We start from the raw sequence: 57585 nt of genomic DNA on the forward strand, positions 1-57585 counted from the left end.
GCTTCTGCCAGGCATTGCCGATCGGCTGCATGCGCGTCTTCATGACGCCTTCCTGCAGCTCGGCGGTGACGTTGGACAGGCGCTGCAACGGCACCTTGAACTCGGTGTCCTCGTTGCGGCGGGAGATCTCCAGGAGCTGGTTGCGGGTCAAGACCAGCTCGGAGACCATGGTCATCAGGTGCTCCAGCGTATCCACGTTGACGCGGATCGACTGGTTGGCGATGCGGTCGCCTTCGCCGGCACTCTCGTCGGCCATCGACTTCTTCGGCGCGGCCTTCTCCTTGGCGGCAGGCTTCGCTTCCTTGGCAGCGTCCTTGGCGACTTCCTTGGCCGCAGGCGCTTCAGCCGCCGGCGCGGGTGCGACCTCGGCCTTGGCAACGGGCACCGGCGCTTCGATCGCGGTCTCGCGGAAGGCGCGCTCGAGCTCGTCGAGCGAGACTTCGCCCGGACGCAACGGACGCTCCAGGGTCTGGTCGACCAGCGAGCCGGTGGCCATCTCCTTGGCGGGCGCGGCGACCGGGGCTTCCGGCACCAGCGGCGGAGCCTCAGTGACGGGAGCAGAACCTGCAGCCATCGCCGCCATGCCCTGCTCGACCATCGCTTCCAGCTTGTCGATGAGGTCGCGGTCGTTGCCCTCGGGCTCGGCCTCGGTGGCTTCGAGGCCGGCGAGGATTTCCTTGATGCGGTCGATCGAGGACAGGATCACCGTCACGGCTTCGGCCGTCACCGGCATGCCGTCACGGAATTTGCCCATCAAGGTCTCGCCGGCATGGGCCAGCGCTTCCAGCCGGGGCAGGCCGAGGAAGCCGCAGGTGCCCTTGATGGTGTGGACCAGGCGGAAGATGTTATCCAGGATCTTGGCGTTGTTCGGCTCCTGCTCGAACTTCACCAATTGATTGTCCACGGTGTCCAGGCTCTCGCTGGTCTCCGTCAGAAACTCCCGCAACAGATCATCCATGAAAACAGGCCTTCATACAGGAAGGGCGCGCACGAGGTGTGATGCGCCATCTCGGAATGGTGCCAGCTTCACCGCAAAGCGTTTAATATTGGTTGAGTATGTGCAAAAGAACGGAATCAACAAAGAGATAAGGCGCTCCGGACAAGCCGAAGCGCCTCGTAAAGATTTGCTTAAGAGGCCGGGCGCGACGCGCTGTTTACGAAGCGGTAACGGTGATGGCTTCGCCTTCCAGCGCAAGCTTCACGGTGAGCCCGCAGGCCTGCGCCAGCAGCCGCGTATAATAAGGCTGGATCGCGTGCGCATCCGCGGCCGGCCCGCGCTCGCCGCTCAGCAGTTCGGAGATGTTCTGCGGCAGACGCGCGTTATGACCGGTCGCGGTGATGCGAAAGCTCATCGTCTCGCCCTCGCCGATCGGGTCGACCGTCAGCATGCCGCCGCGCGGGATCGTATGCTGGGCGACGACCAGCATGTTGAGCAGCAGCTTGACGCGGTTCTTCGGCAGGAGGAGCCGCGGCAGATTCCAGGTGATCGAGCACTTGCCGTCCTCGATGTGGCCTTTCGCCATGGTCTGGGCATCGCCGAGATCGATCTGCGCGCCGGAGGAGCCGGCCGCGCCGAAGGCAAGACGGCAGAACTGGAGCCGGGCGGAGGCGGTCTTGGCGCTCTTGCGGATCAGGTCGAGCGCGAACTCGCGGTCTTCGGGCTTGGGATCGTCGTCGAGCACTTCGAGCCCGTTGACGATGGCGCCGACCGGGCTGATGAGGTCGTGGCAGACCCGCGAGCACAAAAGCGCGGCGAGTTCGAGCATATCGGGAGCAGTAGCGGTCGCGGGCGACGAGGCGTCAGACATATAAAGGGGTCCTGGAGGGTTCCTGGAATTGCACGGCGCTGGACGCCGCGAATCACGCATGCTTGACGGATGCTGCGGGTTCTAACATTCGCCAGCCCGCGGCAGCTAGCTTGCGATCACGTCGAGGCGGTCATAAGCCCAATCGAATCGATCGGGGCGAATCAGTCGAGAAGGAACGAATTGCCGATGATTGAGGCATCCAGGTGAGGCGGATCATCGACGGCGCGGCCGCCTCCGGGCTGATGGAGCCCTTGACGGCGCTGGTCGTGAAGGCGGGCGAGGCGATCCTGTCCGTCAACCGCGCGGCAATGCAGGTCGACGGCAAGCAGGATGGCTCGCCCGTGACCGAGGCCGACCTCGCCGCCGACCGCATCATCGCGGAGGGCCTGGCACGGCTCGCAGCCGACATCCCGACGCTCTCGGAAGAGCGGGCCCAGTCCGCCTCCCCGCCGTTTGAGGGCAGCTTCTTCCTGATCGATCCGCTCGACGGCACCAAGGAGTTCATCGCCGGTCGCGACGAATTCACCGTCAACCTCGCCCTGGTGACATCAGGCGTGCCGCTGCTGGGCATCGTCAGCGCGCCCGCGCTCGGCGTGCTCTGGCGCGGCATCGTCGGCCGCGGCGCCGAGCGCCTGAGGCTTGACGGCGCTACCATCGGCACGGCCGAGCCGATCCACACCCGCAAGCTGCCGGCGCGGGGCGAGCCCTGGATCGCAGCGGTAAGCCGCTCGCATGGCGATCCCAGGAGCGAGGCGTTCATCGATGACAGGCCCAACGCCGTAAGAAAGACCTGCGGCTCGGCCGTGAAATTCGGCCGGATCGCGGAAGGCAGCGCGGACATCTACCCCCGCTTCGGGCCGACCTGTGAATGGGACGTCGGGGCCGGCGCTGCGGTCGTGACCGCGGCCGGCGGCAGGGTGACCGACGGCAAGGGCGGCGAGCTCCGCTTCGGTGCGTGGCAGGCGAGCGGCTTCATCATCCCGGAATTCATCGCCTGGGGCGATCCGCAGGCGGTAGGCCGCTACTGACCGAGCTGTTCCAGAAGCGCTGGCCAGCGCTTGCCGACCTCATAGAGGAACCGTTCTGGATTGGCGGCGAAGGCGTCACGATTGGCTTCCCGGCTGAACAAATAGAGCCGCTGCGCCGCGATCGCGAAGAAACGGGGATTGCCGGCGACGGTGACGCCGCGGGCGATATCGGCGGGATCGTAGCCGCCGAATTGCGGCCCATAGATTTCGGGATGGGCCAGGAAGGAGGCGCGGTTGCCCTCGTTGCGGAAGCGCCAGACCGCGCCCCACAGGTTCGCCTCGAACTCCGCCGTGCCCCGCACCGCCCGGCCCTCGACGAAATAGGCGACGGGGTCGTACCCTTCGATGGCGATGCCAGTGAAGCGGTTGACGACGACGCGCTCGGTGGTGGCGGCCTCGGCCGGCAACCCCGCGCCCCCTATGCCCGACAGCAGGCAGACGAGGAGCCCGATCAAGGCGATTCCGGGGCGCAAAGGGCTATCTTCCTGCCGTTGTGCCGTCATAGTTGCTGCGGATAACATCCGAGTCGAGGGGACATCCGGTGCAATCTAGAGCCGTGCCTGTTGGCGTCAGGTTAAGGAAGCGACCGGATTCGGTACCAGGGGTTCTTTCATGACTTTCGCATCACGCCTTGCTGCGCTCGCGCTTGCCGCGATGGTCGGCTGGATCGTGCCGGCCTCGGCCCAGACGGCGCCGCCGCCGGACCTGCCGCCGCCGCAGCGGACCCCGACGCCCACTACCTACGGGCCGGACGAGCTCGTCACCGCCGGCCACCGCTTCTTTGGCAACGTCTCGCGCGGGCTCGCCTCGATCATCGAGAAGGCGGTCAGCCAATGGGGCCTGCCCAACGGCTACATCCTGGGTGAGGAAGGTTCCGGCGCCTTCGTCGCCGGTCTGCGCTACGGCGAAGGCACGCTCTATACCAAGAACGCCGGGGATCTGCGCGTGTACTGGCAGGGCCCCTCGCTCGGCTTCGACTGGGGCGGCGACGGCGCACGCACCATGACGCTGGTCTACAACCTGCCCGCCACCAACGCGATCTACCAGCGCTTCGCCGGCCTCGACGGCTCGGCCTATATCATCGGCGGCTTCGGCATGACGGCGCTCACCGCCAACAACATCGTGCTGGTGCCGATCCGCTCCGGGCTCGGCCTGCGGCTGGGCGCCAATATCGGCTATCTCAAATACACCCCGCGGGCGACCTGGAACCCGTTCTAGACTCCTCTGCTCCCATCCGGATACGGATCAAGGTTAACGATAGGCCGGGGCTGGCTTTCTGCCGGCGCCCCATGGCATGGTCGTTGGTAAATTTTTCCTTAGCTCCGGGAGTTCTGCCCCATGGTCGAGCCGATCATGTACCTGGCGATCGGTTTCCTGCTTTCGATGCTGTGCGGGCTCGCCATCGTGCCGCTGGTGCATAACCGCGCCGTGCGCCTGACCACGCGCCGGCTCGAGGCCGCCACGCCGCTGTCGATGGCGGAGATCCAGGCCGACAAGGACCAGCTCCGCGCCGAATTCGCCATGTCGGCGCGGCGGCTCGAGATGAGCGTCGACCAGCTCAAGAACAAGACCACGAGCCAGCTCGCCGAGCTCGGCAAGAAGAGCGACGCCATCAACCGCATGAAGATCGAGCTCGGCGAGAAGAACGCCACGATCTTCGCCCTCGAGGCGCGCGAGAAGGCGGTGAAGGAGCAGCTCCGCGCCACCGAAGAGGAATTCAACACCAAGACCCAGGCCTTGCGCGAAGCCGAGATCGCGCTGGCCGACAAGCAGGCCGAGCTCGCCAAGATCAATGCCGAGCTGTCCGATCGCTCGATGATGGCGGAGAGCCGCCAGGTCGAGCTGCTCGCCGTGCGCGCGCAGATCGAGGAATTGAAGAACCGGGTCGGCGACGCCGAGAAGGAATTTGCCGCCACCCAGGCGCGCCTCGCGCAGGAGCGCACCGAATCCGAGACCGCCTCGCGCGAGCTCAGCGAGGCGCGTGGCCGGGTCGAGAATCTCAGCCAGCGCGTCACCGAGCTCGATCGCCAGCTGCTGTTGCAGGTCAAGGAAGCCGAGATGCTGTCCGGGCGCGTCGCCGACCTCGAAGGCCGCCTCGCCACGCAGGGCAAGCTGCTCGCCGAGCGCGACTACGAGAACAATCAGCTCCGCCAGGCCAATGAGAGCAACGAGCGCACCATCAAGGAGCTGCGCGTCGAGATCGCCGCCTTGAGCGGCGGCAAGTCGTCGGCTGCAATGGAGTCGCTGCGCGCCGAAAAGGCCGCGCTGGAGGAGCAGCTGCGCACCGCACGCGACGAGCGCGCAAAGCTTCAGCGCGACGTCAACGCGATCCAGCAGCAGGCGGAGAGCTCCTGGGCGACCGAGCGCATGGAGAACGCGCTGTTGCGCGAGCGCATCAACGACATCGCCGCCGAGGTGGCCAAGCTCGCGATGCAGCTCGAAGGTCCGAACTCGCCGATCGAGGCGCTGCTGGCGGCCGAGGCCGGCCAGCCGCCGAAGCCGGCGCCGCGCCCGGCCAACGACGCCGCGACCAACGGCGCGCCGAGCCTGCCCGAGGGCGGCGGAACGCTGGCCGAGCGGATCCGGGCGCTGCAGGCCCACGCCTCCCGGGCCCGCCAGCAGGGCGCCTAAGCCTCCCAAAACCGTCCCTCCGTCGCGAATTGCGTGGCCGAGGCAAGGTTTCCGTCCTCCGCGGCACCTGGAAACTTGACACCTCAAGCCCGCACTTCTAAATCGCGGGCTCCGATGCGCCGGCCGGCCGACAAGGTCCGGCCGTCTGCATGATGGTCCCGGGCGCATAGCTCAGCGGGAGAGCGTTCCCTTCACACGGGAGAGGTCCAAGGTTCGATCCCTTGTGCGCCCACCATTTAGCCCTTTCCCGCAGTAGCTTAGCGACCCTGTTCCCTTGAGGTGTGCCCCCAAAAACCTGGGGCACAACAGGGGCACACGCGCGGGACAAATCGCTCCGCCGGGGCTAACCCTCACCGGCACCAATCAAGAGAGCCCGCTCTGGTCCGCTCCGACAATATGGTTGGCCGCATCGACCATCACGACGTCAAGACTTGGCAGGCAAGACTGCCGGTTCCCGCTGAGATTCGAGACCGGCTCAGAACCGCGCACTGCAGGAAGCATGTCGGCTGCAGCAACTGTGATCGCTGGTGCTATATGCCCGAGAAGCGCGCGGGCATGGGGCGCTGGCAGGGCTCGTGCTCGCGCTCCTAAAAAGAAAGGCAACAGCACATTGATGAAGGCAGCGCGAGCTTGGGTGCAGCGGTTGCTCGGCGCTACTGGGAAGATACCGAAAGCGAGCTCGAAAGCTTACTCAGAGACGCGGCGGATCCGATCAGTGCACTACGGGAGTATCCGAAAAATCTTCCGGAGATCGCTTGAGAGCAACAATCGGCTTTGCCTTTGCAGCTTCATGTCGGCCGAATATGATGATCTTCCGGATGAGGTGACGGCAGAGGTTCAGACCTTCTCCGACGTCAACGTGGCCTGGATCAGCAAGGCGGTTGTCGCCGCCGACGTGGCGCGCCCAGATAACAGCCAGGCGCGGGCACGTGCGATCTTTGCGGCAGTCGCCGGAGCTCAGCTCATGGCGAGAAGCCGCTCTGACATATCATTGTTTGACGCGTTGATCGAAAGCTACCGGGCCACAGGGCTCCTGCCGGCATAGAAGCATGACCGTCGCTCGGTCCCTGTTAGCGTTCAATCCGATGCGTTGCTGGCGTTGGCTGGGCCCGTCGCGGGAGGCGGCTGAGCGGCACGGCCGCTATCACTCGGCCATCCGCGCTTCTGCGCTTGATCGAGCGACGATCGTACGACCAAGCGATGGAAGGGCGCGATAAGCGCGATGTAAGCCCGGCCCAGCAGACGATTGTAGAAGACGAGCGTCGTTACGATCAGTCGACGGGGCCGGCCCTCGGATGTCGGTTGCAAGAGGACCGACACACGGAAATCGAGATGCCAGTCGTCTTCTCCCAGGATGATCTCGTCCTGGTCTCGATCGAAGACACGAAAGATGCTGATGCGGTCGCCTCCGCTGGACTGCAGATCGGCTGCTCTTTTGAGGCCGAAAGGCCGCACTAGAATGTCTCGGATGCTCATCAGCATCGCGATCCACTCAGGTTGCTGTTCGAAGACATGTCGTGCGAGCGCCTCTACGTCCCCAGAGGCCGTTTCTGGCAAGTCCGCCGAAAACGCATCGGCAAAATCGCCTCGGCCATAGGACGAGCTCAGCCGCGAGACCGACGGCAAGTCGGCCGGCTCGATCTTGGGACACCTACGCATGCTCGGGCACCGACGCTGGGCTCCGAGCCCCCTCATAATGCGGGATCAGAATGGTCATGGGTGGCCTCCCCGGTTCACACGGATTATGTCGGCAGGAGCGTATGGCGCAAAGGACTTGGATCCCTTAGAATGCGCCAGCGATGCACATCGTCGGATTTTTCGTTTACCCAGGCCATCAGATCCTCGACCTTGCTGGCCCGTTCGCTGCCTTCGAGACCGTGGCCAAGGTCGCCGGGCGGCCGCTTTACAGGCTTGAGGTCCTATCGCGCGCCGGTGGACTCGTCCCGAGCAGCGGTGGCGTTCCGGTGACCACCATGGCGGCCGGTGACGCCAATGTGAACACGCTTGTCATTTCCGGCGGCGACATCGCCCCGATGCTTAAACCGGGCGAAGTGCAGGCGGTGGCGCGGCTTGCCGTGCGGACATCCAGGATCGCGAGCGTCTGCACTGGTGCATTTCTGCTGGCCGAGGCAGGACTGCTCGATGGAAAACGCGCCACCACGCATTGGCGGATGGCGCACCAGTTGCAACGGAGGTATCCAGCGGTGGAGGTCGATGCCGACAAGATCTTTATCGCCGATCGCGCTATCTGGACATCGGCAGGCGTCACGGCAGGCATCGACCTTGCTTTGGCGCTGATCGAGGCTGACCACGGCGTCGAACTAGCGCGCAAAGTAGCGCGCGAACTTGTCGTCTATCATCGACGCGCCGGCGGACAATCGCAATATTCCCCGATCTCTCAGATGGAACCGGAGTCCGATCGCATAAGGATCGCATTGGCTTTCGCACGCGATCGTCTGCAGGAGCCGTTACCTATCGAACGCCTTGCGGAAGCTGCGCGTCTCAGCCTTCGTCAATTCGGCCGCGCATTTCGGCGCGAAACGGGTGAGACGCCAACGAGGGCTGTCGAACGACTTCGGCTCGAAGCGGCCCGCGCACGATTACAGGCCGGATCTGAGCCGATCGAGGCGATCGCGCAAGCGGTCGGTTTCACCGACCCCGAGCGCATGCGGCGAGCCTTTGTAAAACATTACGGCATGCCTCCCAGGCGGTCCGCCGCCTCGATCGGCAGACCGGCAAGTGACTACTCTCGGCCCTAAATGGCTGAGCTTCGGCAACGCTGGAGATCGTCACATCTTGACCTTGCCCAGGATCGGCCCGGTGGACCACCATCCGGGTCCAACCCGCCTTTGGCAGGAAGATGCGTCCTTCGAATTTGATCTGTTACGGATCCGGATAGCGATAGGCATTGCTATGTGGGTCGACCACCTTATGCTTCCGCATATAGAGGCAGAACAACTAATCCCCTATTCGAGGATTGGCCGCCGCGATATCCTGGATACTTCGCGTACTATCGGAAGCAGCAGTTCGTACGCCTGCATTGATGGCATTCGTAAACCAGATTCGGGCACCCTAGCAGTTCATGAGTCCCGCCACCTGAATTAGCACCGGAGCGCGCCGTCAATTAAGCGAGTATCTAGCGTGATGTTTTTTGACAGAAACACGTCGGTCGATACGCCGATTCGTCCTTAGCTTCGCAAAGCGGCGATGCTCCGGATCTCGATCTTGAAATCGGGCGAGGTTAGCGCATCAATGCCAATGATCGACCACGCGGGGTACGGCTTTACGGCATAGCGTTCTTTCGCCGCCATGAAGGCTTCGAGATTATGCTGGATATCGACATGGTAGCTAACGACCTCGACCAAGTCGGTCATATCCAGACCCTCAAGGCGCAAAATCTCGGCTGTTCGTTGCAACGCCAGTTCCGTTTGCTCAGCGACGGTGTCACCGATCTTTCCATCGGGCCTGCGCCCGATTTGACCGGCGATAAAGAGCAGCCCGCCGGCCCGAACGGCGGGCGAGTAGCCAAATTTGTCGTATGATCCGATACTGGCTGCGAAGGTTGGGTTGTCTACTGGAATCTCAAGAACTGTTTTTCTCATTGCGGCAATCTTCTTGGTATCCTGCGCCTTTGCGCGTGGCGGAGCGATTGCGACGATGCCGGCGGCAGCACCGGTGAGCGTCATCACGGAGCGTCTGTTAAGCGGTTCGATCATCGGTCCTCTCTATATCGTGAGTATCAAGCATCGCGCATCAGCGCATCCAATCGGACGAAGGTGGCGTGAAGCCGCGAAGACCGGCAAATACGTCGAAGCCCGGTGGCCGCGCGCCATGGATCAGAGGTTCGAATCGGGTTCGCGTCAGGCGCATGAATGCGATCCGCCACTGGCCGTTGTCCCAGCGATAGCGCTCTTCATAGAACCCGGTCCCGTAAAATCCCGTCGCACCGGAGAAGTTCTTGAGGTCCACTGGATGGGGCCACTCAACCAAATCCATCATCGCCCACACGCCTTCGGCAGTGTGGGGTCCGGTCAATCTGATCTCAGGGGTGTGGCAATGGTGGGCGGTCATTGAGGCTTCGAGTCGCCGAGCCAGATCATCGACAAAAGTTGCACCGTTACCGCCAACAATCGTGAAGCCTTCAAGTTGCAGTTCGGGGGTGAACAGCTCTTTCAAGCGGCCCCACTGCTTGCCGTCTATGAAGCGGCAGTAGCGAGACTTGAGGCGCTTGATATCCTCAATGTGCGCCAAGTCTCCCGGCGTTTCTCCGGTCATGATTTGCCTTAATAGTCACCGAAAGCGCTAGTACTTGCAGCCAACCTATCAAGGTCGCTACCGCCGAAAAACGACGTAGATCCCTCATTCCTGGCCGCTAGAGCGGCTTCCACCCGATGTGAGAGGTTGTCCTGGTTGCCACATGGACGAGCATGGATAAGCAAATTTGTTGAGGGATCTGCGCTGCGAGGCTCTTTGGAGAACTGACGACCTCCTCGAGTAGCCGAATGCAGCACCAGTTCAGCTCCTGAAAACATCGCCCAAATTGAACGAAAGACTTCCGGACACGCTGCGGTACCCGCACAATTGGCCCTGAGCCATGGCGTGAATTGAGGGAACGATGTCGTTTGGGCCCGGCGTTGATCACGATAAAAATGCTTGAGCGCAATTCGGCGCTGCTGACGTGACAACTGGAGCATTGCACATGGCCGAAGACATCGAGTCAAAGCTAAACGTCTCGGCGTCGGCCGATCTTTCGCGCCGCGCGCTCATGCTCGGCGGTCTCGCCGGGGCTGCCGCGGTCCTCGGCGGTTTACCGCTGCCTGCAGCCATCGCCGCCGAAGCCATCGATGCCGGCAGCCCATTCCACATCCTGTTTGTCCTGTACGAGAAATTCACGCTCCAGGACTTTGCTGGCGCAAATGAGGTACTTGCCCGCCTTCCACATGTGAGGGTTAGTATCGCAAGTCCGCAGGGTGGCACGATCATCTCGGATACGCACGTCTCGATCGGCGGAAGCCAGAAGCTCGCAGACGTGCAGGGCTGCGATTTGATCTGTGTCCCCGGCGGCACGGATCGCTCGACGATGATGACGCCTGATGTGCAGCAGGATTTGCGACGCCTCTCTGACGGGGCAAAATACGTCACCTCGATCTGCAACGGTTCGCTCATCCTTGGAGCAGCCGGCCTTCTGAAGGGGCGACGAAGTGCCTGTCACTGGGCGCAGCGCAATTTACTTCCGCAGTATGGGGCCATCCCAGACCCCGCTCGCGTCGTCATTGACGGCCGCTACATGAGCGGCGGAGGAGTAACGGCCGGCATCGACTTCGCCTTAACCGTAGCTGCCATGCTGCGCGGCCCCGTCCAAGCTCAAGTCGTCCAGTTGCTGATGGAGTACGAGCCTGACCCGCCCTTCCACTCAGGCCGCCCCGAGAGCGCACCGCCTGAGGTTCTAGAGGCTTTCAAGACTCAGTATGCGGCACTCGCAAAAATTGCCGGCCTCGTGAAGGGCTGATAGGAGCACCCTCGTGAAGACGCTGCCCTCATTCGTGCGGACTGCTGGTTTGGTCGCATTGTCTGTCTGCTTTGGCACTGCGAACGCGCAGGACCGCGTCGCGCCCGCCCGCCCCCTGCCTGCGCCTTCCGACATCAGCAGCGCGCTTCAAACGCTGGTCGCAAAGCCACCACCGGCCGACTTCAATCAGTGGCCCAACACTCCACAGGGTTGGGCTGAACGGCAGCGATCGAGTGAGGCGAACGGCACCAAGACGGCGCTGGCCTTGGCGGAGCGCCTGCATGTGACCGTGACACCGATGGTGATGGGCGGCGTGCGCGTGTTCGATGTCATGCCTTCCAGCCTAGCGCCGAAAAATCGCAATCGGCTGCTGCTTCAAGTTCATGCGGGATGCTACGTTCTTGGTGGCGGAGAGGCGGCGGCTGTCGAGACGATTTTGATGGCAGGCTTCGGTAACTATCACGTCATCGCTATCGATTATCGCATGCCACCGACCGCTTATTTCCCGGCTGCGCTTGATGATGTGGTTGCCGTCTGGAAAGAGGCGCTCAAGACTCGCAATTCCTCACAAATGGCCATTTTCGGCACCTCAGCCGGAGCTGCACTCACACTTGCAACAATGTTGCGCGTTAGAGATCAAGGCATCCCGCTTCCTGGCGCCATCGGGCTTGGCGCTCCGATGGCGGACCTGACCGGTGTCGGCGACAGCTTCGCCACCAACTCGATGATTGACAACGTTCTGGTGTCACGCGAGGGCTTCTGCGAGCCGGCAGCTCGCCTCTACGCAAACGGGCACGATGTCGCTGATCCCCTCTTATCACCTATCTACGGGAAGCTTGCGGAGCTTCCGCCAGCGATCCTGACGAGCGGCACGCGAGATTTACTGCTGAGCAGCACGGTACGCCTACACCGCAAGCTTCGCCAGTCCGGTGTGGACGCACAGCTCCAGATCTTCGAGGCCATGTCTCACGCGCAATATCTTCGCGATGACACCATGCCAGAGACGCGCGAGGTGTTCGAGGAGATTGCGTCATTCTTTGACGGCCATCTCTCGAAATAGCAGACCTGAACATCCTAACGCCAAAAGCAAGGCGGGAGCCGAGATCCTATTTCTTCATGATACCGAAATTCCCCAACATGGAGCTGCTGTGATGATGATGGACCATGTTTCTCCTTTTCTCGAAGGAATGCGCGCTCGCAACCCTGATTCTCTTGGCGAGCATCTCGCCGATCACGTGGTGCTGGAGAGTCCAATTTTTTACGGAGCCCTTTGTTGGTAAGGAGGCGGCTCTGGGCGTGCTTAGGGTCCTTCTTTCGGGCATCGACTAGTTCGAGGCGACCGACATCATCGCGGGTGAGAACCGCGCTGCCATCATGTTGCGAATCCGCGCGGGAGACGCCGAGGTCACTGGCGTTGATGATCTGAGCGTCGACACTGATGGCCGGATCGCAAGGATGTCGATCCAGTGGCGCCCTCTTGAAAAGTTCGTCGCGATCCAGCAACGGCTCGCTCCCTTGATTGGCGCGCCGAAACTTCGCCTCGTTCAGATATAAGTGTCGCTGACCTACCGGCCTCTGGCCAGCTCGCCTGGTGAACTGCCCCCCGTTTCGACCGGACACCGGCGTTAGCCGGAGGAGCTAGGCCTAGTCCTAGGCATACGCCTATGTCCGACACGTTTTCGAAGGTGGAAGTCATCACCGGCGTTGCCCGGCGGCGGCGGTTTACGACGGAGCAGAAGCTCTTGGTCGTCAACGAGACGCTGCAACCGAGCATGTCGATCAGCTATGTTGCTCGTCGCCATGGGCTCTCCCCGAGCCTGGTCTTCCGATGGAGACGGCTGAGGAAGCGGTGCGGGCCGACGAGAATGTGGTCGCCGCGTCCGAGGTCCGGCGGCTGGAGGAACGGGTTCGAGACCTCGAACGCCTGCTGGGCCGCAAGACCATGGAGATCGAGATCCTCAAGGAGGCTCTTGATCTTGCACGCGTAAAAAAACCGACCTTGCTGTCGCGATCGCAGGCACCGGAGGATGCCCCGTGAAACGGATCGCAGAGACCCTCGGGGTGGCCCGCTCCAACCTAATTGAGCGAGCGGGTGGCAAGCGTCCGAAGCGCGGTCCCCAGACCCGCGCCGGGGATGCGGAGCTCACGTCTGATATCCGTCGCCTGGTGGATAGCCGCCCAAGCTATGGATACCGGCGGATCGCCGCGCTCCTCAAGCGCGAGCGGCGATCCGCCGGCCACGACCCTGTCAACGCCAAGCGCGTCTACCGACTGATGAAGAAGAGCGGCTTGTTGCTGGCCCGGCATACAGGGCGCCGCACCCCGCGGGCCCATGACGGAACGATCATGACAAGCCGCTCCAACGAGCGTTGGTGTTCGGACGCGCTGGAATTCACCTGCTGGAAATGGCGAGATCGTGCGGTTGCCTTTGCCCTGGACAGCCACGACCGCGAGGTCATTAGCTGGGTGGCCACAACAGCTGGGATCTCCGGTGAGATGATCCGGGACATGATGGTCCACTGTGTCGAACAGCGGTTCGCCGACATCCGGGCTCCGCGCAAGGTGCAATGGCTGACCGACAATGGATCCATCTTCGCCGCCTATCGCAACCTTGAGATTGCCGCCGCCCTGAACCTCGAGCCCTGCTTCACGCCGGTCGAAAGCCCCGAGAGCAACGGCATGGCCGAGGCGTTCGTCAAGACCTTCAAGCGTGAGTATGTTCGTGTGAACCCGATCCCTGACGCGAGCACCGCCCTACAGCGGATCGACCAATGGATGGAGGATTACAACTCAGAACACCCGCACTCCCGGCTGGGCTACCGCTCACCGCGGGAGTACATTGCATCACTCAAACCAGCCGAGTGTCCGGTCTGACGGGGGCAACTCCACCTTGATACAATCGCATTTATTTGATCGATTGTGCGGCTCTGTCGCTTAATGCGAGCTCAAATGTCCGGCTCCCACGAACGCCCCTTGCATTTGAGCAATACACGACGATCGCCTCCGGATCGCCTTCAGCGCGCGGTCACTGACCGCTCCGGTCCGCCTCTAAGTGTGAGCTAGCTGCCATTGGAATTTGCTCTAGCTCTTCAAGCGAATTCGCTATTTCTCCGCCCCACCACATATGGCAAATGACACCTGGATTTTGGCACAGGGCTATTAGTCCTCGTTCTCAAGCCAAACGACGCTGTATGGCAGACCTCCGCACTGCTCGAAGGAAAGTCGCAGATGCCGGACATCCTAGGACGAGGGTTACCCAGCTCCATAGAAGGCTACGGCAACGTGAACCCCTTCGCTGGGGCATTGCGGGTGCCCGGTCCCATATCGCGCGCCGCGACCGTCCTCCGCAGCGCCACGCGTGGGGTTCCAAAAACACTGCCAAGCGTCAGGGCAGCGCTCGACGCATGCGAGCTTCGGAATGGTGCGACCATCTCATTCCACCACCATCTCCGCAACGGTGATCGCGTCCTGAATCTGGTACTTTCCGAAATTGCGGCGAAGGGGTTGAGAGACATTACGGTGGCGGCAAGCGCGCTGTTTCCCGTCCATGCTCCACTGGTCCAGCACATCCATCGTGGGGTTGTCAGTGGACTGGCGGCGAGTACCATCTATGGACCGCTTGCCGATGCGGTTTCAAGGGGGGAACTGGCTAAACCCGTACTGATGTTTACGCACGGGGGCCGTGCGCGCTGCATCGAATCCGGCGAACTTCACATCGACGTAGCCTTCGTTGCTGCGCCGACCGCCGATGCGTACGGTAATCTCAACGGCGTCAACGGCCGGGCCGCCTGCGGTCCGCTTGGCTATGCAGTTTCCGACGTTCAGTACGCCGATCGCGTCGTCGCCATTACGGACAATCTGGTTCCATATCCGGCTACACCGATAGAGATTTCACAAGACTGCGTCGACTTCGTCGTCGCCATCGATTCCGTCGGCGATCCGGAGCAGATCGTCTCGGGGACCACGCGTCTGACGACAAATCCCACCGGTTTGCAGATTGCCGAAACGGCAGCCAAAATAATCCAGGCATCCGGATTGCTTAACGAAGGCTTCTCGTTTCAGACGGGTGCCGGCGGCGTATCGCTTGCCGCGGCGGCCTTTCTCCGAGACATCATGATTCACCGCAAGGTGCAAGGCAGCTTCGCTTCCGGAGGCATCACCGGTGGGATCGTCCAAATGTTCGACGCGGGCCTGTTTCGTGCATTGCTCGATGTACAGGCCTTCGACCTCGAAGCCGTCGCATCCTTTCGGCGGAGCCCGGCTCATCAAGGCATGTCGGCTTCAATGTACGCCAATCCGCACAATCGCGGATGTGTCGTGAACCAGCTGGATGCAGTCATCCTCGGCGCCGCCGAAGTCGATCTCGCCTTCAATGTCAACGTAACAACGGGAAATCAAGGCCTGATCCTCGGAGGATCGGGAGGACATGCGGACACCGCTGCCGGAGCCAAGCTCACATTGATAACCACGCAACTGACCGCCGGTAACGTGCCGAAGATAGTCGATCGCGTCAAAACGTTGACCACGCCAGGGGAGACCATCGATGTCGTCGTCACCGAATCCGGCGTCGCGGTCAATCCTCAACGCACCGACCTGCTGGATCGCCTAAAGTTCGCGAATATACCTGTGGTCTCGATCGAACGATTGAAGGAAGAAGCGATACGCAAGGCAGGCCCAGTGACGGCGCGCGCCATCGAGAACGACAAGATCGTCGCAGTGGTCGAATACAGGGATGGCACCGTCATCGACGTCGTGAGAGCGGTGCCGACGATCTCGACGACGAGGACCTGGAGATCCGGTGAAAGCCCCGACCGCGGTTAGGTCACATCCTTGATCGAGCTATTTTCGTCGACTGTGCATTTGGGCCTCCCGGAGGAGAAGATCTATTATGACCGCGCTCATTAGCGAGGATGATGTCATTCGTAGCGTCGCGGACGCTCTCCAATACATTTCCTACTACCATCCACCAGACTACATTCGTCACCTGAACTATGCCTATGAAACCGAGAAGAGCCCCGCGGCGAAGGATGCGATCGCCCAAATTCTTGTAAATTCGCGAATGTCCGCTCTCGGAAAGCGGCCCCTGTGCCAAGATACGGGCTTGGTAAGTGCATTTGTGAAAGTGGGCATAAACGCGCGCTTCGCGGCGACACGAAGCCTTTCCGACCTGATCAACGAGGGCGTGAGGCTTGCCTACACGGACCAAAACAATCCGCTACGAGCATCGATCGTGTTCGATCCGCTGTTCGCTCGTAGGACACGCGCGATAATTCGCCGGCGGTGGTTCATGCCGAACTTGTGCCCGGCGAACACCTCGACATCACGCTTTGCGCCAAGGGCGGCGGATCGGAGAACAAGGCGCGGTTCGTCACGCTCAATCCAAGCGATTCCGTCGTTGACTGGATATTGGACACTATACCGACGCTGGGAGCCGGCTGGTGTCCGCCCGGGATCATCGGAGTTGGAATCGGAGGAAGCTGCGAGAAGTCACTCTTGCTAGTCGACAGCCGTCGATCCGTCTGGATTGCCCTCGATCGAACATGTGATGACATCCGGTCTCCGCTGTGTGAGAACATCGTGTGACAACCACGGCGTCGCATATTCGTCAGTAGCACACCGCCACCACCCCCCGTGGCGACCACAAGTGATTGGACAAGTTCTCGTCCCTCTGGACGGCGAAAGTCGACAACGAACGAGCGTTTTCCCTTGTTGAGGCCGGTCCAGTACAGGCTCCGACCTCGCGGCATCATCGGTTGACGCACGTAATCGATACCTCCGCCCGGCATATCGACCCGGATCACATCTGCGCCGAACTGCGATAGGGTCATACCGGCGAGAGGTGCGGCGATAAACGCCGAGTTCTCCACGACGCGAAGTCCCTGCAAAAGTTGATAGTTCATCACCGTCCTCAAGGCTCGTCAAAACCGGCCACCCAAATCTGCTCGGCCTGGGAGTGACGCAATCTAGTCTCGCTCATGACCGCAACAATCAGACTTATCTTGCCAATTATGCAGATTTACCGATCAAGCGGCCGAGCTTGCGAGAACGGCCGGAGTTTTGGCCGTCTTCACGCGACAGCCACGGTAGCAGGCATCACCGACACAGAAACCGAAGGCCCTGCGGTCCTCATACCCGTGCTGCGACGATGTACGACGCCAGGATCTGTCATCCGATGCTGCCACTCACCGACCGACGGGAGCACCTGATCATTCGGTCGTCAGCCTCTCGATCGCGCGTTTGGTTCTCCTGACGTGTTTGGAGGGACAGTGACGCTGGAGCGTCGGAGAATTCTGCGCTCGTAGTTGCCCGCGAGATGCAGGAGTCGTCGCTTAAATGAAGGGATCGGCGTCCCGCAATCTCCCTAAGCTGACGCACGCGCTCGACGAGAAAATCGTCATCCATCGGCTCGATTCTCCGAGATAGCCCGACATCATGTTGATCAACGCGAACGCACACCTCATGCGAGGACGTATTGCAAACCACTATGGCAACGAGAACGATTTAATAATTGGTCGGGAGCCGTTTGGCTGGCATCTTCTCGCCGTTTCTCCCGTGCATCCTCCTGGGTGCCACTGACTTGAGCCCGGCACATCTACGCCGGGCTTTTTTATTGCATTTGCGCGCGGCCACTTCAAACACGTCGACGTCACGTTGACGGGCGCGCGGTAATCGCTCTTAGCACGATAAGCAGGCTAGCGCCGCAATCAGGCCGCTTTCGACAAACGCGTCTTCTAAGCTTGTCTGCCTAGACCTTGTACCACCTGCAACGCTGGGACCAGCCGAAAGCAATGATGCCGTCGACGGCAAGAGGACGATCCGCTTATCCAACCGTCTGGTATCACTGGAACCTTGGAGTGTCCCTGGAGCCCACTGTCCAAAGAGCTCGTGGCCCGAATTGCTGGCATCACGCATTGCTTGCGACCCGGACGCGCTCCGGCGAAAACTCGGCTCTTATCCTGTTTCCATCGCGATCGAGGCTGGGGACCCCGCCATAGCACTTCGACTCGCCGCGCACCGAACTACCAGGCGCCAGGAGTTCGATGTCGCCACCATCGGTCGCCACGGTAACGTACTTGTTTTGCGGGTGGTCGATCAGATCCTTGAGTTCGGAAAAATGTCCGAACGCGATGCGCGCGCGTGACAGGCGCGCGACACACTCATCAGAATCAAGCTTTACGATTTGGTCGGCACACCACGCCTCGACCTGGGCTCGGTTCTCGATGCGAACCTTATTGCTCTCGAACCCCGGAGCGAGCACCTGCGTCGGCGCTCCGAAGACATCGGCACACAAGGACTTCCACTCACGCTCATTTTGCACCGATATCAGGACGTCCTTGCCATCGCGGCACGCAAACTTCCCGTACGGAACAATGGACGGATGCCTTAGCCCAAGTCGCATTGGCGTAAACTGCCCGTACTTGTGCTGCAGAAAGGGGACGTTCATCCAATCAGCCATCGCGTGATAGAGAGAGACGTCGATCACACGGCCCTTGCCGGACCTCGAGCGCCCCAGCAAGCCTTCAAGGATTGCCTGGTAGGCGGTCATGCCGGCCGCGATGTCGCAGACGGAAACGCCAACACGCGCGGGTTCATCGCCGATCCCATTGACCGCACAAAGGCCTGTTTCTGCCTGAATCAGGAGGTCATAGGCCTTCTGCTCGCTTCTTGGTCCCTCGCGGCCATAGCCGCTGATATTGCACACGATCAGCCGCGGATTGAGCACCAGGAGTTCATCGGAGCTGAAACCGAGCGATTCGATCACACCGGGACCGAGGTTTTGAATGAAGACATCGGCCCGCCTCAGCATGTTCTTGAGCAGCGCCTTATCCTCCGTCGCTTTCAGGTCCAGAGCGATTGATTCCTTTCCCCGATTGAGCCAGACGAAATAAGCGCTCTGGCCGTTCACGAGTGCATCGTACGCCCGGGCAAAGTCTCCCTCCGGCCGCTCGACCTTGATCACTCTCGCGCCGGCGTCAGCGAGCTTGCCCGATGCATAGGGCGCGGCGACGGCGTGCTCGACGGCAACAACAATGATGTTAGAGAGATCCGTCATTGTGCGTTGCCTCCATTCCTGTACCTGAAGACTGTGGCCCAATTGCCTTCTCCGCAACTGCATTGTGCCGATGGGTGCTATTGACTTACCCTATCGAGAGTCCCGCGGCTTTCAGTCATTGGTTTTCGCAATATCAGAGGTCAACGATTCGGTGTTGCGGTCGCAGAAGCGGATGCTTAACGCTGCCCGAACCTCCGCGACGACGCCTTTGGGTGGTCATGACGATGAGCGATCCATTTCTTGCCTTGTTCATTCCCGCCACGAGGCCTGAACGCTTCTACAAGGCGGCTTCTTCCGGCGCCGACGCGATCGTCATTGATCTCGAAGATGCAGTTGCGGCACATGATCGCGCCGCTGCCCGGAGAACGTTGCGCGCCGTTCTTCCAACGCAGGAATTTCCCGGCCAGGTCATCATCCGCATGAACGGACCTCGAACGGCGGATCACGATGAAGATGTTCGTCTCCTCGAGGATTTGCCGAGCTCGATCGGCGTCATGCTCGCCAAAACGGAGCAATGCGAGGACCTCTCACGCCTCGCCGACTTGCTTCCGGGTCGCTTGACAATAGGTCTGGTTGAGACGGCTACAGGCATCGCCAACGCCCGCCATCTCGCACCTCTATGCACCCGAGTGGCGTTCGGATCGATCGACTATGCGAATTCGATCGGAGCCGCTCATTCGGCGCGCGCACTGCTGGCGGCCCGGTCGGAACTCGTGTTCGCCTCGGCCCTCTCGCGTGCGGCCGCGCCGCTCGACGGCGTGACAATTTCGATAGGAGACGAGGCAGGAATTGAGTCCGATGCCTCCCTGGCCCGAGAGCTCGGCTTTCGGGGCAAATTGCTGATCCACCCTGCGCAGGTCGTGCCGGCGCTGCGCGGCATGGCCCCTCCGGCAGCGGATCTCGAGCATGCCCGCGCGGTTCTCGCGGCAGGCAACCGTGGCGCCCACGGGGTCGACGGGAAGATGGTGGATGCACCGGTTGTCGAGACCGCAAGACGCATTGCTGAGGACTACGACCGAATACATCGCCGGATCGACGCCATTGTGCGCAGATCCCCCTTGGCATCGTAGTTCATCCGCGAGCCCGCCCATTCAGGACCGACCGGCGAATTAAAGAACGCGAGGAAAGGTTGCGGCGAGGTTGCCGCCAGAGAGGAGCAGATATGGAGAAACAGATAGGTATTATCGGGATCGGCCTGATGGGGCACGGCATTGCCAAAAATCTTATCCTCCGAGGGTGGAAGACCCGTTATCTAAGACACGCGGGCAACCAACCGACGGACGATCTCGATGCGAAGGGCGCGGTGGGGTGGCCTTCAGCGTCAGAGCTCACGAGAACATCCGACGTTCTCATCCTATGCGTTACGGGCACTCCTCAAGTTGAGGATGTCCTGACCGGGAGCGGCGACGTACTTGATGCGCTCCGCCCCGGTACAATTGTTATCGACTGCTCGACAGCAATTCCGAGCTCGACGATCAGGTTGGCGGAGTTGGTCTCCGCAAAAGGCTGCCACTTTGTCGACGCTCCAATGACGCGCACTCCGAAGGAGGCCGAAGAGGGCCGGCTCAACCTCCTGGTTGGTGGGGACGCCGCTGTGGTCGAGTCCTTGCACCCTCTACTTTCTTCGTTCGCGGAAAACATCTTTTACGCCGGCGGCGTCGGGTCAGGGCACCAGCTCAAGCTGCTCCACAATTTTGTGTCACTCGGCACCGTCACATTGATCACGGAAGCCGTGGCCTGCGCCGCTAAAGGAGGCGTCTCAATGGGCGCACTTGTGGACTGCTTGAGCCGCGGTGGCGGCGCCGGCGTTGCGCTCGATCGGCTCATTCCTTACATTCAAAAAGAACAAACGGAACAACTTCGCTTCACCGTGGCAAATGCTTGCAAGGATTTTTCCTACTACAATCAGATGGCTGATGAACTCGGCGCTTCGCATTTAATCGCCGCTGGCATCTATCACACCCTAGATGGTTTGGTTCGCTGCGGCGAAGGAAACGCATACATGCCCCAGCAAGCCACATTGCTTCAGAAGCATGTCATAACGTGATCGATGCCGAGGCTTTCAGCGCCTCGCCTGAAAGAAGGGACTTGTCGGTCCCTTCTTCACCGCAACACTCCAGCATCCTCACAGCGCCTTTTCCAGTTGGGGCAAGGCCTCGAATAGATCGGCAACCAGGCCGAAGTCCGCCACCTGAAAAATGGGTGCATCCTGATCATTGTTGATCGCCGCGATAATCTTAGAGTCCTTCATACCAGCGAGGTGCTGTATGGCGCCGGAAATGCCGACCGCAATGTAGAGTTCGGGTGCCACCACTTTGCCGGTTTGACCCACCTGATAATCATTCGACACGAAACCCGCATCGACGGCCGCACGAGACGCGCCCACCGCGGCGTTCAACTTCCGCGCCACGGCTTCGAGCAGCTTGAAATTTTCGCCGGACTGCATACCCCGTCCCCCCGAGATGACAACCTTGGCTGAAGTGAGTTCAGGTAGATCCGATCGAGAGATGGTTTCGCCCACGTAGGAGGACAGGCCCGGGTCAGCAACGGCCTCTTTACGCCCGACGACGGCGTTCCCGGTCTCGCTTGCCGGCGGAAACGAGGCGATACGCACCGTGATCACCTTCTTCGCGTCGGTCGCTTGGACCGTCTGGACGGCGTTGCCCGCGTAAATCAGTCGGACAAATATGTCGGCTGCCTTCACGTCCGACACTTCAGACACCTGCATCACATCAAGCATCGCGGCCACGCGCGGCATGTAGTTCTTGCCGTTATTGGTGGCCGGCGCGACGATGTGATCGTAATCGGCCGCAAGCGCGACAATATTCGCCGCCATGGGCTCAGCCAGCGGACGCTCGAGCTCCGCAGCGTCGATATGCAGAACCCTCGTCACGCCGGTCAATTTTGCCGCATGCTCAGCCGCTGCCGCGGCCTGGTAGCCCGCCACGAGTACGTGAATATCGCCACCCACCTTGGCGGCCGCGGACAGTGCCTTGTGAGTAGCTTCTTTCAGCGACGCGTTGTCATGTTCCGCGATGAGTAGAACGGTCATCGGATCGCACCCGTTTCCTTGAGCTTTGCTGCGAGCTCGCTCGCCGAACACACCTTCACGCCTGCCTGCCGTTTTGACGGCTCCTCCGTCTTGATCAGTTTGAGGCGCGGTTTAACATCTACGCCGTAGTCTGCTGGAGTCATTTCGTCGCAAGGCTTCTTCTTTGCCTTCATGATGTTGGGCAACGATGCATAGCGCGGCTCGTTCAGCCGGAGATCCGTCGTAACTATAGTTGGCATCCTGAGCCTGACGGTCTGCAGGCCGCCATCCGCCTCGCGCACGACGGTCAAAGTCGACTCCTCTATGTCGATCTTCGAGGCGAACGTACCTTGTGGCCAGCCCAGCAACGCGGCGAGCATTTGTCCCGTTTGATTGCAGTCATCGTCAATGGCTTGCTTGCCCAGAATCACGATGTCGGGTTTTTCGGCTGTAACGACTTCCTTGAGCACCTTGGCCACGCCGAGCGGCTCCACATAGTCCTCGTGCTTGACCAGAATGGCCCGGTCGGCCCCCATAGCCAGCGCCGTGCGTAGCGTCTCCTGGACCTGGGCAGGGCCGATCGAAACAACTACCACTTCGGTGGCCTTTCCGGCTTCCTTGAGGCGCACCGCCTCCTCCACGCCGATCTCATCGAAGGGGTTCATCGACATCTTCGCGTTGCCGATGTCCACGCCCGAGCCGTCGGCCTTAACACGGATTGCGACATTGAAATCGACGACGCGCTTCACCGCGACGAGAATCTTCATCGATCGAATTCTCCCGATCTTTTTTGACAGTTTGGACTGAGATGTGTGCCGGAACGACTTTTCGATCGCCTGCGCTCGATGCACTTGGCGACAGGACTTGGCTTCGGCGACGGGCCCGGATTGGAGCAACGGGCAGGCCAGCCGCACGTGGACGACGGCCTACCCCCTTCAAAGTCCGGAGCGACTTGACCTAGACCTTAACGTAGCAAGGTCCGCGGGCAATAATGGGCTCGATCGTCTCCATGATCTCGTCGTAGTCGGGATTCATGGGAAGCGCCTGGAAGCCGGTGAATCCGAGATTCTTGGATACCTCTTCCCCCGAAAAATACGCGCCCGCGACGAACCGACCGACGACATCCATTTCCTCGACCGGGATCGCATTGACAAACGCGAGCGGATCGTGAGGATTCTCCGCAGGCAGCTTGGAGACGATCTCGTAGAACCGTGGCGCGAGATCCGGGCGCGCTTTGAGTGCGCGCGGGAGCAGCGTCTCCAGAACGCCGGCGGCCCTCGCGGAGGGCATACCCAGCTCATTGTCCCCCGGGATCATGGCATCGCACAGCCACCCCAGCTGAGCGCGAATGTCTTCGTATGTAGTGGACATAAAAGGTGCTCCTCAGGCGACTTTCGATGAGACTTTCTGATCGCGACGACTGTTCACGATCGCTTCGGCATTGCGCAGAGCGAGTGCGGCCACGGTTCCGGTTGGGTTCACCGGCCCCGATGTCGGCATCACGCTGCCGTCCATCACGAACAAATTCGGGACATCGTGGGCGCGTCCGAATCCATCGACCACCGATGTCGCGGGGTCCGCCCCCATGCGAACCGACCCGAGAATGTGCCAGCCTGTTTCACGCGAGTCCGGCGCGATAACGGTCTCGTACGCCCCCGCCTCGCGCATCGAGATCGCGGCGTGCTCCTCGTGCCATTTGACCAACTTTCGGGAATTGTCGTCACACCGGTAGATGACTTTCGGCGCTGGAATTCCGTCCGCATCCTTCAAGACCGGATCGATCACGACCCTATTTTCGGGATTCGGCAGATCTTCGCCAATAATCGACCACATCGCGGAGCGACCGAACCGCTTGTGAACGGTCTTGTGGAATTCCGCTCCCCAGCCCGCGCGCTTACCCCACGGCCAGACGCCAATTGTCCCGAGCGGTCCGCCCGTGCCCATGAGCTGCCACTTTGCGCCGCGTACGAACCCGACACCGGGCTGCGTCTCCGTGAATTGCTGCGAATAGGCTCTCTGTCCGGTCGGACCCTGCCAACTGTCGAAGTGATCATCAAACAGGCCCATCACCATGCCGTGGGGGTGCATCATCAAGTGGCGTCCGACCATATCGGAGCTATTGGCGAGCCCCTTGGGGAACTTCGCACTATGCGAGTTCAACAGGATCCGCGGGCTGCCGATGCCGTTGGCACTGACGATGACGATTCGCCCCGCCTGGAAATGCGTCTTGCCCGACTCACGATCAATATAGGTGACGCCGGTCGCGAGACCCGATGGGTCGGTTTCGACCCGTGACACGCGCGCCCGCTGCACGAGCTTCACACCTAGCTTGATGTTGGTGGGCCAATGCGTCCGGTCGACGGACCCCTTCGCTCCGTCGAAACAGGCCGGAGCCATGCATGCACCGCGCCGCACGCACGGGTTCATGCCGTTATGCTTCACCGTGGCAATGGCGTTGGTACCAGGCCAAATGTGCCACCCCAGACGCTTGTGAGCAGCGAATAGTTTCTTGTCGATCACGCCCATCGGCATGGGCGGGAGCGGTGGATCGAACGGCGGATAGGATGGATCACCACCCACTCCCGACACGGACATCTGCTCCTCTGCCCGCGCGTAGTACGGAGCCAGGTCATCATAGGTCAGCGGCCAGTCCGCACCGACGCCGTCCAAAGTCTTGACGCGGAAATTGCTCGGCTGAAAGCGATGCCACGCCGCGGCGTAGATCACTGAACTTCCTCCAACGCCATTCCACATGAACGGCGCAACGTCTGATTCCTCGTCGTTGATCGGATAGTCGGCTGCATTCATGCGCCTGTTCGGGTACCAACTGAACACCTGGTCTCTTTTGAGCTCGAATGTCGGCTCATCGAAATTGATCGAAGTGTAGTTCGGGTACTCGCCCTGCTCGAGGCAAACGACGGATAATCCAGCCTCCGCCAGCCGACGAGCCGCGATCGCTCCACTCGGTCCGGAGCCCACGATAACGGCGTCCACAATGTCCTTCGTGCCTGTATTCACGGCATCCTCCTCGTTCCAAATCAACGCTTACGCGTCGATGGCTTTTTCAAACGGCTGTCCTGATAGCGGTGTGTCGCCCGCAAGTTCTTTTCATCGGGCCCTGCGCGTACTCGCCCCGATTTCCGCGCAGGGCCCTCCCCATGGGTGACTCAACGCGATCCCGCAATACGCTTTTGGAGGGCGTCCAACAGGACCGCGGCAAGAATGATCGAGCCGGTCGCGAAGTCCTGCCAGAAGATGTCGATGCGAGCGAGATTGAGGAAGTTCCTGATCAGCGCGATGACCACGACACCGATGATCACTCGCAGGATATTGCCCTGCCCGCCGCTGAGGCTGACACCTCCGATAACAACGCCGGCAATCACTTCGAATTCCAATCCGCGGGCCGTGTCGGCCTGGATCGATCCGATACGCGCCAGCAGGACCATCCCGGCGAAGGACGCGCAAAGACCACAAATCATCAGACAAACGATTTTGATGCGATCCACGTTGATTCCGGACAGCGCAGCCACATTTCGATTCGCACCAATGGCATACACCTTCTTTCCGAAAGCCGTGTGGTTGAGGAGGACGTAACCCGCCAGAATCGTCAGGATTGCGATGATGAAGGGCATCGGAATGCCAAGGGGTCGCCCAAGGCCGATAATCCTGAATGACTCCGGGACGTTGGACACCACCTGTCCTTGAGTTGTCACGAACGCTAGGCTTCGGGCGATCATCATCGTTCCGAGCGTGGTTATGAACGACGGGATGCCGAACTTTGTCACGACAACGCCGGCGAAAAGGCCGAATAGGGGCCCCACCACCAGCGCAAGCGCAAACGTTGCCGTGATTCCGATCTCGGGCATCAGCTTGCCGGCAATGGATGCCGTCAGGGCCAGGACGGCACCCACGCTGATATCGAACTCGCCGTTTATCATCACGATGGTCATGCCTGCAGCCACGATTAGCGCTGCCGACATCTGAGCCATCAGGTTCTGAATGTTTATCACGGACGCAAACCGCGGTGAGACGATCGACATCACCACGACCAGAACGAGCAGGACAGCCACGGACTGGATGAGACCGTACGAGCGTCGAATACTCTCCTGCAAATTCGAGCGCCCAGCCTCTAGCGTGTATGTGCTCATGCCGCTTTCCTCCCACTGACCGAAGTTTCGAGAATTCGATTGTGCTCCAGCTGCGCGCCGGCAAACTCTCCAACGATGGAGCCGCGGAACATCACGATAGCCCGGTCACAGAGCTTCTCGATGTCCGGCATCTCGGTGCTGATTATGATGACTCCGACACCTTCGGAGGCAATGCGTTCGATGATCTTTCTGATCTCGTCCTTGGAGCCGACGTCTATACCGACGGTCGGATCATCCAGAATGAAAATTTTTGGGCGCGTTTCCAGCCACTTCGCAATCAGCACCTTCTGCTGGTTTCCGCCACTTAGCGTTCTGATCGGAACATGCGCGCTCGGCGCCTTGACGTTGAGCTCACGGACGCACCGCGTTCCCATGGCGTCGATCTTGCTCCTCGACAGCAACCCCAGTGCATTGCGCAACTTGCCGATGATGGGAAGCCCAACATTCTCCGCGATGGTGAAATCGGGCAGAATCCCCTCGCGCAGCCGGTCACCGGTCAACAGGGCCACCCCTTCCTTGATGGCCTTGCCGGGATTCCAATGGCTCTTTACGTTACCGCGGATCGCGATCGTTCCCTTGGACGGCTGATATCCCTCGACGCCGAACAAGGTCTTTGCGAGCTCCGTGAGACCGGAGCCCGTTAAACCGGTGAAGCCCAGGATTTCGCCACGATGAAGATCGAACGAAACGTCGTGAAGCATCCCTGGCACACTCAGACCCCGCACCGACAGAAGCACCTCAGTGCTCGCGACCGCACCTCGCTTGCTCCTGGCGTCGACTTCGACCAGCTTACGTCCGAGCATATGCTGCACAACCTCCGAAATCGAGGTCGACTCCTTCTGCAGATTGGCGATGGTCTGGCCGTCGCGCAATATCGTAATCGTGTCGCAGATCCGAAATACTTCGGACAGATAATGGGAAACGAAGACGATCGCGACGCCTCTGCGAGACAACTCGGTAATGAGCTTGAGAACGACGTCGACCTCGGTTGCGGTCAGCGAGGACGTGGGCTCATCCATCAGCAAGATGGTTGGCTTCCAAGTCATCGCCTTGATGATCTGCACCATCTTCTTCAGGTCATTCGGCAGCCGGCTGACTTGCTGACTTGCGTCGACCTCGATTCCGTAGTGGTCGAGAAGCTCTTGCGCTTTCGCGTTGAGGCTGCCAGCCGTAAGAATGCCGAGACGACTCGTCGGCTCATTGTTCAGGAAAATGTTCTCCGCGACGGTCATTCCTTCCACAAGATTTATGTCCTGATGGATGGTCACGATGCCGCGCTTGAGGGCGTCGATCGCGTTGTGTGGGCTGTAATCTTTCCCGAGCAACTTGATGCTCTCGGCAGAATCGGCCTGGTAGACGCCGGCTAGAATCTTGAGAAGGGTGCTCTTGCCCGCTCCGTTCTCTCCGACGAGCCCAACCACCTGTCCCTTTTCCAGCGTGAAGCTTGCGCTTCGAAGAGCCTTGATGCTGCCGAAGGTTTTCTTGACGTCCTTGCAGACGAGTGCCAACTCACTCATTGTTTCCCCCGTCCGGAGTGTCCGGCATTCGCCGGACACTCCACGATTTGTTCGCGCTTCAATTGACCTTGGCGTCGAGGACCTGCGGTTCATTGACGAACTCGGCAGCGTTGGCCTTGGTCATGAGTTTCGGCGGCAACTCGACCAGCTTATCCGTTTTTCCGCCCGTCAGGAACGACAGCATCGAGTTCATGCCGACATAGCCCATCTCGAAGGGGTTCTGGACGATCGTGCCCGCGATCTTGCCTTCCTTGACGAGGCGGTAGGCCGTGGGATCGGTATCGAAGTTGACGAGCTTCACGTCCAAGCGCTTCGCCGCCTCGAGCGTCGCCTCAGCACCGATCGTCGGCGCGTGGTTCTGGAAGAAGACACCGGCGATGTCCGGGATCTCGGTCAGCGTATCTTCCATCGTGCGTCGGCCGTCCTCGAGGGAGAGCTTCATCACCTTGCGCGGAAGGACGGTCAAGCCGAGCTCCTTGGAGCGCTGCTCGAAGCCGCGATTGCGGTCGATGATGCACTGCACGGCCGGACCATGGTCGAAGACGATAACCTTGGCCCCCTTAGGCACCAGAGTGGCCATATGATCGGCGGCCATGCGACCGCCCAATTCGTTCGCCGTCACGACGTAGGTCACCCAGTCGCCCGAGTTTAGGCCGATATCGGTGACAACAACCGGAATCTTGTTCTTGTTGTAGATATTCTTGACGGGATCTGCGAGAACGACTGAGTCACCAGGGAAGATCAGCAGACCATCGATCTTCTGCGTATAAAGGTCTTCGAGATCTCCGACCTGCTTGGTGGTATCGGTGTCGCCGCCGTTGGTCACCAAGAGCTCGACCGACACGCCCTTCTTTTCCCATTCGCCCATCGCCTTCCGGGCGCCGGCGATCTGTGTGCGAAGGAAGGTATTCGTGCCCCAGAACTGGGAATATCCGAGCTTGAACTTCTTGTCCGCGGCCATCGCCCTGCCGATGAACGGCGATGCCAGAACGGACGCTCCGAGTAGCGTCGAAAACTTCAATACGTCGCGCTTGCTAACAGTCATTCCCACCTCCCTATGCAAAGGAATATTCTTCTCCGAGCCACCGTCGGCTCGTCCGATCGTTCTGTTCTGGAAGCGGCGGCGCCATACCTCACGGCAATGACGCCAGCTTCCTGTCTCAAAGCCGGCACGGTCCGAGCATGGCGATTGGATCCCCCGATCGGCAATTATCCCTACGCTCTGGCACCGATTAGAATTTGATATCGCTGGCACCGACCGCTGGCAGGCGGCCATAGCCAGTACCAATTGCCATCAGAATGAATGCGGCCTAGCTGCCTGCGCGCCACCTGGGATTACGTCGCATCCTCACACTAACCTTTGGGAGGACTAGCTCATGCAGGCAAAAGGGAATGGTATGAAAGATTGCGTCGTGCTCGTGACGGGAGCTGCGGGGGGAGTCGGCAAGGAAGTCATCCGTCAACTCGCCGAGAACGACGCCAAGATCATCGCGACGGACATTGCCGATCAGGTTCATGACCTGAATAGGGAATTCTCCGGCGCCCGGATCACGACGATCACTGGCGACGTCTCGAAGAGCGTCGATGTCGATAAGATCTTCGGTGCTGGCGAGGACAAGTTCGGCGCCGTTCAAGCCCTTATCAGCAACGCCGGCTACATGATTGCCAAGGCGCTGCACGAAACCAGCGAGCAAGACTGGGATGCAGTCCTCGCGGGGAACGCAAAATCCTTCTTCCTGACCGCGAAGCGAGCTCTTCCAAACATGCTCGCCGCCAAGAAGGGATCGATTACGGCGACCGGCTCCATCTCCAGCGTCGTCGGACTGCCTTCCCAGGCCGCTTACTGCGCTTCGAAAGGCGCCGTTCTGCAGCTCGTCCGGCAACTGGCCGTTGAGTATGCCGGCTCGGGCGTCCGCGTGAACGCCGTCGGTCCGGGTGCTATCAATACGCCGTTCCTCACGCGCTATCTGAATGGCCTTCCCGACCCGAAGGCAGGCGCGGATGCCGTGAAGGCCGCGCATCCGATGAAGCGTTGGGCCGAACCCGACGAAGTCGCAAAAGCCCTGGTTTTCCTCGCAAGCGACGATGCCGCCTTCATTACCGGCCATATCTTGATGGTCGATGGCGGGTACGTCGCGGGCTGACCCATAGATAGAGCCATTGGAGAGACGTCATGTCCGTCAGCGCCATAATCGACCCCCATCATCACCTCTGGGATCTCGAAAACTATTCCTATCCCTGGCTTTGCCAAAACGGCGAACCGGTGGCTCCGATCGCAGGTAGCCTCCGGTCCATCATGAAATCCTACTCACTCGCGGACTACCGCGAGGATTCCAAACGATGGAATGTCGTGAAGGACGTCCATCTCGACGCGCTCTCGGCCGACATTCTCGCCGAGACACGTTGGCTTCAGGACATGAAAAACAAGACAGGTTTCCCGACGGCCATCGTCGCGCACGCGGATCTGGAGGCCGACAATGCCGACAGCGTTCTTGCAAGCCACGCGGAAAGCAAGGCGGTCCGCGGCATTCGCCAGATCCTCAACTGGCATCAGGATCCTCGCTACACTTTCATCGAACGTTCGGACCTGCTGCGAGACCCGAAGTGGCTGAAGGGTTTTGGCCTGCTGAAGAAGTACGACTTCTCTTTCGACCTTCAGCTCTATCCCCACCAGATGATGGACGCAGCCCGCGTTGCCCGTGACCACGAGGACACGACCATCATCCTGAACCATACCGGAATGCCTCTTCAGCGGGATGCGGCGGGCGTTCAGACCTGGCAAGACGGCATGCGGGCTCTGGCGTCCGTTCCAAGCGTCCATGCCAAGATCTCAGGCCTCGGAATGGTCGACCCTGAGTGGACGGTCGCAAGCATCCGGCCGTTCGTCCTCAAGACGATCGACTACTTTGGGGTCGATCGGTGCATGTTCGCAAGCAACTTCCCAGTCGACAAGATCTACGCCAGCTTCGACCGGATCTACGAGGCTTTCTTCGAGATCGTGAAGGACTTGTCCGATACCGACAAGAAGAAGCTCTTTCACGATAACGCTCTACGCGTCTATCGGCTTTGACATCGGGTCCGCGAGCATCGGCGCACTGCCGCGACAATAAGTATCTACATTGTTGCAGTAGTCCGTGGGACGGACCACGACAGGAGCCAACCCCACCCCCTTTTGCGGGGGGTGGGGAGCCTCAGGAATCTCCCGAGCCCACCCTCACCGATCGCTCAGCCGATCGGCGCCGACCGTATCCCCTCGCGCGAAGCTCGTGAAGGGACTCGATGCGCTGAACAGAGACCGTTACGACCGCGGCTCCCATGACCTGGCCAACGAACAGGACGAGCGCATTCCGACTAGGCCGCAGTCGTCGCTGCGGCAGCGCACTCGACAAGGATCCTCACGAGCTCGTCGCGGTGATGGTTGGCCGGGGCGTCCTGCCGGACACAAATTCGCAAATTTCGCTCTGCCCATGGCTCAGCCAGAGGCAACATCGCCAGTCGCTTCTCGTCTTCCTTCTCAACAACCGAGCGGGGCACAATGCTAACGCCCGCCCCTGACGCGACAAGATGAGCAATGGCCCGGTAGCCGGGAACATGCACGCGAATATCGAGCGTCGCGCCAAGAGCTGCGGCATGGCTCAGTAAGAAGGCGTTGATCGCTGCGCCTCGTTGCAGGTTAACGAATGGCTCGCGAAGACATTCCTCGAAACGAACCGGCCTGTCTTTATTGATCGGGCTGCTCAGCGGCACGAGGACAACCAGCTCGTCATCACGATACGGAAAGAAGGCTAGTTCTTTATGGTTGGCCTGAAGCGCAACGATCCCGACATCGGCGCGCCGGTCTGCGACCGCGGCCAGTATGTCGTGGCTGTTCTTCTCTTCGAGTGCGATACGGACAGATGGATGATGCTTGAAGAAGATTGCAAGATCATCGGGGAGAAACGAATTAACTGCGTTGGTATTCGCAAACAGTGTGATCCTCCCGGGCATACCCGCCGAGAATGGCAGCATATCGGCGTGCATCTGCTCAAGCAGCTCAAACGACTTGCGAGCATAGTTAGCCAGAACTGTACCGGCAGGCGTGGGGCTGACACCCTCGCGATTTCGTTCAAGAAGGGGGGTACCGAGAGCGTCTTCGAGCTGCCTGATACGTTGGCTGACGGAGGATGGCGCCAGGTTACACCGCTGGGCACCGCGCGATAGGTTTCCTTCGTCTAGAACCGCGAGAAACACTCTCAAATCGACCAGATCGTAACGCATCTTCCGCCGTAAGTTTGTGCCCGCGTTCGGCTCTGACGAACGCTTCATTCGGAACATACCGCTTCTGGTTCGTTTGGAAAATGGCCTAGCTTCAATTCCAACCTAGAAGAAATTCCAATAACAGTCAGTTGCCAGCTACGGTACCGGCTTCGGACAAGGCGCCTTTAGTTGGCGCAATAAGCAGCATCGGGAGGTTAACGACGTGAACGCGAAATACGCGAAACGTATCGGTTTTCTCACAAAGCGCGAAGACATGACGAAAGAGCAGTTCGTCCAGCATTGGCGAACCGTTCATGCGGAGCTGTGCAAGAAAATCCCGGGGCTCAAGCGCTACGCGATCAACTTTATTGATCGCGATGCCTATCCCAATGCGGCCTACGACGGCTTTTCGGAGCTCTGGTTCGAAAGCAAGGAGGCCCATGACGCGTCTCTTTCGAGCCCCGAAGGGAAGACATTGTTGGCCGATCTCCCCAACTTCACCTCTACGATATGCGGAGTCATCGCCTATGAGGAGCGATTCATTTGGCCGGCCGACGATGGGCTAGGCGGCAAGGCGCGTTAGACTCGGATTCAGAGGGCGGCGCAATGGACGAGCGCCAACTTAAATGCTTCCTGGTTATCTCAGAGACGGGCTCGGTGACCGGAGCCGCCGAGCGCCTGGATATTGCCCAACCCTCGTTGAGCCAGATGCTTCTCCGGCTCGAGGAGGAATTGGGCTCGAAGCTCTTTCAACGAACGTCACGCGGGGTCGTGCTCACCGAGGCCGGACAGGTTTTCCGCGAGCACGCGCGCAACATCATTTCGGACATCGAGCGCGCTCGGGATGAGATCAAGGCGGAGGATAGCTATGTCCGATCGGAGGTCACGATTGGCTTGCCGAGCTCTTTTGCCACATTGATCGGCGCTCCCCTTATTGCTGCAGCTGCACAGGAGACACCTCGCGTGCAGCTGAGACTAATCGAGGCGATGTCAGGACATATCCGCGAGTGGCTGACCAAGGGCGACCTTGACGTCGGCATTCTCTACGGGATTCAGGACAGCCGGCATCTGTTGCTGGAACAAATCGCCGTCGAAGAACTTTTTCTGGTCGGTCCTCCGAACGCCTTTAAGCACTGCGACCGGCACGGTTTTGCTGATGACGCCGTCGATCTCAGTGCAGTCGACAGCTTCCCCCTCATTGTGCCGACGGGGCAACACGGCCTTCGGCGCTTCGTCGACGAGCGCGCACGCTCGTCCCAGCTGAAGCTCAACATCCAACACGAGATCAACTCCCTCACCGTCATCAAGCACCTGGTTCAGAGCGGCCATGGCCATACCTTGCTCGCGCACGCGGCCATCTCCGAAGAACTGAAACGAGGCGAGTTGTCCGCAGCCCGGATCGTGAAGCCCGTCTTCCGGCGCGGGATATTCCTGGCGCGCAATCCATCCCAATTCGTGACGCGCGCGTCCGTCAAGGCTGCCGAAACCCTGACAAACATCGCATGGGATCTCATCGGCCGGGGGGATTGGCTTGCTACGCGTGTCAAGCGTTCCAGGATGAGCGGTCCGGATGACAACTTCATGAGATCGTCTCCGAGTTTCGTTCAGGTGAATAGAGAATTCTCGCTAGCGCAAACCGCGAAGTAGTCGTGAACGCGACGTCTCGGATCCGCGCCGACGTACGGATTCGAAACGCGAGCCAGTGCGAAGGCTAATCACAACCAGAAGTAGAACACGGTAGCCTCCTTGACGCCGGACATCGCCGGGATTTTCTTCGAAAACGAAATCGTGGCTCAAGGTGCCGCCGCGACCCTGGAGGCCGCGAAGCGACAGGACGTGAAGCTGGTGACATTCGACTTGAGTGCACGCGCCTACGAACTGATCAAGGAAGGAAAGCTTCTGGGCGTCATTGTGCAGGATCCCTTCAGAATGGGTTACGAGGGCATGAATGCCATGGTTACCACGCTGAAGGGCGGGACGCCCAAAGCCCGGATCGACCTCGAGACAAGAGTGCTTACCAGGGGGAACGCCCGAGAATTCGCATCCGATCCGCAAGTCGGAAACTAACGGCGACCTCATCGCCCAGTCCATACGCGGCGTTGCTTTTCGCACGCGTGACGTAGGTGGGGCCTTCGCCGACGGGCCGATAGGCTCTCGCTTTCCCTCGATGGCTCGGGCGAGTGTATCGCGCGAGCCATCTTGTCTCGGGCCGATAACTGACGATTTCGGATCGATTACCGTCCGACGCAATCAAATGGGACGCGCCATGCGATCGCACCCATAGGGCAACATAATAGCAGGTAGATCGTAGACGCCATTGAGACCACCCTCCTGCCCGTGCTTCTAGATCGCGGCGGCAACAGACAGGAGTTGACATCATGTCGAAGCACTTCATTGGTGGCAAATGGGTCGGCGCATCCAATGGCGAGACGACCGATATGATCGATCCCAGCACGGGGAAGGCCTACGGCAAAATCGCCGCCGGCACCCGTGAGGACGTCGATCTGGCCGTCAAGGCGGCCCGCAGCGCCTTCGAAACCGGCGCATGGGGCAAGTTGACCGCCGCGGAACGGGGACGCATTCTGATCGCCATTTCGCAGCGCATCCTCGAGAAGAAGGAGGAGCTTGCCGCCATCGAAGCGCGGGACACCGGAAAGCCCATGACGGTGGCGCGAAACGATATCAACGCGGTCGCTCGATATTTCGAGTACTATGGTGGCGCAACGGACAAGGTCTATGGACACACGATTCCGTACCTCAATGATCATTTCGTCGCCGTCGTGCGTGAGCCAAAGGGTGTGACGGGGCATATCCTTCCCTGGAACTATCCCGCCCAGATGTTCGGCCGGACACTTGCTCCTTCGCTAGCGGTCGGCAACGCAACTGTTCTCAAGCCGGCCGAGGCCGCATCCGCCTCCATTCTACGGCTCGCCGAGCTCGCGACGGAAGCCGGCCTTCCCGACGGCGCGATCAACATCGTGACAGGATTTGGAAGCAAAGTGGGCGTAGCGCTTACGACGCATCCCGGCGTGAACTTTGTCTCGTTCACCGGCTCACCCGAGGTCGGCCAGCAGATCCAGAAGTTGGCCGCGGACAACTACATCAATTGTACTCTCGAGCTCGGCGGCAAGTCGCCCCAGCTTGTGTTCGAAGATGCCGATTTCGAAGCGGCCACCAGGACGATCTGCGCCGCCATCATCCAGAATAGTGGCCAAACCTGCTCGGCCGGAAGCCGCGTCCTTGTTCAAAGGCGCATCTTCGACGACTTCATCGCGACACTTAGCGAGCGATTCAAGGCCGTGCGGGTCGGCAGCCCGGAGATGGATCTCGACTGCGGTCCGATCATCACCGCCGGACAAAAGAAGACCGTCCTGGGCTTCGTCGATCGCGCCACCACCAGCGGCCTCCCCCTCCTCGCCGAAGGCCAGATTGCGGAGGGCGTCGACCCGGGTGGGTTCTTCGTCCGGCCCGCGCTGTTCGGGCCGGTGCCGACGGACCACGAGCTCGCGCAACAGGAGGTGTTCGGCCCCGTGCTGGCCGCCATTCCGTTCGACGATGAGGATGACGCGGTACGCATCGCCAACGGAACTGAATTCGGCCTTGTGGCAGCAGTCTGGACCAGGGATGGCGGCCGACAAATGCATCTTGCGAAGCGGCTGCGCTCCGGCCAAGTGTTCGTAAACTGTTACGGAGCCGGCGCGGGCATCGAGTTGCCCTTCGGAGGCACCGGCAAAAGCGGCCATGGACGGGAAAAGGGTCTTGTGGCGATGGACGACTATTCGAACCTGAAGACAGTCGTGATCAAGCACGCTTGATCACTAACCAGGCGGCGCTGATATCCGATAGCGCGGAACCGCCACAAAAAAAACGAGGAGCAATCATGTCGGCGACAATGCGGGCTATGCAAGCGCACCAGTTCGCGATCTCGGGCCTCAAGTTGACCGAGGTCCCTATACCAACGCCAGGAAAGGGAGAGGTGTTGCTCAGGGTGGAGGCGGCGACGCTGAACTATCGCGACCTGGCCGTACTGGGCGGTGACTATATCAAGGGTCTTCCTTTGCCCTATGTGCCCGCCTCCGACGCGTGCGGCACTGTGGCGGAGATCGGACCGGGCGTCACCCGGTTCAAGAAGGGAGATCGAATCGTCCCCATCTACACCCAGGGCTGGCACGACGGCAAACCTACTCCGGAGCAACGCGCGAAGCGCACCCTCGGTGCGCCGCTGGCCGGCGTTCTTCAGGATTACATCCTCATCCCGGAAGAGGACGCGGTCACGCCTCCGTCGCACCTGACCGACGTGGAAGCCGCCACGCTGCCCATCGCTGGTCTTACAGCGTGGTCGGCTTTGAACGAAGCAAACGTCAAATCCGGAGACGACGTTCTGCTCCAGGGAACCGGCGGTGTTTCGCTCTTCGCACTTCAGTTCGCCAAGCTGTCGGGGGCCCGAGTTACCATTCTGTCGTCATCCGACGAAAAGCTGGCGCGGGCGAAAGCGCTTGGGGCCGACTTTGGCGTCAACTATCGCACCACTCCGGAATGGGATGTCGAAGTAAAGCGGCTCACCGACGGCCGTGGCGCGGATATCGTGGTCGAGACCATTGGATCATCGTTGGGCAGGTCGTTGAGCGCGGTTGCTTTTGGGGGAACGATCAGTGTCGTCGGGTTTGTCGCCGGCTATTCGACGGAATTGAACATCCGACAGTTGATCGGCCCAATGGTGAACGTCAAAGGGATCGCCGTTGGTTCGAGGCGTGGTTTCGTTGACATGAATCGCGCGATCGAGGTGGCTGGAATCAAGCCGGTCGTCGACAAGACTTTCGATCTGTCCGAGGCTGCAGACGCCTTCAACTACATGAAAAGTGGCGCACACTTCGGAAAGATCGCCATTACGATGTAATTTGCCATAGCATCGGACGTTACGAACTTTCGCGACGCCATCTGTCTAGTACGGAAACATAGTGACGGGCACGACGGCGTCAGTTGTCGTGCCCGTCTTCCTTTCCCGTCCAACACCTTGAGCAAGAGGATACTTGAACGTGCGCAAGTTCAACAAGATCCTGGTCGCAAACCGAAGCGAAATCGCAATTCGCGTCATGCGCGCAGCGACCGAGTTGAGCAAGACGACGGTTGCGATTTATGCCGAAGAAGACAAGCTTTCATTGCATCGGTTCAAGGCCGACGAGGCTTATCTGATCGGTCGGGGGATGTCGCCCGTGGGCGCCTATCTCTCGATCCCCGAGATCATCCGCGTTGCGCGATCGTCGGGTGCGGACGCAATCCACCCCGGCTATGGACTTCTCTCTGAGAGTCCCGAACTTGTGGAAGCGTGCGAGGCTGCCGGCATCGCCTTCATCGGGCCAACGGCCGCAACGATGCGTCTTCTCGGCGACAAGGCCTCCGCTCGTCGCGTTGCGATCGAAGCCGGCGTACCCGTCGTGCCAGCAACTGGTGTCTTAGGCGACGATTTCGACGCTATCCGCAAGGAGGCATCCGACATCGGATATCCGCTGATGCTGAAGGCGTCCTGGGGCGGCGGTGGTCGGGGAATGCGTACAGTCTATAGCCCGGAAGAACTTCAGTCCAAAGTTCTCGAAGGCCGCCGCGAAGCCGAAGCCGCCTTCGGAAACGGCGAAGGATATCTGGAAAAGCTGATCGAGCGGGCGCGCCATGTCGAGGTCCAGATCCTCGGCGACAGCTACGGCAACATCTTTCATCTCTTCGAGCGCGACTGCAGCGTTCAGCGCCGGAACCAAAAAGTGGTCGAGCGCGCCCCTGCACCTTATCTCTCGGCGGAACAACGTTCCGAAGTATGCGAGCTTGCGAGGCGCATATGCCTGCACGTCGGTTATCGATGTGCCGGAACGGTCGAATTTTTGATGGACGTGGACTCCGGGAGATTTTATTTCATCGAAGTCAATCCGCGCATCCAAGTCGAACACACGATAACGGAGCAAGTCACCGGTATCGACATCGTGCAGGCGCAGATGTTGCTGACGGAAGGCGCTACGCTTGCCGAAGCAACAGGTGTCGCCAGACAGGAGGACATTCGGCTCACTGGGCATGCCTTGCAGTGCCGTGTAACCACGGAGGATCCACAGAACAACTTTATCCCCGATTACGGTCGTATCGCGGCCTACCGCTCGGCTACGGGAATGGGCATCCGCTTGGACAGCGGCACCGCCTATTCCGGCGCCGTCATCACACGACATTTCGACTCGTTGCTGGTCAAGGTGATAGCCTGGGCTCCGACAGAAGACCTTGCGACCAACCGGATGGTTCGCGCGCTCCGCGAGTTTCGTATCAGGGGTGTCAGCACCAACATCGAATTTCTCGTGAACCTTCTCAACGACGCGCAATTCCGGAGCAACGGGTATACGACTCAGTTCATTGACACCACGCCGGGGTTGCTGAGGTTCACAAAACGGCGCGACAGAGCGACCAAGCTCCTGACTTATATCGCGGACGTCACGGTCAACGGACATCCCGAGACCAAGACGCGCCCAAAGCCGACGACCGGGATATCCGAGCCCAGGCTGCCCCCGCCACGAGGCGTTATCGCTCCCGGCACCCGCGACATTCTCGAAAAGGACGGACCGCAGGCCCTGGCGGACTGGCTATCCGCTCAGGAGCGGGTGCTGATCACCGACACGACGATGCGCGACGGGCATCAATCGCTGCTTGCCACGCGAATGCGTTCGATCGACATGCTCCGGATCGCGCCCGCCTATGCCGCAAACCTCCCTCAACTCTTCAGCATCGAATGCTGGGGCGGCGCGACCTTCGATGTGGCCTATCGCTTCCTTCAGGAATGTCCATGGCAACGGTTGCGCGACCTTCGGGCCGCGATCCCGAATATCCTCACCCAAATGCTCCTGCGTTCCGCCAACGGGGTCGGGTACACCAACTATCCCGACAATGTGGTTCGCAGCTTTGTCTTGCGGGCCGCAAAGTCCGGAGTCGACGTCTTTCGCGTGTTTGACTCGCTCAACTGGGTTGAGAACATGCGTGTCGCCATGGATGCCGTCATCGAGGCAAACAAGGTATGCGAAGGCACCATTTGCTATACGGGGGATTTGTTGGATCCCAAGCGCCCAAAATACGACCTTAAATACTATGTCGATCGGGCAAAAGAGCTAAAGGTGGCAGGTGCCCACATCCTCGGTTTGAAGGATATGGCGGGCCTGCTGAAACCTCAACAGGCTCGAATCCTCATCAAGGCGCTGAAGGAGGACGTGGGACTTCCGATTCACTTCCACACGCACGACACCTCGGGAATGTCGGCGGCGACCGTCCTCGCCGCTTGCGAAGCCGGTGTCGACGCGGTCGATGCCGCCATGGATGCCTTTTCGGGCGGCACCTCGCAGCCTTGCCTTGGATCAATCGTCCAAGCGCTTCGACACACCGACCGTGACGCGGAACTAGACAGTGAGGCCATCCGCGAAATCTCAAACTATTGGGAACAGGTCAGGGCTCAGTATGCCGCCTTCGAATCTGGTCTAACCGCACCTGCTTCGGAGGTCTTCCTTCACGAAATGCCCGGTGGGCAGTTCAGCAACCTGCAGGCCCAGGCTCGCTCGCTCGGCCTGGCCGAGCGCTGGCCCGACATCGCGAAAGCCTACGCGGACGCCAACTTGATCTTCGGCGATATCGTGAAGGTCACGCCGTCCTCAAAGGTCGTCGGCGACATGGCCCTGGTCATGGTCGCCCAGGGCCTGAGCCGCGGGCAAGTCGAGGACCCCTCCGTCGAGGTCGCCTTCCCCGATTCGGTGGTGGATATGATGAAGGGAAATATCGGCCAACCGCATGGGGGCTGGCCCGAGGGAATGCAACGAAAGGTGCTGAAAGGCGGCCCCTTGTTGACGACACGGCCCGGCCTTGGCTTGGCGCCCGTCGATTTGGAAGCAGCCCGCAAGACACTAGCAGCGACGCTGGACGGCTTCGCTCCGGATGACGAGGATCTACACGGATACCTCATGTATCCGAAAGTGTTCATCGACTATATCGAACGCCATCAGATCTACGGCCCGGTGCGCACGCTTCCGACTCGTACGTTCTTCTACGGGATGCAGCTCGGAGAAGAGATCTCGGTTGGGATCGATCCTGGCAAGACGCTCGAAATTCGTCTTCAGGCCATCGGCGAAAATTCCGAGGAAGGCGAGGTCAAAGTCTTTTTCGAGCTGAACGGTCAACCTCGCATAGTCCGCGTTCCAAATCGTGAACTCAAGAGCAAGATAGCGGTCCGCGCGAAGGCCACGGACAGAGATCCGAGCCAGGTCGGCGCCCCAATGCCGGGCGCCATCTCCTCCATCGCAGTCTCCGTGGGCCAAGCCGTCGAGGCCGGAGATCTCCTGCTGAGCATCGAGGCGATGAAGATGGAGACTGGGTTGCACGCGGACAGGGCGTCAAGAGTGAAGGCCATCCATGTCGGTCCGGGCAGCCAGGTCGAGACTAAGGATCTGCTCATCGAATTGGAGTGATATCGATGGGCTGATCCAGCTTCCGCACGATCCCAGCCCATCGGACAGCAGGCCGACAAGTTCTAGCCAGGAGAGAGAGCGTGATTTGCTGAGAACGTATCATCGTCGATGTGATCGAGGATCTCGTCGATTTCGTCAGTTGCCTTCACGACGGCGCTCTCAGTTGAGATCAAATGCTCTATCTTGGATCGACACTCCTGGGTCCCATAACCTCCCCGAAGGGGCTGCGCACGCGGCATATCCGCTCCCCAGTTACACACGGACCATTTCTCTGAGTGAAGTCGCCGGCCGCTTCAGTCTGAAGCGAAGGGGCGCTGAAGTAGCGCAAGCAAGTAAAATAGCCCGCTCAAGAAAATAGCCGGGCACAAGCAACTCGCCATAGGCTTCGACCGCGCCAGTGGAATTGCGAGAGTCGCCGGGCGATTGCCGCGCCTAGCTAACACCGAAGCTTGCTTTCGCAGCGTTCGTTGGTTGCGGGGAGGCGCAACCACCGATACCGACATTCGGTTCAAGTCGCGATCTGACGGAGGGATGCCCTGCGTCCCGAACGCAGTGAACATCTTCTAAATCATTGACTTTCTTAATACGCGTTCTGTTCACGATCGTTTCGTGCAATTCGTTGCGAATTCATTGCGGCATTCCTCCACGAGAATGAGAGCTGACCAAGAAATGAGATCAAAGCCGTCGCTAACAGTGCGCTGATCGGGGGCGCCACGACCGCGTTGGGCGTCGGCGCCGCCGATCGCTACCTGACGGCGATGACGTCGGACGGAGGCGGAATGCGGCTCAATGGCACGAAGTATTACGAACTGGCACGCTATACGCCGATAACTTGATCGTAGCGGCTGACCAGAGCGGCAAGCGGATCGCCGTACTCGTCGACACCAATCAGCCCGGCGTCAGCATCCACGACGATTGGGATGGCTTCTGCCACCGCGAGCGGTACAACTGATTTCAAGAATGTAGGCGATCCCCGAGGACCGAATTCTTGGTTCCGGATTTAGGACGGAGAGCCGGTTTTTTGGAACGGCATATGTTCAACTGGTCCTGCTTGCGACCCTCGCTGGAATTGTGCGGCGCGTCGCTAGCGACACGACGGAGTGGATTAAGGCGCGAACCCGCACGTTCACGCACGCCGGTTGCCGACCTGCCGCGGAACGATCCCTGGTGCAACGGGTCATCGGCAAGCTTTTCAGCGCTGCTTTTGGCGCGCGTGCAGCAGTCCTCGCCGGCGTCGACGAGCTCGCGAGAACACTAGACAGCCGCTAACAGGACTCGCAACAGCTTGATGCGTCTGAACTCGCCGCAGCACAGACGCAGTTGTCATCTCTCGCCGCGACGACCGAGCTTTTCGAGGTCGGCGGAGCTTCTCTGATCTCCGAGAACTCGCGATCAACCGACATTGGCGGAACGCGCGCACCATCGCCTCCCACACCCCGGTGAACTTCAAGCTCCGCGCGATCGGCGGATACGAATTGAATGACGAGCCCTGCTATACGCGTGGAGCGCAGGTATCCGGGCGACACGGCAATACAGCAGCTAACCACTGGCTTTTCGGCAGCTTCATGCTTTGCCAGGCGAGGTCGCTCGGACCCCGGTGGATGCTATTGCCGCGGACGTCGACCTCACCATCTGCGACGGGAGCAAAGGACGCGGTGAGCGGCCGTGCTCACCGTATCTCGGCGAGAGTGCCGGCGCTCCTGCTGTAGGAAGGCGAGATGCTCGCCTGGCCGATCTGCCTGTTCTGGTCCGCGGTGAGACTTAGCCTCGCACTTGTTCTAATTGGCATTGCAAGAATGCCAGCCACCCGATAGACGATCCCCTTCAACCTCGCTGGCTGCTTTTCGGTGGCCGCCAGGACTGGGCCTGTAGCTCAATGGTTAGAGCCGGCCGCTCATAACGGTCTGGTTGCAGGTTCGAGTCCTGCCGGGCCCACCAGACAACTCAATAATAATAATAATAACTTATCAGGCACCATTTTGCCGAATCGGAACCACCGCACCAGATACGTGCTCTTTTCGTTCACCGGCCAGGCCGCACTTGGCGATTTTGTCGACCGCATCGGAAAATAGTTGGGATGGCCAGCCATCGCGATCCGCTTGATCCAGAGCAATCGTTTCCACGCTCCGTTGGTGTGTCACGGCTAATGAAAAGCGTTGGTTTCTTGCGCTTTACGTGCGTCCCGGACTGCTGGTTCCCTCAAGCCGACCGAGACCGCAATAGCTATGCATTCGAAAGGTTGGTCCGGTCCAGGACGAGCAAACCCACCCCCGCAATAAGCGCAGACGCGTGGTTCGACCGCCGGGAGGCGGGACGTTACTGAATTGCTGGAGCGCACGCTTCCGCTTCTAACAACGAGGTACTGAGGCTGCTGACGTTTACGGACGGTGAGATGATGGACGAATCCCGTCTTTGAAATCAGCGACCAAGCCTGTAGACGGGATATCAAGGCCACGTACGTAAGCGATCTCCAGCCGCTGGGCTGCCAGCGGCACCAATGCTCAAGCTGGTGCTGATGCCCGACATCATGATCTTGGGCAAGTCGATGAGCAGCTGGATGCTGATCATCATCATGGTGCCGGCGATGATCGGCGGCGCCGGGTATGTCGGACCCGTTTTTGCCGACCCTGCCCGCTAGGCTCGCGCAACGCCATCCTTCTTGGCGAAAAGAGGCGCCGCGCTGTCCACCACCTCTTTCGGAAGCATCCCTAATTGTCGCGTCAAACGGGAGATAGTTCACCACCAGAACGCCACGGCTTCTGCCTGTGCTACTGTCGTTGGCGTTTGATCGCCTCTCTGTCCGCCCGACGGGACAGCCATAGCTTATGGACGGTCCAAACCCCCGGATCCGGAGCTACGATGCGTACCGGTTCGCCCTTTTCGTCGATCGCGACCGCCTCGAACGCGGGAGCATTCTGCAGCCAATCGAGTCCTTCGATTTGCACAGCGGTCAACTTTTCCGGGTCCAAGCCGATCTTATCTAAAGCCTTCCGCCAAGGCGGGCTCTGCATGGGCCTAATCAAATCGGCGAGATAGCCGTCTCGGTTTACAGCGCGAAACGTCTGCTTGGCGCGTTCGAAGCTAGTGCCCACTCGCTTGAGTATCTTCGTGAGCGATGACTCAGAGACGGCGTCGTCTGCGACGAACGTAAGCCCGCCGCGCGCGTCGAACAGCAGATCGATGTCTTCCGTCGTGGCCAAGCCCGGATCGAGTCTGACGCCCTAAGGCCTTCGGAGCGAGGCGTTCGCCCCAACTACATCACAACGGCGGAAATGGAGGGGATTCTTCCAATCGAAGTAATTCTTGCTGCAATGTCGAATAAATGTTTGATTCGCTCCGGTGTAACGTTCGGGAGCGAGAATGATGGCCAACGCGCTCGAGATCTATAAGGCTCACCCGGTACGATCGCAGCTCGGCATGAGAGCCGCACAGTATGTACGCATGTCGACACAACGGCAGCAATACTCGATTGAGAATCAGGCTGCTGTGATTGCAGCATACGCGCACGCCCATAACCTGATGATTGTACGAACCTATCGCGACGAGGGAGAGAGCGGCCTGATCATCAAGAACAGGGCCGGCCTTAAACAGCTCATCAAGGATGTCCAAGCAGGAGAAGCCGATTTTGGTCATATTCTGGTCTATGACGTAAGCCGGTGGGGCCGCTTTCAGAATGTCGACGAGAGCGCGTATTACGAATTCCTCTGCAAACAGGCAGGCATCAACATCGCCTATTGTGCGGAGCAGTTTGACAATGACGGCAGCGTGCTCTCCAGCATCATCAAGAACATCAAGCGCGTAATGGCAGCGGAATACAGTCGCGAGCTTTCGGTAAAGGTTCACGCTGCGCAGTGCCGGTTCGCCCGGCTTGGCTTCAAGGTCGGAGGTCGCCCCGGTTATGCGCTCTTGCGAGAACTTGTCGATCAGAGTCAGCGGTCGCGAGGCGTACTGAAGAACGGTGATCAGAAGTACCTCTCAACTGATCATGTCCGAGTGCGCCCCGGCACTCCCGAGGAAGTAGCCGTGGTGAAGTGGATCTTCGATCGATTTCTGCAGGTAAAGTCTGAAGCTATTATCGCACGGGAGCTAAACCGGAAGGCCATACTCACCAGCACAGGAGTTCGGTGGACGCGTGCAGCGGTTAACGCGGTGCTCAGAAACGAGAACTACATTGGAAACATGACCTTCAACCGCCGATCACGCAAGCTGCGGCGGAACTGCACCTGCAATCCTCCCGAGCTTTGGATCACCAGCGAGGGATGTATCGAGCCGATCGTCGAACGCGAAACCTTCCTGAAGGTAAACAAGATCATTGAAGAACGGCGTGTCGACCTCACTGAAGAGGAGATGCTTGCCCGTCTACGCAAGACGCTGCTCAAGGAGGGACGCCTGAGCTCTGCCATCATAGCCAGCACGGTAGGCCTCCCTTGCGCCTCGACCTATCAAAACCACTTCGGTGGCATGATGAACGTGTATCGGCTAATCGGCTACACTCCCAAGCGAAGCTATGAGTTTCTTGGCTCGCGTCCCCAGTGGGCTGAGGAAACGGCAAAGCTCGGCTCGCTAATCGGCATGGCTATTAGAAAGACAGGTGGCCAAACTGCCTCTCGCGAAGGAACGGGTTACTTGCGCGTGAACGGGTCGATCAACATCTCAATTCGCGTAGCCCTCTGGTGCGGAAGGCAAAACCGCGCACCGTACTGGTCTATAAAGCGTGAGACACGCCTGCCTCACGGCTGGATTGCCGCAGCCAGGATGGCTGAGCATAACAAGTCGGTGCTCGATTACGTACTGCTCTTCACTGACGGGAAAGCAAAACGAACCATGACGTTTTCTGAGAGGGCTCGCATTCGCCGTGGGATACCTCGCTTCGAAACCGCTGATGGCTTGGCACGAGCGATCGTCGGGCGAGTAGTTGGGACAGGCCGCTCCTCCCCAGCGCCGCACGACAAACGATCGAGCCCGAAGGAAACCAAGACCAAGAGAGCCCGCGCACGGCACTGAATGTAGATCAGGATCTTCCGCGAAGCGGCGCTCCATAATGCTCTGTCCCGATGTCGAGCATTCCTCTTTCCGACCAGCGGTGCCTAGGAGCGGCACGCCTCAACCTCGATGAGCTCATCGGACATGATTCAGTAGCGCATCGAAGGGGACGATGCGCCGAAGAAGCACAAGACGACGGGATCGAACGATGTGTTCCGGGCGCGGCTGGATCAGATCATTAACATGAAGCACGAGCTGGTTCAGCTCGCCAACAAGATCGAGTGGGACTGGCTCGACGGCGAGATCGCTCCGCTTTACAGCGAGGACGGCCGGCTTGGGTCGAGACCCACTTCATGATCCGTCTTGCGGCTCAAGGACATTTACGGGCTGTCTGAGAGGTGTGTGCGAGCGCTGGGTTCGCGACCCATGTTTCCAGTTCTTCAGCGGCGAAGAGTTCTTCCGCCATGCTTTTCCCGCACGAGCGCTCTGATCTGAGCCATTGCAGCAAGCGGCTCAGGTGCTGTTTCCGATGAATAAGAGTACTCAAAAGGAGCTGCAGCTTTGGCCTGCCGAATTGCACCAGCAGGGATTCTCGGGTTGGTTGATCAGCGCCCTGGGCCAATTTGTAGCCGATGGATTCCACTCAACCTTGCGAGCCCAAAAAGCCGTTGCGTGTTTGCTGTTCGTGTCCAGACTAACCATGACCGACATTGAGCGCGTTGTCGCGCAATTCGGCGGCGCTTTTGGAGGTGCGGAAGGGCCCGTCCGCGCCGTTGTAGCGTGGACGTGTGATCTCTTGCCAACCGCGGCACGGGTAGCCGCTCTTCACGGACGACAACCAATTGCTCGTCCGAAATCTCCAAACGAGACCGCGTGATCGGGGCGGCTATCGCATCGATCAAAGCTCGAGGCCGTGCTCCCGGAGAACCCTGTCCATTAGCTCGCCCTTGTCTCACGTGCGATTTCGCTGAGGATCTGTGCTCCGACCACCCGCCGGGCATCAACATCCTCCGTCAGGCCATGCTCCGCGAGCCGCTCGTTCAAGCGCGTCGGAAACTCATCCTCCAGGGCATCGGCAAGCCGGTCCCGCATCGCGGCATGATCATCGGGGGCGATCCGCCTCACCACCGTATCCCAAGGCTCCCAGCGCGTTGCCAGAAAATCCGCCAAACCCGTCTCTTCCTGTTCCCGCACCGACGTCTCAGCCCTGGCAACGTCGTAAGGCGTGACGTCAGCAAGATTCAAGAAGCGCATATCCGGGGCGATGTGGCGCAGTTCCAGCTGATCCCGTAGCTGGGTCTGATAGGCAAGATAGACCTCGATCTCGTCGATATTTGCCTGCGGGTCGGCACCACGGAGGGAGCTGACCGTCTCGCGTGCGATCTCGTCAAGCGCCTCCAAACGAAACATAACACGGCCGTGTTGGAGCAGTTGATCGAGCCGATTGTCATAGAGCCCTTCATTGACATCAGCGTTCAGGCGTGCGGTCTGCATGCCGTTCCAGGTCAAAGTGATGCGGTCCTCGCACGACGCAGTCGATCCATTGGCCAGCTCGAAAAGCCGCTCGCGCAGCGCCGGCCTCATCGCGGCTCGTAGCAGATTCTCGGCTACTTGGTCGCGGAACGGCTGATGACCATAGTTCACGGTGCCCGCGAGACTTTCGAGAAAGAGTGCGAAGTCCTGCGCACCGGGCTCTTCGGCGAAGCCCTGCCACGCGTCCACTGCGCCGGGCTCGTCGGCGAGCCAATCCGCGACAACAGTAGCCGCGGCTGATGTTCCACCGGTTGTAGTGGCATCGATAGCAAGACCTGCGGACCGGCATAATCCGCGCCACGTGTGGCTGACGCCAAATCGGCCAGCACCGTGGCCGGTATCGGATTAGACCGCAGGTCAATGCTGGACGCGCTGCCGAGCTGCGTCAGCACGGTCGCGGCCAGGCCGGTCAGCTGGTTGTTACTGGCGCCGAGCATTTCAAGCCCGACCGGGAGTGTCCCGGGCAGATCGGTCAACTGATTTTCGCTGACGTCCAGATATCCAATCCTGGCCGGGATGTCGGGCAGGCTCGTCAGCTGGTTGTTGCTTGCGTCCAGGTAGCGCAGTCTGGCTGGAAGATCGGGCAGGCTCGTCAGCTGATTTTCGCTGACGTCTAGGCGGCGGAGCCTGGCTGGAAGGTCGGGCAGACTAGTCAGCCGGTTATCAGAGGCGTAGAGGTCCCGGAGTCCGCCCGGAAGCTGGGCCGGCAGCCTGCTCAACTGGTTACCGATGACATTGAGGGTGCGGAGCGTGGGCAGGAGTGAGGCTGGCAAGGCAGTCTCTTCGTCGCCCACCTCCGACTTCATGAAACACCTAATCGCGGTGTCCATCAAACCGGCAGCAGCTCAATTTCTGGGAGGATACGACGCATTCGCCCGCCAGCGAGTCGAATACTGACTTGTCAGCTCGCGCATGCCATAGGCAATCCGCTTCTCCCGCCCGGGCCACAGTCGAAAACCCCGGTTGGAAGCCGGGATTTTCTTTTGTGCTATTATAGGCAACAACTCTACTAAACCCCCGCGGTGAGGTCAGTACAGTGCACCTCACGCATTGAGCCGAATTTGACTTCGGCTTCGTTCCATCCAACCCTCGATCGTAAGCCGCAGGTGTCGGTTGGTCTGCGCTCCTGCTCCACCTCAATCGATTGGTGGAGATCTCACGTCACATAAAGTCTCCATCCGAATCGGACCCTGGTGAAGGTTCATCATCACTCGGCGTTTTGACTTTGGAGAGATACATCGGAGAATTGGTTGCACGTTGCCATTCACCATCCCTATATCTCCACTGTCGGGACTGGGTGGGATCGAGTACCATATCATTGTGATCTACATCAACGAAGCCCATTTGTTCTGCACGGGCTCTCGCTTCATCATTAGCAGGACGCCAATTCACCAGCGGCCGTTCGCCGTCTTGCTGTAGTTGGTGCTCAAGCAGAATATCGCCGGCGTTGCCGACGAGCGGATGAGCAACCTGAAAATCCACGATTGATGTGACGTCAGTTCGTCCGGGGAACTGTTCTCGCCACCGTTGGCTGGTGAACTCAGTCGCCATAGGAAATCCGGCTTCCGTTCTTTGGAGGCCGACGCTCCTGTTTCCCAGTTGGTAGCTGTAATATCGGGCGGCACCAGAATCCCTTCGGATCGCGTAATTGCTAGCGACATCCGCGGTGCGCCTAGCTCTTTCGGATACAAATTCTGAGTATTCCTGCGGATTGTTGGCGATATGATTGATCTCGTCACCATGAAAACTCCTCACCCGTTCCCGGAATTCGGCTTGGTCGATCTCAACAACGGGAGATCTTGAAGTGAGGTAATAACTCGGCTGCGAGGATGAGCTGGCACCCGAATCCTGCAATCCCATTCTACCGAACGCGTCCGCGAAATAGTCAGCATTCCTGTGCTCCGGGGAGTTCGCGTTATGATACTCATCAGCGGATGGAATATCCGACCAATTGTTAATTCGACCGCCCATGGCGACCACACTCCTATGGCTTTTGCATTGTGTTCAGGTCATTAGACCTAACCCCGCCGATAAGCAGCTTAGCTGTCCGTAAGCTGACGCCGACAATAAACGAAAAGCACAATTCTCTGAAACGTAGAGCGAGCCGGCGAGCGCGCGCAGTTCGGCGCCGCGCTCGCCGGAGCGTCTTCATAACTCGGCCGAAGTTGAGATCAGCTGAGCGAAGCTCCGTTCCAACGATGGACGCGCCATCAGGGACAGCATGCGTCAGCAAACCTTTATTCTGGGCGATGTCATGGAGGAAGCGAGCGAACCCTTCCCAGCGCCTGAGCATATAATTGATAGCCTTGAGCACCTCGGACGAGCGCGAGAGGGTTTCGCGCGCGCGCAGCGGCCAGGCGTGCATATCGTCGAGAAGCAGCTTGCTCTGCGCAGGTGTCAGATTCACCGACGGCATTCATCCAAATGCCGGCAACCCACGCCGCCTGATCACCTCGTCACCCAGAATTCTGCATAGCTCGATCCAAAGTTCGGTCTCGCTGCATGCACTCCGAGATTCTAACTGCCGCTGGATGAAAATGCAGCGCAGGTCAGAAGGAGCTTCGTGGGGATGCCCTGGCACCTTTCGGACAGCGCCTGACTAGACCGGTCCCCTGACCAAAAGCTGACGGCCGCGATGAACTTCTCGAATTCGGCAAGTTGATCGCGATGCACCCCAGTCACCTAAAATAGCGACGCTACAAGCCTCAAACTTGTCAGAGCTCGTCGGCACAAAAGCTGGTACAGCGATCAACGTCCAAGGCTGAGATCGTCAAAGCGAATCGAATGACGAAGTTGCCTTTGTGCTTGACGGTCAGCCCTTCAGCCTTGAACCCGCAGTTGCTGACGTCGCCTGATGGCGGCAAAGGTTCATTCGCGACCGTCGAACTGCTAGTCGCGGCATCGCGGTAAGCTGCGGCGGAGCGGCTTTGGGGACCGAAGATTCTGCTTGAGCAAATTGCCGCTGCTTCGAATATCAACCTTTGCCGTGGAAACGACGGTTTACGCAACGCGGAGCTAAACGGCTGCCTACCAAATTTGGTATGGGACATAAAGACGCGCTTGCATCGAGCGACCGAAAGTCTGTCACGCTCGAGCGATATTGGTGGGGACGAAAAACGTCTTGGCAGGCTTCATGCCCGTTCCTGTAAAGCCACGCACACTGGCTCTGTCGACCAAATGCGAGCGTCGTCCTCCAGGGACGAGCCTCATTTCGGCCTTCGCCGCATTCAATCTCGCCAACTCGCGCCCGAATCGTTTGCAGGGCGAGCAGGAGCTTTGGGTCGTGGCCGCGAAGGAGCTTCCGCCCGGCACCTCCCTGCACGTCGGCATGCTCAAGCCACAAACCAAGGTGCTTATCGGCGGACACGCGGCGGAACCTGAGGGACGGCCAGACAACAATGTCCACGTAGATCTAGGCATCCATCGAACGGTGCCGCGCGCCACCGCAAAGGTCGCGCGCGCACCGCCACACCTGTTGAGCCTCAATGCCGGCATTTCGCCATAAACAACGGACCATACGTTGATGGCGTCGAAAGCTGGATGGGGCGGCTCCACCTTAATCTGCCTGGTCTGACGCGCGTCCCGCAAGACCTCTTTCCCGAGTTCAAGCGGCGTGATCATCGACACGGCTTCGTCAGCTACCTAGCCGCGCGCAACCGTTTCCCAGCACCGCCATTGCCTCCGGCGTCTAGGCTGACGGTTGCCTGCTCACCTGAAGCGAGGCGTCAATACATGATCGATGACGAACTGGATCTGCGAACCTTCACGCCACATCCGCAACGCGACGCTGTGCTCCGCGAAGTGCACGCGCGCCCCTTCACGCGCCTTGATTCGCCGTTCAGTGTGATCCACTTCGCTTTTCTTGCACAGGGCGAGGCGGCCGCAAGCGAACGCTGCCGTTTTATCGATTTTTGCCTCGAGCGCAATCTTACGCCGCCTGAGCAATCGGCGAAACTTCATCAGATTGTCATCGGGCCCGCTACGCTACGCTGGGAGCAGCATTCTGAATTTACAACACTCACCTGGATCTGGACTAATTCAAATTGTTCTGCCGCAGACCGATTTGACAAAGTTGATGGTACTGTCCGATCGCTGATCCGCGCGTTGCGTCAGACCGGACAGTTGCTGGTCGCGATCAGGCTAGAAGTGGAGCAGGACGCCTCGCCGACTACGCGGGCCGAACAGATTTTTGACGAGAACAGCCTCGCCATGGTTGCCACAAAGAGCGGCACAGGCATTGCCGCCTCAGACTTCCGCGTGGACGAAAAAGGCTTCACGAAAATCCTCGTTTGCGACCTTGGCATGACATCCCACGATCTTGGAGCGCTAGTGCAGCGGCTCCTGGAAATCGAGACCTACCGTCCATTGGCGCTGCTTGGTCTGTCGGCGGCCCTTGAGCTTGCACCATCTGTTGATCGCATCGACCGCCGGCTTGTTGAGGCGCTCGAGAAGATGCAAAGCGGTGAGGGGCTGCGGTTCAACAACCATCTGCTTGCGGAGCTGACGGCGCTGGCAGCCTCCTTCGAAAGAGGCGCGACCGGCAGCCTGTTTCGCTTTGGCGCGAGCAGGGCCTATAACGAGCTGGTCCAATCGCGTCTGTCCATCATTGAAGGCAACAATATCTCGGGCTATCCAACCTGGTCGGCGTTTCTAGCGCGCCGTATGGCGCCGGCGATGCGAACCTGCGCGACCGTTGAGGACCGTCAGGCGACTCTATCGGACAAGCTAGCGCGTGCCGCCGATCTGTTGCGAACCCGGGTCGACGTCGAAATCGAACGGCAGAATCATGACCTGTTGCAGGCTATCAACGAGCGCGCGAGACAGCAACTTCGGCTGCAGTGCACGGTCGAAGGATTGTCGGTCGGGGCGATAGGATATTATGTGGTCAGCCTGTTTAGCTATCTTGCCAAGGGCGCGCATGACGTCGGACTGCGAGTAGAGCCATCGTTCCTGACCGCGGCCTTCGTGCCGATCGCGGTCGGCGTGATCTGGCTGGTAAGCTACAATGTCCGAAAGAGACACCTCAAGCACCACGACGCGCCCTCCGTTACTTGCGACTAAAGCTGCTTGAGGGGTTCGGTGCGTCCGTCCTGCGATCCTCGCATGGTCGGGGTCAGTCGCCCTTGCGCGGCTGGGACGGGGCCAGATCAGGCTGAAGCCCTCACCTTCCTCGTCGGCAGGTTGGCGAAGATCGGTGGGGTGAAACTCGGATCGTCGAGCTTCAGACCCCCTCGTTGGAGCCCTTCGCCCGGGCGGCCCTGATCTCCAACGGCCGACGTAGACCCAGTGGCTCGGTTGTCGCCGGAGCGGTTGGTTTCGGGGGCAATCCGCACGTTCCTGGCCTGGAGCGAGAGGGTGACGATTCCACCGATGATCTCGTTGTTGCCGGTCCTCGTGAAGGTACGGATGCTCGCCATAATAGTTCTCCTTGATCTGCGTTTCCGAGCCCCCACCGGCCTCGATGGTGATCGACGGGCCGGAGGTGATCGACGGAGCACTGCGATCGATGCGTCAGGCGTTCTTCGGGTGATCAATCCATCGAAAAGGCGGTTGGCGCGCTCGCCTGCAGAACTGACGTCAAGAAGAATGTGGCGAGTTCGACCGCACCGAGAGGCCGGCAAGTGAGTTCGATGGTGATACGCGCCTTCTGCCTTTTGCAACGGACCAATTTGGAGTCGTAGTTACGTGTCAGCCGCGCGGCCGTTCACCTTATTGTCGCCGTCTCATTTCTGAAATGCGACCGCTTGGTCCATGCCTCTATGATCGCTGCTTTGAATGTCTTGGCGCTTTAGACCAGCTACATTCTAATCACATCCTGATGAGGGTTTTTTGACATCCTGGTCACACCTCGTGCACACGTCCGCCTTAGCAGTCGACAAACCTAAACTTCCGACCAAGTTCATCACAGTCAGCCTTGCAAAGCGCCACGATCTGGGGCGATATTTGGTATGATCCCCTGATCGTAGAGCCGGCCATGAATCGTGCCGGGCAGCGACTCGGCAATCGAGAAGTTCGACTGCTTGATCCAATTGGTCGCGCCAAGACCCACATCTCTTGTCGCACCCGCGATGATCGAGAGCCCACGAGCGGATCGAACCGCAGCGCCCCCAGCGCGCCGTAGCGAAGCTGGCCGTCGAGGCTGCCGCCCAGACCAGGCCTCGCGCAGCACGATCCCTTGCTCCTTCGCTGTCTTTGATGAGCCCGAGCGAGCAGTATCCCGACGGCAGCAATGCTCGCGAGCCTGAAGGGCAAAAGAGATGAGACTTAGCTTGGATCTAGAACCAAGCTCATCTCGCGGATTTTTGCATCGATCTTTTCGAGGACAGCCGTCGGAACAACATCCCGCTCAGGAAGGTTCCACCAAAGCTCGTTCACCGATGAAACGACTTGCTTGACGGCCGAGATGACGGCGGGATCCGGTAGCCGCGCCCGGTTGGCAAACTTCCGCCAACGATCCGGAGTAAGCGCCTTGAAGGACTTCTCGCCCCCCAATGACAGCGCCATGTCGTCCTTTGGAAAATAGGCCGTGGTCGACAGCACGTCGTACACCGGGGCGATGGCCGGAGTGCAACCGTCGCCCGGATAGATCGTAGACCAATTTTTCAAGTGCATGTCTCCGTTCCCGACGAGCGCAGCAAGAGCCAGGCGGCGGACAAATTCGAGTGCGGCATCTGTCGACACCGCGACGTTCAGTGCGGAGGCGATATCGTGGTATGAAGCGTCATCGTACTTCTTGGATGGTTGCCGGCCGAAAACCTGAGCAAAGTCTTCGATATGTATCCGCCTGCCGTCGGGGCCCCTATCGAAACGCTTCACCAACAAAACTTTACCGGTCGAGAGGGTGTTGAACTCTTCAGGTATCTCCTCGAAATCCGATTTTTCAACAAGCTCTCGTTGAGGCACATCCATACCGATTGCCTCCGAGAGCGCTAGGATGGCGAACTCATTTTCCGACAATCCGACAAGATTGGTTGAGGGGAATTTCGCAATGTACTGACCCTGCTCGTCGCCGATGGACAAGGTCAATCCGCCTGCCCTGCCCGTGTTTTTCATCACCGAGAGCTTCATCTGAACTCCGGCCAGGGAAAAACGAGCTTTGATCACTTGTGGATCGGTTTGAGCAGCTTTTGTGGTAGTGCCGTCGCTGGGCACGACGCGCACGGCGCCCGGCAAGTCCGTGCCAAGCGCCGCCAGGAGGTCGAAATCGTTGCCCGGCCTCACCGCTCCTGCGTGGTGTTTCTCCATTGCCTCGCGGAGCCTGTCCTCAGGCAACATGTTCGCGAAGAAGGCCGGCAAGACGTGCGCTAGGGGTTTCGGATCTTTGCGAAGGCCGCCATCGGCGGAGCGCAACGAAAGGCTCAAGATTGGAGGCCTTGCCATGGCTCGATACGCTGGATCCAGGCTGAAAGCGTTGAAATCGCCCGGCGTGCGTACGAGCGTTCCGACCTTGAGCTTTTGAAGGAACACGTCGAGCGATCGGATGGTGTTGGGGGCGCGGACTTGGACACTCATTCATCACCGTCCTTATCGGTGGTGAAGGCCGGTCGGTCTTCGTCGTCGGAAGGGCGAAGCAGAGCATTGACGCCCGGGACCATTGCTTGTGGGATCAGCATCAACTCCATACCCAGCGCGCGCGCGACGTTGATCAGGGTCGTGGCACGCGCGGCGGCCGCGCCCTGCTCGATGTCACGGTAACGAGGCCTCGAAATCCCCGCGCGTTCAGCCACCTGCTCTTGAGTCAGACCCGCTTGTTTCCTGGCATCCCGGAGGAGCCGTCCTAGGTGGAAGGTGGTCTCCGAGCCGCGCTCCATGATCCCTACTCGTACCTTTTTACAAGATCCGTATACATATCGTGCTCAGAAACTGGGATCAACCATTATGTTCTGTTTACGTATCTTTCCAACTTAAAAGATCTGTAAACGTGTCATTCTTTTAGCCTCGATAACGGGAGCGCCTCTCATCGCAACGTCGGCAGCGATTACAGCCCCGAAGTGCCCTAACCGTATTCTTGGTTGTCCTGCGTTCGCCAGCCTCAAACTTAGATTGGCCTCAGGCCGTAACTCACACTTTTTGGAGAGCTCGGCCAGTTTACTCGCGCATCCGAGCGTCCTCCGGTGGGCATGCGAAGGGGCCGAAAATTGATCGCTGGCGCGGCGCCCCGGTGACTGCCGGCACGCGGGCAACCGGATTGCGGCTGGAGGTACCTTCAGCCGCGCCTGCCTTCGTTTACGTCAAGGGTGGTCGATGACCGCCTTGTCAGAGTTTGTCGGGCTCAGGCCCCTCGACGGGCCTGACGCGATCTTCGATGTAACGCCGCAGCGCTGCCGCGGCGTTCAGCATATACGCACGCATCCGGCGTGAGGCGTTCTCGCCGTCCCCTTCGGCAATCGCCTGCATGATGGCATCATGCTCGTCGCGGGACTTGCGAATGCGATCGCCCTGCCGCAACTGCGTGCGGCGGAAGGCACTTAGCCTGGCACGGACGTCCTGGGCCTGTTCGGCCATGAACGAGTTGTGCGTTGCGCCGTAGATGCATTCGTGTGGAAAACCCGGTTGAACGCATCATAGGCATCGACGTCGTTGGCCTCGACCATCGCCCGCGAGCCTTCGTGCAACTCGATCAGACGGCTGCGCTCGAGCGGCGTCATGCGATAGGTGGCGAGGCGGACGCACATGGCTTCCACCTCTGCTCTGGTCTCGAACATGTCCATGATCCGTTCGGGTGTCAAACGGACCTCAACCAGCCCGCTGACGACGAGCTGTCGCAGCGCCTCCCGCACCGGGGTACGCGAGGCTCCGAAGCGATCAGCAAGCTACTGCTCTTCGAGAGCCGAACCGGCGACGAGCGCGCCGGACGCGATCTCGCCTGTGAGCGCATTGCGGATGCGATCGGAGAGGAGGCCGCCATCTTCTTCGGCTTCTGCAACTTTGAACAGACCTGCCATTCAGCTTCCCATAATTGCGCGCACGGTGAAGTAGAGGATGGACGCGCATCCGCGCTCGTAGCCGCGCAGGAAGGACACTTCATGGGCAGCGCCTTCGGCGAAGTCCACGGCGCCAAGCTCACCGGCCTGTTGCGTTCGGCGCGCGCGCTCAAGCAGGATGTGGTGATCCTGTTCGACACCTGCGGCGGGCGACTTCAGGAAGCCAATGCCGGCGAGCTCGCGATCGCGGAAATCATGCGCGCGGTGATCGAGGCGCGGCGCAGCGACATCAATGTCATCGGCCTGATCGGCGGGCGCGCCGGCTGCTGTGGCGGCGGCAGCCCGCATCTGTCGATCTTCGGCCCCTGTCCGCATTGCATGCGGCGCGCAAGCTTGCGCCCGACGACGAGGAAGCAGTGCGCGTTGAGACCTGCATGAGACTGATCGCCAAGGTCACCGACACCAACCTGCTGCATCGTGGCGGGCCCGAGGGACTGCACTTCGCGCAAGAGAGTGCCTCCAGCTTCCCTGCCGCCGGCGACTTCGGATCGCCTGGATGGCGCCGGCGCGCGGCCGACATTCATGAGGCGTTCGTGGCGCGCAATCTCAGCCCCGGCGGCTCGGCCGATCTGCTCGCGATGGCGCTGTTCGTCGATAGGATAGAACTCTGATGCTAGCACTACTCTGCGGCGGTCAAGGTACGCTCTCGGACAAGATTTTTGATCTTGTCGCAGAGCCGCCCGCCGCGGAGCCGGTTTTGCCGCAGCGATGGCTTGTCTCCGCGCGGACCCCCGGCAGTTCATCAGGACGCGGACCGCTGATGAACTTTCCGCCAATCATTCCAGCCAGATCCTCACGGTTACATCGACGCTCGCGATTCACGCCTGCATCGCCGATCTCCTGATCGAGCAAACCGCCGTCACCGGCTGCAACGTCGGCGAGATGGCGGCCTGGAGCATCGCTGGGATCTGGACGGCCGAAGAAGCGCTGCGGCTCACGGATCTTCGCGCGCGGCTGATGGAAAGCGCGGCAGGGCCCGATAGTCGACTCGGTTATGTTCGCGGCCTAGGGGCTGTTAGGAACCAGCAGCGAGTTTAGCGACGTTTTTGAGCATGATGCATGCGAAAGCGATCAGGTGGAGATCGGCGAGAGTCTGAGCGCATCGCTCGTAGTCTTTGACAAGTCTTCGGAAGCGTGTGGCCCACACGAAGGATCGTTCGACGACCCATCGCATTGGGAGCAGCACGAAGCCTCCTTTGGCCTCCGACAGGCTTTATGACCTCGAGGGCTATGCCGTGGTCTGCAGCCGACTTGAGCCGCGTGCGATGCCGCACAACCTGGTAGCGCCGCGCCACCAGCCGACGCTTGCGTTCGGTCTCCGCGTCCGGCGTCCAGATCTGCGGCAGATACCCGGCCGCCTGCAGACTGGCGAGCGTGCCGGCATCGATCTTGTCGGTCTTGACGTGAGCCTGGGCGATCGCCTTCACCTGCAACGGATTCGCGATAATCACCCGCGCCACGAACGGCGCCAGAACCCGCGACACCGCCATGCTGTTGGCGGTCGCTTCAACCACCACCTCATCATTGGCCAGCAGGGTCTTGCCAAATCCCTCCAGCGCAGTCCGCGTCATATCAATGCGGCCCGCATGTCGGAGCCTGCCGTCTTCCCAAATCACCACCTCCCCGAAAGTACGGTGGACGTCAATG

Annotated in this window: 44 protein-coding genes, 2 tRNA genes and 11 pseudogenes; 29 read left to right on the plus strand and 28 right to left on the minus strand. The window is 59.9% G+C overall.

Features of this window, described 5'->3' with window-relative positions; genetic code table 11:
* The coding region (locus E4K64_RS34845) for an Hpt domain-containing protein (protein ID WP_209312008.1) at positions 1 to 958 on the minus strand (958 nt) is incomplete at its 3' end.
* A 196-nt stretch (positions 959 to 1154) separates the two neighbouring features.
* Entirely contained in the window at positions 1155 to 1808 is a 654-nt protein-coding gene (chpT, locus tag E4K64_RS34850; RefSeq protein WP_167772420.1) for a histidine phosphotransferase ChpT, read from the minus strand.
* Positions 1809 to 2011: 203 nt separating this feature from the next.
* On the opposite strand from chpT, the gene E4K64_RS34855 reads away from it, so the two are divergent.
* A complete protein-coding gene (locus tag E4K64_RS34855; protein WP_167772421.1) occupies positions 2012 to 2836 on the plus strand; it encodes a 3'(2'),5'-bisphosphate nucleotidase CysQ family protein in 825 nt (274 codons plus the stop codon).
* Here E4K64_RS34855 and E4K64_RS34860 read toward each other — a convergent pair.
* The gene (locus E4K64_RS34860; RefSeq protein WP_135167354.1) at positions 2830 to 3309 is read right to left on the minus strand and encodes a YHS domain-containing (seleno)protein; all 480 of its coding nucleotides are present in this window, start codon (positions 3307 to 3309) and stop codon (positions 2830 to 2832) included. The genes E4K64_RS34855 and E4K64_RS34860 overlap by 7 nt on opposite strands.
* Before the next feature lie 139 nt (positions 3310 to 3448).
* Here E4K64_RS34860 and E4K64_RS34865 point away from each other — a divergent pair, with 139 nt between their 5' ends.
* The 4 genes and pseudogenes from E4K64_RS34865 (at position 3449) to E4K64_RS34880 (ending at position 6512) form a co-directional block, all read left to right on the plus strand.
* The gene (locus tag E4K64_RS34865; RefSeq protein WP_126262186.1) at positions 3449 to 4054 is read left to right on the plus strand and encodes a DUF1134 domain-containing protein; all 606 of its coding nucleotides are present in this window, start codon (positions 3449 to 3451) and stop codon (positions 4052 to 4054) included.
* A 120-nt stretch (positions 4055 to 4174) separates the two neighbouring features.
* On the plus strand, positions 4175 to 5467 hold the full coding sequence (locus E4K64_RS34870; RefSeq protein WP_135167355.1) for a coiled-coil domain-containing protein: 1293 nt from the start codon (positions 4175 to 4177) through the stop codon (positions 5465 to 5467).
* Positions 5468 to 5627: 160 nt separating this feature from the next.
* A tRNA-Val gene (locus E4K64_RS34875) sits at positions 5628 to 5702 on the plus strand.
* A 374-nt stretch (positions 5703 to 6076) separates the two neighbouring features.
* Positions 6077 to 6512, plus strand: a pseudogene (locus tag E4K64_RS34880) (TetR/AcrR family transcriptional regulator).
* A gap of 32 nt (positions 6513 to 6544) precedes the next feature.
* On the opposite strand, the gene E4K64_RS34885 reads toward E4K64_RS34880, so the two are convergent.
* On the minus strand, positions 6545 to 7126 hold the full coding sequence (locus E4K64_RS34885) for a DUF2867 domain-containing protein (protein ID WP_126262184.1): 582 nt from the start codon (positions 7124 to 7126) through the stop codon (positions 6545 to 6547).
* A gap of 140 nt (positions 7127 to 7266) precedes the next feature.
* Here E4K64_RS34885 and E4K64_RS34890 point away from each other — a divergent pair, with 140 nt between their 5' ends.
* Complete coding sequence (locus tag E4K64_RS34890) at positions 7267 to 8226, plus strand: GlxA family transcriptional regulator (RefSeq protein ID WP_126262183.1); 960 nt, start codon at positions 7267 to 7269, stop codon at positions 8224 to 8226.
* Between the two features lie 429 nt (positions 8227 to 8655).
* Here E4K64_RS34890 and E4K64_RS34895 read toward each other — a convergent pair whose 3' ends face one another.
* Together E4K64_RS34895 and E4K64_RS34900 are read right to left on the minus strand one after the other, a co-directional pair.
* Positions 8656 to 9183 carry a RidA family protein gene (locus E4K64_RS34895; protein WP_209312009.1) on the minus strand — a complete coding sequence of 176 codons (528 nt, stop codon included), beginning with the start codon at positions 9181 to 9183 and terminating at the stop codon, positions 8656 to 8658.
* A gap of 37 nt (positions 9184 to 9220) precedes the next feature.
* Positions 9221 to 9742 carry a nuclear transport factor 2 family protein gene (locus E4K64_RS34900; RefSeq protein ID WP_126261728.1) on the minus strand — a complete coding sequence of 174 codons (522 nt, stop codon included), beginning with the start codon at positions 9740 to 9742 and terminating at the stop codon, positions 9221 to 9223.
* A 424-nt stretch (positions 9743 to 10166) separates the two neighbouring features.
* Between E4K64_RS34900 and E4K64_RS34905 the strand changes: the two genes are divergently transcribed.
* From E4K64_RS34905 to E4K64_RS34925, 5 genes and pseudogenes are all read left to right on the plus strand, one after another.
* On the plus strand, positions 10167 to 10976 hold the full coding sequence (locus E4K64_RS34905; protein WP_126261729.1) for a DJ-1/PfpI family protein: 810 nt from the start codon (positions 10167 to 10169) through the stop codon (positions 10974 to 10976).
* 13 nt (positions 10977 to 10989) lie between these two features.
* Complete coding sequence (locus E4K64_RS34910; protein WP_235884883.1) at positions 10990 to 12036, plus strand: alpha/beta hydrolase fold domain-containing protein; 1047 nt, start codon at positions 10990 to 10992, stop codon at positions 12034 to 12036.
* A gap of 604 nt (positions 12037 to 12640) precedes the next feature.
* Positions 12641 to 13850, plus strand: a pseudogene (locus E4K64_RS34915) (IS3 family transposase).
* A 354-nt stretch (positions 13851 to 14204) separates the two neighbouring features.
* Positions 14205 to 15797, plus strand: coding sequence for a citrate lyase subunit alpha (gene citF / locus E4K64_RS34920; RefSeq protein WP_135167356.1), 1593 nt, complete (start codon positions 14205 to 14207; stop codon positions 15795 to 15797).
* 67 nt (positions 15798 to 15864) lie between these two features.
* A pseudogene (locus E4K64_RS34925) lies at positions 15865 to 16475 on the plus strand (fumarate hydratase); the annotation flags it as partial.
* Positions 16476 to 16624: 149 nt separating this feature from the next.
* Here the strand turns inward: E4K64_RS34925 and E4K64_RS41670 are convergent.
* Positions 16625 to 16876 (minus strand): annotated as a pseudogene (locus tag E4K64_RS41670) (CoA transferase); the annotation flags it as partial.
* 1004 nt (positions 16877 to 17880) lie between these two features.
* Positions 17881 to 19029 carry a CaiB/BaiF CoA transferase family protein gene (locus E4K64_RS34935; protein ID WP_126261731.1) on the minus strand — a complete coding sequence of 383 codons (1149 nt, stop codon included), beginning with the start codon at positions 19027 to 19029 and terminating at the stop codon, positions 17881 to 17883.
* Positions 19030 to 19253: 224 nt separating this feature from the next.
* On the opposite strand from E4K64_RS34935, the gene E4K64_RS34940 reads away from it, so the two are divergent.
* A complete protein-coding gene (locus E4K64_RS34940; protein ID WP_126261732.1) occupies positions 19254 to 20099 on the plus strand; it encodes an HpcH/HpaI aldolase/citrate lyase family protein in 846 nt (281 codons plus the stop codon).
* A 38-nt stretch (positions 20100 to 20137) separates the two neighbouring features.
* Positions 20138 to 21076 (plus strand): NAD(P)-dependent oxidoreductase, encoded by a 939-nt coding sequence (locus E4K64_RS34945; protein ID WP_283810188.1) that lies wholly within the window; start codon positions 20138 to 20140, stop codon positions 21074 to 21076.
* Positions 21077 to 21154: 78 nt separating this feature from the next.
* Here E4K64_RS34945 and E4K64_RS34950 read toward each other — a convergent pair whose 3' ends face one another.
* The 7 genes from E4K64_RS34950 to E4K64_RS34980 all read right to left on the minus strand — a co-directional run bounded on the left by E4K64_RS34950 (position 21155) and on the right by E4K64_RS34980 (position 29001).
* Positions 21155 to 22081, minus strand: coding sequence for an electron transfer flavoprotein subunit alpha/FixB family protein (locus E4K64_RS34950; protein WP_126261734.1), 927 nt, complete (start codon positions 22079 to 22081; stop codon positions 21155 to 21157).
* Positions 22078 to 22827: an electron transfer flavoprotein subunit beta/FixA family protein gene (locus tag E4K64_RS34955; RefSeq protein WP_126261735.1), complete on the minus strand. Its 750-nt coding sequence runs from the start codon at positions 22825 to 22827 to the stop codon at positions 22078 to 22080. Before E4K64_RS34955 ends, E4K64_RS34950 begins: the two co-directional genes overlap by 4 nt.
* Before the next feature lie 190 nt (positions 22828 to 23017).
* Entirely contained in the window at positions 23018 to 23431 is a 414-nt protein-coding gene (locus E4K64_RS34960) for a hypothetical protein (RefSeq protein ID WP_164719089.1), read from the minus strand.
* Positions 23432 to 23443: 12 nt separating this feature from the next.
* Positions 23444 to 25078 (minus strand): GMC family oxidoreductase, encoded by a 1635-nt coding sequence (locus E4K64_RS34965; RefSeq protein ID WP_126261736.1) that lies wholly within the window; start codon positions 25076 to 25078, stop codon positions 23444 to 23446.
* Between the two features lie 149 nt (positions 25079 to 25227).
* Entirely contained in the window at positions 25228 to 26208 is a 981-nt protein-coding gene (locus E4K64_RS34970) for an ABC transporter permease (RefSeq protein ID WP_126261737.1), read from the minus strand.
* A complete protein-coding gene (locus E4K64_RS34975; RefSeq protein WP_126261738.1) occupies positions 26205 to 27725 on the minus strand; it encodes a sugar ABC transporter ATP-binding protein in 1521 nt (506 codons plus the stop codon). The genes E4K64_RS34970 and E4K64_RS34975 overlap by 4 nt, the downstream gene beginning before the upstream one ends.
* Positions 27726 to 27783: 58 nt before the next feature.
* Entirely contained in the window at positions 27784 to 29001 is a 1218-nt protein-coding gene (locus E4K64_RS34980; RefSeq protein WP_235884884.1) for a substrate-binding domain-containing protein, read from the minus strand.
* A 100-nt stretch (positions 29002 to 29101) separates the two neighbouring features.
* On the opposite strand from E4K64_RS34980, the gene E4K64_RS34985 reads away from it, so the two are divergent.
* Positions 29102 to 29869 carry an SDR family NAD(P)-dependent oxidoreductase gene (locus tag E4K64_RS34985; protein WP_235884885.1) on the plus strand — a complete coding sequence of 256 codons (768 nt, stop codon included), beginning with the start codon at positions 29102 to 29104 and terminating at the stop codon, positions 29867 to 29869.
* Between the two features lie 29 nt (positions 29870 to 29898).
* Positions 29899 to 30795, plus strand: a complete 897-nt coding sequence (locus E4K64_RS34990) for an amidohydrolase family protein (RefSeq protein WP_126261739.1) — start codon at positions 29899 to 29901, stop codon at positions 30793 to 30795.
* A 281-nt stretch (positions 30796 to 31076) separates the two neighbouring features.
* Here the strand turns inward: E4K64_RS34990 and E4K64_RS34995 are convergent, their stop codons facing one another.
* Positions 31077 to 31982 (minus strand): LysR family transcriptional regulator, encoded by a 906-nt coding sequence (locus E4K64_RS34995; protein ID WP_126261740.1) that lies wholly within the window; start codon positions 31980 to 31982, stop codon positions 31077 to 31079.
* Between the two features lie 202 nt (positions 31983 to 32184).
* On the opposite strand from E4K64_RS34995, the gene E4K64_RS35000 reads away from it, so the two are divergent.
* The 6 genes from E4K64_RS35000 to pyc all read left to right on the plus strand — a co-directional run bounded on the left by E4K64_RS35000 (position 32185) and on the right by pyc (position 40438).
* Positions 32185 to 32544, plus strand: a complete 360-nt coding sequence (locus E4K64_RS35000; protein WP_235884886.1) for an EthD family reductase — start codon at positions 32185 to 32187, stop codon at positions 32542 to 32544.
* Positions 32545 to 32567: 23 nt separating this feature from the next.
* The gene (locus E4K64_RS35005) at positions 32568 to 33608 is read left to right on the plus strand and encodes a LysR family transcriptional regulator (protein WP_126261741.1); all 1041 of its coding nucleotides are present in this window, start codon (positions 32568 to 32570) and stop codon (positions 33606 to 33608) included.
* A 99-nt stretch (positions 33609 to 33707) separates the two neighbouring features.
* Positions 33708 to 34028, plus strand: a complete 321-nt coding sequence (locus E4K64_RS35010) for a substrate-binding domain-containing protein (RefSeq protein WP_126261742.1) — start codon at positions 33708 to 33710, stop codon at positions 34026 to 34028.
* 311 nt (positions 34029 to 34339) lie between these two features.
* Positions 34340 to 35776: an aldehyde dehydrogenase family protein gene (locus E4K64_RS35015; RefSeq protein ID WP_126261743.1), complete on the plus strand. Its 1437-nt coding sequence runs from the start codon at positions 34340 to 34342 to the stop codon at positions 35774 to 35776.
* Between the two features lie 65 nt (positions 35777 to 35841).
* Positions 35842 to 36858: a zinc-dependent alcohol dehydrogenase family protein gene (locus tag E4K64_RS35020; protein WP_205680556.1), complete on the plus strand. Its 1017-nt coding sequence runs from the start codon at positions 35842 to 35844 to the stop codon at positions 36856 to 36858.
* Between the two features lie 139 nt (positions 36859 to 36997).
* Positions 36998 to 40438 (plus strand): pyruvate carboxylase, encoded by a 3441-nt coding sequence (gene pyc, locus E4K64_RS35025; RefSeq protein WP_126261744.1) that lies wholly within the window; start codon positions 36998 to 37000, stop codon positions 40436 to 40438.
* An 817-nt stretch (positions 40439 to 41255) separates the two neighbouring features.
* Here the strand turns inward: pyc and E4K64_RS40710 are convergent.
* Positions 41256 to 41396, minus strand: a complete 141-nt coding sequence (locus E4K64_RS40710) for a hypothetical protein (RefSeq protein WP_157336773.1) — start codon at positions 41394 to 41396, stop codon at positions 41256 to 41258.
* Between the two features lie 904 nt (positions 41397 to 42300).
* On the opposite strand from E4K64_RS40710, the gene E4K64_RS35030 reads away from it, so the two are divergent.
* Together E4K64_RS35030 and E4K64_RS40715 are read left to right on the plus strand one after the other, a co-directional pair.
* Positions 42301 to 42376: transfer RNA gene (locus E4K64_RS35030), tRNA-Ile, on the plus strand.
* Between the two features lie 559 nt (positions 42377 to 42935).
* Complete coding sequence (locus E4K64_RS40715; protein WP_164719090.1) at positions 42936 to 43076, plus strand: hypothetical protein; 141 nt, start codon at positions 42936 to 42938, stop codon at positions 43074 to 43076.
* 130 nt (positions 43077 to 43206) lie between these two features.
* Here E4K64_RS40715 and E4K64_RS35035 read toward each other — a convergent pair whose 3' ends face one another.
* Positions 43207 to 43638, minus strand: coding sequence for a GSU2403 family nucleotidyltransferase fold protein (locus E4K64_RS35035; RefSeq protein ID WP_126261745.1), 432 nt, complete (start codon positions 43636 to 43638; stop codon positions 43207 to 43209).
* A 163-nt stretch (positions 43639 to 43801) separates the two neighbouring features.
* Here E4K64_RS35035 and E4K64_RS35040 point away from each other — a divergent pair, with 163 nt between their 5' ends.
* Positions 43802 to 45442, plus strand: a complete 1641-nt coding sequence (locus E4K64_RS35040) for a recombinase family protein (protein ID WP_126261746.1) — start codon at positions 43802 to 43804, stop codon at positions 45440 to 45442.
* A 138-nt stretch (positions 45443 to 45580) separates the two neighbouring features.
* A pseudogene (locus tag E4K64_RS35045) lies at positions 45581 to 45936 on the plus strand (transposase); the annotation flags it as partial.
* A gap of 421 nt (positions 45937 to 46357) precedes the next feature.
* Here the strand turns inward: E4K64_RS35045 and E4K64_RS41355 are convergent.
* The 4 genes and pseudogenes from E4K64_RS41355 to E4K64_RS35060 form a co-directional block, all read right to left on the minus strand.
* Positions 46358 to 47143, minus strand: coding sequence for an NEL domain-containing protein (locus tag E4K64_RS41355; RefSeq protein WP_235884887.1), 786 nt, complete (start codon positions 47141 to 47143; stop codon positions 46358 to 46360).
* Entirely contained in the window at positions 47062 to 47784 is a 723-nt protein-coding gene (locus tag E4K64_RS41360; protein ID WP_235884888.1) for a leucine-rich repeat domain-containing protein, read from the minus strand. Before E4K64_RS41360 ends, E4K64_RS41355 begins: the two co-directional genes overlap by 82 nt.
* A 331-nt stretch (positions 47785 to 48115) precedes the next feature.
* Positions 48116 to 48925, minus strand: coding sequence for an effector protein NopP (locus E4K64_RS41365; RefSeq protein ID WP_283810187.1), 810 nt, complete (start codon positions 48923 to 48925; stop codon positions 48116 to 48118).
* A 280-nt stretch (positions 48926 to 49205) separates the two neighbouring features.
* Positions 49206 to 49343: pseudogene (locus E4K64_RS35060) on the minus strand (IS66 family transposase); the annotation flags it as partial.
* 732 nt (positions 49344 to 50075) lie between these two features.
* On the opposite strand from E4K64_RS35060, the gene E4K64_RS35065 reads away from it, so the two are divergent.
* On the plus strand, positions 50076 to 50459 hold the full coding sequence (locus E4K64_RS35065) for a DUF2169 domain-containing protein (protein WP_126261747.1): 384 nt from the start codon (positions 50076 to 50078) through the stop codon (positions 50457 to 50459).
* A 227-nt stretch (positions 50460 to 50686) separates the two neighbouring features.
* Positions 50687 to 52015, plus strand: coding sequence for a DUF3422 family protein (locus tag E4K64_RS35070; protein ID WP_164719091.1), 1329 nt, complete (start codon positions 50687 to 50689; stop codon positions 52013 to 52015).
* 66 nt (positions 52016 to 52081) lie between these two features.
* Here the strand turns inward: E4K64_RS35070 and E4K64_RS35075 are convergent.
* From E4K64_RS35075 to E4K64_RS35090, 4 genes and pseudogenes are all read right to left on the minus strand, one after another.
* A pseudogene (locus tag E4K64_RS35075) lies at positions 52082 to 52371 on the minus strand (DUF736 family protein); the annotation flags it as partial.
* Positions 52372 to 53218: 847 nt separating this feature from the next.
* Entirely contained in the window at positions 53219 to 54466 is a 1248-nt protein-coding gene (locus E4K64_RS35080) for a type II toxin-antitoxin system HipA family toxin (RefSeq protein WP_126261748.1), read from the minus strand.
* Positions 54463 to 54765, minus strand: a complete 303-nt coding sequence (locus tag E4K64_RS35085) for a helix-turn-helix domain-containing protein (protein ID WP_126261749.1) — start codon at positions 54763 to 54765, stop codon at positions 54463 to 54465. The genes E4K64_RS35080 and E4K64_RS35085 overlap by 4 nt, the downstream gene beginning before the upstream one ends.
* Positions 54766 to 55210: 445 nt before the next feature.
* Positions 55211 to 55899, minus strand: a pseudogene (locus E4K64_RS35090) (GntR family transcriptional regulator).
* Between the two features lie 36 nt (positions 55900 to 55935).
* On the opposite strand from E4K64_RS35090, the pseudogene E4K64_RS35095 reads away from it, so the two are divergent.
* Together E4K64_RS35095 and E4K64_RS35100 are read left to right on the plus strand one after the other, a co-directional pair.
* Positions 55936 to 56217, plus strand: a pseudogene (locus E4K64_RS35095) (biotin-independent malonate decarboxylase subunit beta); the annotation flags it as partial.
* A gap of 77 nt (positions 56218 to 56294) precedes the next feature.
* Positions 56295 to 56549 carry a triphosphoribosyl-dephospho-CoA synthase gene (locus E4K64_RS35100; protein ID WP_430642555.1) on the plus strand — a complete coding sequence of 85 codons (255 nt, stop codon included), beginning with the start codon at positions 56295 to 56297 and terminating at the stop codon, positions 56547 to 56549.
* 404 nt (positions 56550 to 56953) lie between these two features.
* On the opposite strand, the pseudogene E4K64_RS40910 reads toward E4K64_RS35100, so the two are convergent.
* Both E4K64_RS40910 and E4K64_RS40915 read right to left on the minus strand, forming a co-directional pair.
* Positions 56954 to 57130 (minus strand): annotated as a pseudogene (locus E4K64_RS40910) (transposase); the annotation flags it as partial.
* A gap of 55 nt (positions 57131 to 57185) precedes the next feature.
* A pseudogene (locus E4K64_RS40915) lies at positions 57186 to 57584 on the minus strand (IS110 family transposase); the annotation flags it as partial.
* Between the last annotated feature and the right edge of the window lies 1 nt (position 57585).

The sequence above is a fragment of the Bradyrhizobium frederickii genome, assembly GCF_004570865.1.
Lineage (GTDB): Bacteria > Pseudomonadota > Alphaproteobacteria > Rhizobiales > Xanthobacteraceae > Bradyrhizobium > Bradyrhizobium frederickii.

Coding starts and splice junctions, on each gene's coding strand:
- E4K64_RS34950 (WP_126261734.1), bottom strand. CDS start 22,081: ATGACCGTTCTACTCATCGCGGAACATGACAACGCGTCGCTGAAAGAA.
- E4K64_RS34940 (WP_126261732.1), top strand. CDS start 19,254: ATGAGCGATCCATTTCTTGCCTTGTTCATTCCCGCCACGAGGCCTGAA.
- E4K64_RS34905 (WP_126261729.1), top strand. CDS start 10,167: ATGGCCGAAGACATCGAGTCAAAGCTAAACGTCTCGGCGTCGGCCGAT.
- E4K64_RS34995 (WP_126261740.1), bottom strand. CDS start 31,982: ATGCGTTACGATCTGGTCGATTTGAGAGTGTTTCTCGCGGTTCTAGAC.
- E4K64_RS34890 (WP_126262183.1), top strand. CDS start 7,267: ATGCACATCGTCGGATTTTTCGTTTACCCAGGCCATCAGATCCTCGAC.
- E4K64_RS35085 (WP_126261749.1), bottom strand. CDS start 54,765: ATGGAGCGCGGCTCGGAGACCACCTTCCACCTAGGACGGCTCCTCCGG.
- E4K64_RS35015 (WP_126261743.1), top strand. CDS start 34,340: ATGTCGAAGCACTTCATTGGTGGCAAATGGGTCGGCGCATCCAATGGC.
- E4K64_RS35070 (WP_164719091.1), top strand. CDS start 50,687: ATGATCGATGACGAACTGGATCTGCGAACCTTCACGCCACATCCGCAA.
- E4K64_RS34935 (WP_126261731.1), bottom strand. CDS start 19,029: ATGACGGATCTCTCTAACATCATTGTTGTTGCCGTCGAGCACGCCGTC.
- E4K64_RS34975 (WP_126261738.1), bottom strand. CDS start 27,725: ATGAGTGAGTTGGCACTCGTCTGCAAGGACGTCAAGAAAACCTTCGGC.
- E4K64_RS34870 (WP_135167355.1), top strand. CDS start 4,175: ATGGTCGAGCCGATCATGTACCTGGCGATCGGTTTCCTGCTTTCGATG.
- E4K64_RS40715 (WP_164719090.1), top strand. CDS start 42,936: ATGCTCAAGCTGGTGCTGATGCCCGACATCATGATCTTGGGCAAGTCG.
- chpT (WP_167772420.1), bottom strand. CDS start 1,808: ATGTCTGACGCCTCGTCGCCCGCGACCGCTACTGCTCCCGATATGCTC.
- E4K64_RS35005 (WP_126261741.1), top strand. CDS start 32,568: ATGGACGAGCGCCAACTTAAATGCTTCCTGGTTATCTCAGAGACGGGC.
- E4K64_RS34985 (WP_235884885.1), top strand. CDS start 29,102: ATGCAGGCAAAAGGGAATGGTATGAAAGATTGCGTCGTGCTCGTGACG.
- E4K64_RS35080 (WP_126261748.1), bottom strand. CDS start 54,466: ATGAGTGTCCAAGTCCGCGCCCCCAACACCATCCGATCGCTCGACGTG.
- citF (WP_135167356.1), top strand. CDS start 14,205: ATGCCGGACATCCTAGGACGAGGGTTACCCAGCTCCATAGAAGGCTAC.
- E4K64_RS34970 (WP_126261737.1), bottom strand. CDS start 26,208: ATGAGCACATACACGCTAGAGGCTGGGCGCTCGAATTTGCAGGAGAGT.
- E4K64_RS34955 (WP_126261735.1), bottom strand. CDS start 22,827: ATGAAGATTCTCGTCGCGGTGAAGCGCGTCGTCGATTTCAATGTCGCA.
- E4K64_RS35040 (WP_126261746.1), top strand. CDS start 43,802: ATGGCCAACGCGCTCGAGATCTATAAGGCTCACCCGGTACGATCGCAG.
- E4K64_RS34980 (WP_235884884.1), bottom strand. CDS start 29,001: ATGGCCGCCTGCCAGCGGTCGGTGCCAGCGATATCAAATTCTAATCGG.
- E4K64_RS34990 (WP_126261739.1), top strand. CDS start 29,899: ATGTCCGTCAGCGCCATAATCGACCCCCATCATCACCTCTGGGATCTC.
- E4K64_RS41365 (WP_283810187.1), bottom strand. CDS start 48,925: ATGGGCGGTCGAATTAACAATTGGTCGGATATTCCATCCGCTGATGAG.
- E4K64_RS34895 (WP_209312009.1), bottom strand. CDS start 9,183: ATGATCGAACCGCTTAACAGACGCTCCGTGATGACGCTCACCGGTGCT.
- E4K64_RS34960 (WP_164719089.1), bottom strand. CDS start 23,431: ATGTCCACTACATACGAAGACATTCGCGCTCAGCTGGGGTGGCTGTGC.
- E4K64_RS41360 (WP_235884888.1), bottom strand. CDS start 47,784: ATGGACACCGCGATTAGGTGTTTCATGAAGTCGGAGGTGGGCGACGAA.
- E4K64_RS34885 (WP_126262184.1), bottom strand. CDS start 7,126: ATGCGTAGGTGTCCCAAGATCGAGCCGGCCGACTTGCCGTCGGTCTCG.
- E4K64_RS34900 (WP_126261728.1), bottom strand. CDS start 9,742: ATGACCGGAGAAACGCCGGGAGACTTGGCGCACATTGAGGATATCAAG.
- E4K64_RS35020 (WP_205680556.1), top strand. CDS start 35,842: ATGTCGGCGACAATGCGGGCTATGCAAGCGCACCAGTTCGCGATCTCG.
- E4K64_RS34865 (WP_126262186.1), top strand. CDS start 3,449: ATGACTTTCGCATCACGCCTTGCTGCGCTCGCGCTTGCCGCGATGGTC.